Raw genomic sequence first — 56376 nt, 5'->3', positions numbered from 1 at the left:
GCCCAGCGGCACCGCGATGATGGCGCACACGAGCCCTTCGAGCACCGTGCCGACCAGCGCGTGGTAGATGCCGCCGTTGGTGTCGTTCGCGGTGAGCCCGTTGAACGAGTGGCTCCACCAGTCCGGCCGCAGCAGCGGTGCCGCGCCCTTCTGCACCAGCGTGAACAGGACCCACAGCAGCGGGATCACGGCGATCACGAACGCGCCGGTGAACACCACCGTCGCCAGGTTGTTCTTCAGCTTCCGCCCGAACCCGAGGTGTTGGAACGCGGGCGCGGTGGCGGGCCGTTCGACGTCAGCGGTGTCCGTTCTCATGCTTTCCCCTCGCCGCTGGCGTTCTCGATCCACCGCGCGAGCGCGTTCACCACGAACGTGAGGATGAACAGCACAAGCCCGGCCGAGATGTAGGCACCGACCTGCATGTTGTTGTTGAACTCGTTGGATCCGAGGGCGATCTTCGAGGCGAACGTGGCGCCGGCGTCGAAGATGCTGTAGTTCGGCCCGATGTTGACGCCGCTGAGGATGATCGTCAGCGCGACCGTTTCACCCAGCGCGCGACCGAGGCCGAGCATCGAGCCGCCGATGAAGCCGTTGCGGCCGAACGGCCACACCGTGGTGCGCACGACCTCCCACCGGGTTGCGCCCAGCGCCTGCGCGCCTTCGATCTGCGCGGTTGGGGTGCGCTGGAATACCTCGCGGGTGACGCCGGTGATCGTCGGCAGGATCATCACCGCCAGCACGATCCCCGCGGTGAAGATGTTCGAGCCGCTGTCCGCGGGCACGTTGCCCGCCGCGAAGATCGGCACCCAGCCGAGGTTGGTGTTCAGCCAGACCGCGACCGGCTTGAGCACCGGGGCCAGCACCGTGATGCCCCACAGGCCGTAGACCACCGACGGCACCGCGGCCAGCAGATCGACGATGTAGGCGAACGGGCGCGCCAGCGAGCGCGGCGAGTAGTGGGTCAGGAACAGGGCGATGCCGCAGGAAACGGGCATCGCCAGCACCAGCGCGACCAGCGAACTGGCCACCGTGACCCAGGCGAGGTCGGCGATGCCGAAGCTCAGGCTCTGCGGGTCGCTGGTGTCCCAGACCCGGCTGAACAGGAAGTTCACCTGGTCGGCCTGCAACGAAGGCAGCGCCCGCACCAGCAGGAAGATCCCCACCGCCGCGATCAGCGCGACGATGAAGACCCCCGAACCGGTGGCCAGGGACTGGAACACGCGGTCGCCGATGCGGACGACCCTCCTGGGCGCGTCCGCGGCGGGTGCTTCGGGAGCGGTAATGGGGGCCTCCGGTCCGGAACTGGCTGCCGGCTCGCCCTCGCGGGCACCGGCTGTACCGGTGCCCGCGGAGCGTTCGTCGGTCGAGTCGGTCACTGCTGCTCGCAGCCTCTCACTTCGTCGCTCGTGCGGAGGTTCAGCGTCAGGAGATCGCGTTGACCGCGTTCGTCACCTTCTCCTTGAACTTGGTAGGCAGCGGCACGTAGCCGGCCTTCTCCAGGTCCGCGGGGTTCGCGTTGGCGGCGACGGTCAGCGCGGCCTTGACGCCCTTGGCGGTCTCCGGGTCGTACCCCTTCGAGCAGACGATCTCGTAGGTGTTCAGCACGATCGGGTAAACACCGGCGTCCTTGTTGCCGTAGATCGATTCCAGGTCCACCCGCAGGTCGTTGCCCTGGCCCTCGATCTTGGCCTCTTCGATGGCCTTGCCGACGGTGCCGGTGTTGAGGTCCACCGGACCGGAGCCGCTGTCGATCTTGGCGATGCCCAGGCCGAGGTTCTTCGGGAAGGACCACTCGATGTAGCTGATGCCGCCCGGAGTGGACTGCACCGACTGCGCGACCTGGTCGCTGCCTTCCTTGCCCTGGCCGACACCGGGGCCGGCCTTGAACTGCTTGCCCTCGCCCTGCCAGGCGCCGCCGGTGGCGGTCTTGAGGTACTTCTGGAAGTTGTCCGAGGTACCGGACTCGTCGGAGCGGTAGAACGGCACGACGTCGATGGCGGGCAGCTGCTTGCCCGGGTTGAGCGCCGCGACCGCCGGATCGTTCCACTTCTTGATCTGGCCCTGGTACATCTTCGCGACGACGTCGGCGTTGAGCGTCAGGTCGCCAACGCCGGGCAGGTTGTAGGACATCGCGATCGGCCCGAAGACCATCGGGATGTTCCAGGCCGGGTTGTTCTGGCAGCGCTGGGCGGCCTTGGCGACCTCGCCCTCCTCTGCGTCCAGCGGCGAGTCGGAGCCGCCGAAGTCGATCTGCCCGGAGTTGAAGGCGGAGACGCCCTTCCCGGAACCGGACTTGGTGTAGCGCAGCTCCTGGCCGGGACACTTGACGCTGTAGTCGCGCGCGAAGACGTCCATCGCGTTCTTCTGCGCCGACGAGCCCTCGGCCGAGACCGGCTTGGTGCCGCACTCCACGTTCAAACCGGCCAGCGCCGGATTGACCTCGTTCTGCGGGATGTTCTGGTCACTGCCGCAGGCGGTGAGCACGAGCGTGCCCGCCGCGAGGAAGCCGAGCGCAGCAGTGTGCCGCTTCATCTTCACTTCGTTCCTCCAGCAAAGGGAAACATCGTGGACGCGGCGCGCTGCCGCTCGTATCCGAACGCTAAGCAGCCGGAGTGGACTGCCACCGTGCACAAGGTGAACGAGAAGTGAACATGGCACGCTAAGTAAGCAGCGCCACGTACCAACGGGTGACAGGTCATTTCGCCGTGATCCTGTCGTTTGCTCCGAGTGATCTCCCGGAGCCCGGCAGGCACCGCGCTACCGGGCCGGACGGCGCTCAGCGCCCGAACTGCACGTCGACATCCCACTTCTCGAACCCGAGACGCTGGTAAACCTTGACCGCCGGGACGTTGTCCGCCTCCACGTAGAGCAGTACCCGCGGGCACCCGATGTGCTGCAAATAGCGCATCCCCGCTACCGTGAGCGACCGGCCGAGACCATTACCCTGCGTGTCCGGATCCACGCCGACGACGTAGACCTCGCCGGCTCCGTCCGGATGCACCTTGGTCCAGTGGAAGCCGAGGAGCCTTTCCTGCGCGTCCACTGCGAGCAGGAAACCGGCCGGATCGAACCAGTCGGTGCCTTCCTTCTCCCGCAGGTCGTGCTCGCTCATCTCGCCCTGCTCGGGATGCCACCGGAACGCACGGTGATTGACGCGCACGACGTCGGCTTCATCCTGGCCGGGGCGGAATGCACGGATCGTGACGCCCTCGGGCAGTTCCGGCGCGGGCAGCTCGGCCCCGCCGACTTCCACGCCCATCCGCCACAACTCGCGCGGGCGCGCGAAGCCGAATCGCTCGGCCAGCGCCAGCGCACCGGGGTGCTCGCCGTGCGACCAGATCCGCAACTTGCCGGTGTCGGCCCCGTCCGTGGGGGCGGACGACAGGTCCGCGCGGTCGAGCAGCGCCTCGACCAGCTGCGTCCCGGCGCCTTGCCGCCGGTGTTCCGGGTGCACCGCCAGTTCGGCGACCAGCAGGCCGGTGTCCTCGTTCTCGGTGTCCAGATGCGCGTAACCGGTGAGCGTGCCGCCCGCGTCGCGCACCACGTAGTGCTCCGAGCGCACGTCCGCCTGCACCGGTTCGATCTGGTGCACCACGTCCCGGTGCGCTCTCAGCCGCAGGATCACGTGCTCGCCGGCAGGCGCCACGCCGTCCGCCTGCTCAGCCGCCGCGAGCAGGTCGATCACCTCGGCCACCTCGGCCTGGTCCAGTCCGTTCCGCCACGTAAGCTGCACGGCCCTGACGTTACCCACCTCGCGCCGCGAGTTGGCACGAGCGGGATCGCGCAGCGGTCGCGGAGGATCGGCGGGCGGCACGACCGCGATCGGATCCACCGCAGATCATTCCGAGCCGCCGAGCGCGCTTTCCCCGCGCGCCGGGAAACCCGTTCAGCGCTGCGAAGAAGCGACGATGGCCTCGGCTTCGGCGACCGCGGAGGTTTCGTCCCGCGTCGCCGGGCGCTGCCCAGCCTTCTGCGAACCGCGCGACGGGCGGACGAACTTGTAGCCGACGTTGCGCACGGTGCCGATCATCGAGTCGTACTCCGCGCCGAGCTTGGCCCGCAGCCGCCGCACGTGCACGTCGACCGTGCGGGTGCCGCCGAAGAAGTCGTAGCCCCACACCTCCTGCAACAGCTGTGCGCGGGTGAACACCCGGCCCGCGTGCTGGGCCAGGTACTTCAGCAGCTCGAACTCCTTGTAGGTCAGCTCCAGCGCGCGCCCCTTGAGCCGGGCGGTGTAGGTGGCCTCCTCGATCACCAGGTCGCCCACCGACAGCGAATCGTCCGAGGCGGCGTTCTCGCCGGTGCGGCGGGTGGTCAGCAGCCGCAGCCGGGCGTCCACCTCGGCCGGGCCGGTGCCGGGCAGCAGCAGTTCGTCCACGCCCCACTCGGCGCTGATCGTGACCAGCCCGCCCTCGTTGACCACCGCGATCAGCGGCGCGTCCCCGGAAGCCAGCACGCGGCACAGGTCACGGGCGGCGACCAGGTCGGAGCGGGCGTCGACGAGCACTGCGTCGTGCGCGCCCGCGGACTGCATCGCGCCGGGATCCGCGGGCAGGAGGCGCAGCCGGTGCGGCAGCAGCGCCAGCGCGGGCAGCACGGCATCGCCGCATCGCTCGCCGGTCAGCAGCAGAAGTTCCGAACTCATGAATGGGCCTCCCGTACCAAGGCCGGCGCCGAGAGCGCCGGCGCACGAAGGCCGCTCGGCACGCGTGAGGGGCCGGACGACCCGGCTTCGTTGCCTGTGGATGCCCAGCAGAATAACTGACGCGAGAACGAAAATCCCAGGTGAAGCTGCTCGGGTCACAAATGTGAAGCGCGCGGGAAGCCGTGTGAACGCCGCGTTTCGAGCGGCGCGATGCCCCCGCGGTGGCACGGCGCGAGCTCGATGCGGGCGCCGTGCACCGCGAGTTCTGCACAGCGGTGCGACTCGGCAGCGCGGCCGGTGATCCGGATGTTGCCGAGCACACCTGTCGGCCCGGGCGGTGGAGGTGCGAAGGTGAGCACCGCCCGATCACGCCCCGGACCCGGCACAAGATCACCAGCACAGCGCCCTGGTCCGCCGACCCGCCTGCCCCCGACAGAACGGACCGCTCGCGGTGAAGAAGCTCGCCATCACCCTCGTCATCGTCCTCGGCCTGCTCGTGGCCGCCGACTACGGCGCGGCGTCCTTCGCCGAGTACCAGGTCTCGCAGCAGATGAAGAAGCAGTTGAAACTCGCCGAGGACCCCTCGGTGCGGGTGCACGGCTTCCCGTTCCTGACCCAGGCGGTCGCGGGCGATTACAAGGACGTCGAAGTCGCTGCGAAGGCCGTGCAGGCGGGCCAGCTCAAGGAGCTCGGCGTGGAGGCGAACCTGCACCACGCGCGGCTCCCGCTGAACGACGTGCTCGCGGGCAAGGTGAACAAGATCGATGTGGACGAGCTGGTGGGCCGGATGAAGCTGAAGGCTTCCGACGTCGGGCGGATCATCGGCATCACCGACCTCACGATCAACCCGGCGCCGAAGGACGCGCTGGACGAGTCGTCCGGCGACGGCGGCAGCAGCAGCTCCGGCGACGGCAGCGGTGGCACCGGCCAGGGCGGCGCGACCGACTCCAGCCGGGCCGCGGTCGCGCTCGACGGCACGATCGGCATCGCGGGCACCAACGTGCGGGTCAAGGTGATCGCGGTGCTGTCGCTGCTCAACGGCCAGCTCAAGATCGAGCCGAAGAAGCTGGACCTGGCCGACCGGTCGCTGTCGGAGATCCCGATGGGCGACGTGTTCGAGGAGTCGATCCTGCAGCAGTTCACCACCACGCTGGATCCCGGGATGCTGCCGTTCGAGGTGACCCCGACCGCGGTCCGCGTCGAGCGCGGCGCGCTGGTGATGGAGGGCAAGGCCGACAACGTGACGATCGGTCCCGGCGGAGTGAGCACCGGATGATCGGCTGGTGGGCGCTGCTGGCCGCGGTAGCGGTGACGCTGGTCATCGGGTTGGTGTGGCGAGCCCGCGAGGGCCGGGTGCGGACCGCCGGGAAGACCGCGGCGGGTGCGGGCGTTGCAGGAACCGTGCTCGATCAGCTGCCCGACGGCCTGCGCGCGCGGCTCGGGGACCTCGACGGTTCCGGGGTGACGCTGCTGCAACTGTCCACGACGTTCTGCGCGCCGTGCAGGCACACCCGCATCCTGCTGGCCGACTTGGCCGGGCGCACCGAAGGGATGCGGCACGTGGAAGTGGACCTCACCGATCATCCGGAGTGGTCCACGCCGCTGGGCGTGCACCGCACGCCCACGACGCTCGCGCTGGACTCGGACGGCCGCGAGCTGTTCCGGGTGGGCGGCGTGCCGCGCCGCGACGAACTGGCCGCCGCGCTGCGGCCGCACCTGCCGTGAACGCCGCGAGCGCTGCGGTCCGGATGCGGGCGGTCCGGATGCTGACCGTCCGGATGCTGGGAGCGGCGGCACGCCCGTGCCCGGCAGCCGATCCGCACGACCCGGAGCTGCTCCGCCAGGGCTCCCGTGACCTGCCGTTTCGGCGCGGATGCGGACCAACGCAGCAGCAGCGCTCGATCTCAGCAGGTGAACGCGCTTCCCGCCGATCGGTCGGTGCGGGTATCCTCCGCCCCGTGCACGTACTGCTGACCCGAAGGCGCGCGGTGGATTTTTGCCGCGTGGGCAGCAGCCTGTGTTGGCGGCACTGACCGGGCGAGGAACGACGTAGCCGCAGGGCTCGCGTCCCCGCCGCCGGACCTGGCGGTCGCAGCAAGCGAACCGCTGGTTCACCAGCCAGCCGCCGACGGAGGAGTTCCATGCCCGCCACGCTCGACCCGCGAGGGGTCCGCTTCACGGCCGCGATCACGAGCGTGATCCTGGCGGTGGGGCTGGTCACCGGTAGCTGGCGGGTGCTGGCCGCGCAGACCGTGCTGTTCGCGCTGTGCGCGTTCATCGGCATGGGCCTGAACCCCTGGGGCGCGATGTTCCGCAGCGCGGTGGCGCCGCGGTTGCAACCGGTGCCGGAGCAGGAGCGCGAAGATCCCGCACCGGTGCGGTTCTCGCAAGGAGTCGGGTTCGCCTTCGCCTTGGTGGCCACGGTCGGATACGCCGCTGAGTGGACCGCGCTCGGCGTGACGGCCAACGTGTTCGCCCTGGTCGCGGCACTGCTCAACGCCGTGTTCGGCTTCTGCCTCGGCTGCCGGATGTACCTGGTGCTGCAGCGTTTCACGCCGATCGGCCGCGTCTGAACCTTCACCGCCGGACGACGTCCGCCGGAAAGCTTTCCAGCAACGAGACAACGAGAAGGAGTCGCTCGATGAGCCGTGCAGATGTCCTGGTCTCCACCGAGTGGGCCGAGCAGAACCTGAACACCGACAAGGTCGTGTTCGCCGAGGTGGACGAGGACACGACCGCCTACGACGGCGGCCACATCCCCGGGGCCATCAAGCTGGACTGGCGCAAGGACCTGCAGGACCACGTGCGCCGCGACTTCGTCAACCGGGCGGGCTTCGAGAAGCTGCTCTCGGCGAAGGGCATCGCCAACGACGACACGGTGATCCTCTACGGCGGAAACAACAACTGGTTCGCCGCCTACGCCTACTGGTACTTCAAGCTCTACGGCCACTCCGATGTGCGGCTGCTCGACGGCGGCCGCAAGAAGTGGGAGCTGGACGGCCGCCAGCTGGTCAAGGACGAGCCGAACCGCGCGGCCACCAGCTACAGCGCCCAGGAGCAGGACTCCTCGATCCGCGCGTACCGCGAGGAGGTCGTCGACGCCATCGGCGCCAAGAACCTGGTGGACGTGCGTTCTCCCGACGAGTTCGCGGGCAAGCTGCTCGCCCCGGCGCACCTGCCGCAGGAGTCGGCGCAGCGCGGCGGCCACATCCCGCAGGCGATCAACGTGCCGTGGAGCAAGGCCGCCAACGAGGACGGGACGTTCAAGTCCGACGATGACCTCAAGCAGGTCTACGGCGAGGCCGGCCTGGACGACGGCAAGGACACCATCGCCTACTGCCGGATCGGGGAGCGTTCCTCGCACACCTGGTTCGTGCTGCGCGAGCTGTTGGGCCACCAGAACGTGAAGAACTACGACGGGTCCTGGACCGAGTACGGCTCGCTGATCGGCGTGCCGATCGAGAACCCGAGCGAACAGGGAGCGTGACATGAGCCTGGATGGATGCGGTGCGCCGCAGCAGACTTCTACCGCGGTCGCCGAGGACACCGACCAGGTGGTGGTGACCGGAAAGGTGCGCGCGGGCTCGGCCGCGGTCGGCGGCGCGTTCGTGCGGCTGCTGGACGCCTCCGGGGAGTTCACCGCCGAGGTGGTCTCCTCGCCGGAGGGCGACTTCCGGTTCTACGCGGCGCCCGGTTCGTGGACGGTGCGCGCGCTGCACCGCGAGGGCAAGGGCCAGTCCGATGTGGCGGCCTCCGGCCCCGGGGTGCACCCGGTGGACATCGCCGTGGCCTGACGGCGTAGCCGAAAGGAGCCGTGCCCGCCCGGGTGCGGCTCCTTTCGCATGTCCGGGCCCGGGTCGATCGAGCGTCGAGTCAGATCACGCGGGAGCGCAGCAGGGCGAAGGCGCGCTCGTCGCGGTCGGCGCGGGCCGGTTCGGAGCCGTCCTGGCAGCCGACGGTCACGAAGTCCACGACGTCCCAGCCGGTGCGGGTGAACAACCGCCGCAGCCCCGCCTCGGAGAAGATCCAGAAGTTCGTGGCGTCGTCGTTCGCCTCCGCCGGATCCAGCAGGTACGCCACCGGCTGCGCCTGCAACGGCGTGCCGTCCGGGGCCTGCCTGGCCACGCGGGTGGACAGGAAGCACAGCTCGGCGCGCTCGGCCAGCGCTTCGAGCACGTGGAACGGGTTCTTCAGGTGGTAGAGCAGCCCGAGGAAGAACACCGCGCCGTAGCGCGCTGCGGGCAGCTCGAACCGGGCGTCCAGGTCGACCTCGTGCACCTGCACCGATGACGAGAGCTCGTGGACGAGCCGCCGGGCGCCGCGCAGCCCGTTGAAGTTCGTCGGCGGGTTGTCCAGCACGTCCACCCGGCAGCCCAGCTCGTGCTCCAGGAAGAACCCGAAGTCCCCGTCGGCCGCGCCGATGTCGGCGATCCGCGCGCCGGCCAGCGAGTCGAACACCTCCCGCTGCGGCCCGGACAGCAGGGCGTCCAGGTGGAAGACGTTGGCCATCGTGTCGTACGGATACCAACCGAAGTCCTCGGGCGCGATCTCGTCCTTGCGCGCGAGCAGGTCGGTGCGGAACGCGAGCGCGCGCTCGCGCACCGTCTCGAAATCGGTCATCAGGCCCGGTTCTCCCCAGCGCTAGCGGTAGGCACTACCTCGCAAATCATGCCGGACGCCACACTCCACCGGGCGTTCGCGGTGGTTATCCTTTGGCGCGTGGAACTCATACCTTTCCTGCACTACGGCCTCGTCACGCTGCTCGGGATCGCCACGATCGCGGTCCTGTGGTTCGCCGGGTACGTGGTGTACCGGCTCTACAGCGACTGACCCGCACCCGCTCCGGCGCTGGTGGCGCGGGTAATCTGCCGGGGATGACTGCGACACCCGACCGGCCCGAGCCCGGCAGCGGCGACGCGGCCGTGCAGGCCGCCGCCGAGCGCGCCGAGAAGACCCGCCACCGCAACGTGCCGAGCTTCGACGACCTCCCCGGGGTCGGCGACACCGCGAACCTGCGGGAAGGCCCGGACCTGCACAGCGCCTGCCTGCAGCTGCTGCCGCTGGTCGGTGTGTGGCGCGGCGAGGGCGAGGCGGCGCACCCCTCGCAGGACGAGACCTACCGGTTCTTCCAGCAGGTCACCTTCGCCCACGACGGGCGTCCGTTCCTGTTCTACGAGAGCCGTTCTTGGCGGCTCGACGGCGAGGGCGGGCAGGTCGTCGGTCCCGACGTCCGCGAGGTCGGCTTCTGGCGCCCGCAGCCCGACGACGTGATCGAGCTGCTGATCGTGCACCACACCGGCGTGTCCGAGATGTTCTTCGGGCGGCCGAAGAACAAGACCACGTGGGAGCTGTCGACCGACGCGGTGATCCGCACGCCGACCGGCGACGACGTCACCGCCGCGAGCAGGCTCTACGGCGTGGTCGAGGGCTCGCTGGCCTACGTCGAGGAACGCGCCACCACCGAGCACGAGCTCCAGCCACGGCTGTCGGCGAAGCTGGAGCGCATCGTCGGCTGATCCTCGACCCGGAGCGAACGGACCGTTGGTCCCAATAGATTGGGCGAACAGGCCGTTCACTCCTGGAGGAATTGCGTTGCGGCGGGTCAGTACTGGGACTCGTAGAGGTCCGTTAGTTCGGCGTGCAGCTGCGGGTCGGTGTTGATCGAGGTGCCGTCGAGGGTGTGCACCGGCGTGATCAGCCGGACGCTGGAGGCCATCCACAGGCCGTCCGCATTGCGCAGCTCCTCCTGGCCGAACGGCTCGATCCGCGTTTCCCAACCGGCCTGCTCCGCGGCGCGGAACAGCGCGTCCTGCGTCGTGCCCGGCAGGATGCCCGTGCTCGGCGGCGGAGTGCGCAGCGTGCGCCCGCGAGCGAGCACGACGGTCGAGGTGGGGCCTTCGAGCACGGTGCCGTCCGTCGCGGTGAAGATCACCTCGTCGGCGTCGCGGCGGCGCGCTTCCCGGATCGCGGCCATGTTCACCGCGTAGGACAGCGTCTTCGCCGACAGCAGCAGCCACGGCGCGCGTTCCTTCAGATCCGGCGCGTACCCGCGGTCGAGCGTGATCGCGGCCAGGCCATCGGCGCGTTTGCGCAGCGTGTCCGGGCCGACGGTCATGCCGAGGGCGAACCCGTGCGGCGTCTCGTCGCCGTCCACGCCCCGGCTGCACACCAGCTTCAGCGCCATCTCGCGCTCGTCCTGCCAGGGCCAGGCGTCGATCACGGCCTGCGCCGCGCGTTCCCAGCCGACGCGTTCCGGCGGGTCGAAGTCCAGCATGTCGGCCGAACGCCGCAGCCGGTCCAAGTGCGGGCCGAGCGCACGGGGCTTGCCGTCGACGACCAGGATCGTCTCGAAAACACCGTCGCCGCGGGTGACCGAGAGGTCGTCGGCGCGCATCAGCGGCGCCTCCGGATCGGCCAGCGTTCCGTCCAGCAGAGCCAACACGCGCATGGTGGGCAGCCTAGGAGCCCCGCACGGCGCCGCAGCAACCGGCCTCGTCACCGCTGCGCAGGACGGTCGCGCCGGACGCGGCACCGGCTTTCCGGCAGGTCCGCCCGGACGGTACCCGCGAGGCATACGATCGGAACCGGCAAGCCGAACCCGTCGAGCACAGGAGCCAGCAGTGGGTGAGAAGGCATCGCTGCGCACCACACTGCACCGGCACGGCATGCGGGTGACCCCGCAGCGCCAGCTGGTGCTCGACGCGGTGCGCGAACTCGGGCACGCCACGCCGGAGCAGGTGTGCCGCAGGGTGCAGGGCACCGCCGAGACGATCAACATCACCACCGTTTACCGGGCGCTGGACGTACTGGAGGACATCGGCCTGGTGCGGCACACGCACCTCGGGCACGGTGCCCCGACGTACTCCGCGGAGGAGCACGAGCACGTGCACCTGGTGTGCCACCGCTGCGGGGAGGTCGACGAGGTGCCCAGTGAACTGCTGGCGGACCTCGCGGACCTGCTCGACCAGCGGTGCGGGTTCGCGCTGGACGCCACGCACCTGGCGCTGTCCGGATCCTGCCGCGGCTGCCGCGGCACCCGCGGCGCCGATCACCGCGCGGCCGAGGAGGCACGATGAACTCACCCCTGCTGGAGCTGCCCGGAGCCGTCGCGGCTCCGGAGGAGGCGTCGCTGGACTCCTCGCTCGACGTGGGCGTGCCGTGGCACTTCGGCGACCCGTTCGCCGAGCAGCGCTCCGCGGCCCGCTCGGCGGTGCTGGTGGACCGCTCGCACCGCCAGGTGCTCGCGGTGCCCGGCGAGGAGCGGTTGAGCTGGCTGCACCTGGTGCTTTCGCAGCACCTCACCGAACTGCCCGAGGGACAGGGCACCGAGGCGTTGGTGCTGGACAGCCAGGGCCACATCGACTGCCACCTGATGCTCGCCCACCACGAGGGCGCCGTGTACCTCGACACCGATGCGGGTGCGCAGGCGACCAGCGCGCTGCCGACGATCGGTGTGGACGGCAAGCAGACGCTGCCGGAGTACCTGGAGGCGATGCGCTTCTGGTCGAAGGTCGAACCGCGGGACGCCACCGACGAGTTCGCGCTGTTGAGCGCGATCGGTCCGGACGCGGCCGAGCTGCTGCGCAAAGCCGGCGTGGACGCGGTCCCGTCCGCGCCGTGGGAGGTGGTGGGCCTGCCGGGCGGCGGCTTCGCCCGCCACGTGCCGTTCCGCGGACTGTTCACGGTGGACCTCGTGGTGCCGCGGAAGTCCTTGGTGGATTGGTGGATGCGGCTGACCGACACGGGTTTCCGCCCAGCGGGCACGCTCGCTTACGAAGCGCTGCGCGTCGAAGCACTGCGCCCGCGTGTCGGCCTGGACACCGACGAACGCGCCATCCCGCACGAGATGGGCTGGATCCACACCGCCGCGCACGTGGCGAAGGGCTGCTACCGCGGGCAGGAAACCGTGGCCAAGGTGCACAACGTCGGCAAGCCGCCGCGCCGGATGGTGCTGCTGCACCTGGACGGGTCGGTGGAAGTCCGCCCGGAGACCGGGGATCCGGTGTTGCACGGGGAGCGCAAGGTCGGCCGGATCGGCTCGGTCGTGCTGCACCACGAGCTCGGGCCGGTGGCGCTGGCGCTGCTGAAGCGGACCGCGCCGGTGGACGTGGAACTGGTCGCCGGGGACGCCGAGCAGGAGCGGGCGGTCGCGGCGGCGGTCGATCCGGACTCGGTGCCGCCGGACTCCGGGGAACCGCCGGGGCGGCTGGCCGCCCGGGGGCTCCGCGGTCACTGAACATCGGGCGGTCACTGAACATCGGGCTACCCGTCGTCCGTCCCCATTGACCGGTCGGGAAAGCTCGCCGCGCGTCCGGAGCAGCACGATCACGGGCCGTGGTGCGGGCCCAATGTCAACCGGATGATTGGCGGATCAGCCCAACGACGCGGCGGGCGCGGATGTGCCAAGATCACCCCATGACTCGGTCGCCCGCACCGCCGGGCACGGTCCTCACCGTCGCCCCCGTCCAGGTCCGGCAGGACACCGCGCCGCGGCCCGCGGCCGAGGTCGCGGCCGCCGCCGAGGACTGCGCGCGGGTCGGCGCGGCCGTGGTGGACCTGGTGCCGGACGCCGGGCTCGCGGAAACCGTGGCCGCCGTGCGCGAACGCACCTCCCTGCTCGTGCGCATCACCGCGCACGCCCGCGGGGAGACGCTGACCGGCCTGCTCGACGCCGGGTCGCACATCATCTCCTGCCCGCTGAGCGCTCCCGCCGAATTCGCCGCGGATCTGCGCGAAGGCGCCCGGGAACGCGGCATCGCCGTGCACCACGAAGCGCGTTCGCCCGCGGACTTGGCCGCGCTGCGGGAAGTTCCCGCACCGACGCACGTGGTGCTGGTGTTCGGCGCGGGGCTCACCGGCGACGTCCCGGGTTTCGCCGCCGCGCTGGGCCAGCTGCCCGAAGGAACCTCGTGCACCGCGACCGGCTTGGGCGAAGCGGGCGTCCCGGTGCTGCTGACCGCGCTGGCCGCCGGAGCTCATGTGCGCACCGGCATGGCCGACCACGCCGGGTACGCACCCGGGGTGCGGGCCAAGGACGACGCGCAACTGGCGGCCCGCGCCGCCGGAGTCGCCAAGATCGCACAACGACCGCCGCTGCCGCCCGCGCAAGCCGCTCCGATCCTCGGAGTCGGGACTCCGGGATCCGGGATTTCGGGAGCCGGGACTTGATGCGGCCGCACTCGCGCGCCAGGCACACTGGACGCAGCCGCCTCGCCGACAGCCGCGGTGTCCCTCCGGCACCCGGCGCCGGTGGGCACGACCGACGGAGGATGGGCACGTGATCGAAGTCCGCCCCGGTGGGCGCCGCCGGATCGACCGGGTGCTGTCCCCGGCCTACACCGACGGGATCGAGCAGCACGATCTCGGCGAGGTCCGCGAGTTGCGCGACGAGGCCGCGCAGGAGGAGACGGACCTGTCCTACCTGCGCAGGATGCTGCACGCGCGGATCGACATCGTGCGCGCCGAGCAGCGCAGGCGCCGCGAAGGCGGCTCGGCCTCGGTCGTGGAGCAGCTCGCGAACATCCTCTCGGACAACGCGGTCGGCCCGGCCACCGGTTCCGGCCGCTACCAGACCACCGAGCCGTCGCGGGCCGAGGCGCACCGCAGGCACGTCGAGGCGCTGGTGTCCGATGTGGATCTGTCCGACGTGATGTCGCTGTCGGACGTCAAACTGGACACCGCGCTGCACGCCTACACCTCCGAAGAAGATTCGGTCTCGCAGCGCCGCCGCGAGGTGCAGGCAGTGGTGGACCGGCTCAACGCCGAGATCGCCCGCCGCTACCGCGAAGGCGCCGCATCCGTGGACGACCTGCTGGCCGCGGAGCGGGACCGGCGTTGACCGCAGCTGTGCCGCTGGTCGAACTCGTTCGCGGCGGGCTGCGCGAAGGGGTGCACTTCGGTTCCGCGGTGCTGCTCGAAGCCGACGGCTCGGTCCGGTGGTCGGCGGGTTCGGTGTCCGCGCCGATGTACCCGCGTTCCACGGCGAAGCCCGCCCAAGCGCTGGCGATGCTGCGCGCCGGGCTCGAGCTGCCCGACGACGCCGACCTGGCGCTGGCGGCCGCTTCGCACAACGGCGAACCGGAGCACACCTCGCGCGCCGCGGGAATCCTGCGCGCGAACGGGCTCGCGGAGGACGCGTTGCGCTGCCCGGCCGACCTGCCGCTGCACGAACCCACTCGCGCCGAGCGCATCTCGGACGGCACCGGCGAGCGACGGCTGGCGATGAACTGCTCCGGCAAGCACGCGGCGATGCTGGCGACGTGCGTGCAGCGCGGCTGGTCCACCGCGGACTACCTGGATCCGGCGCACCCGCTGCAACGCGGCGTGCGGGACACCATCGCGGAGCTGTCCGGCGACGAGATCGACCGGACCACTGTGGACGGCTGCGGCGCACCGCTGTTCGCGATCACGTTGACCGGTCTCGCGCGGCTGTTCCGCTCCCTGGTCACCGGCGACGGCCGCCGGGTCGCCGATGCGATGCGGGCGCATCCGTGGCTGGTCGGTGGAACCGGTCGGGAGGACACGGAGCTGATGCGGGCCGTGCCGGGCCTGCTGTCCAAGGCGGGCGCCGAGGGCGTGCTGGCGCTGGCGTTGCCGGACGGGCGCGCGGTGGCCGCGAAGATCTCGGACGGTGCCGCGCGGGCGCGGCTGCCGATCGCGGTCGGGGCGCTGCGCGCGCTCGGCGTCGAGCGGGGCGCGCTCGCCGGACTCGCGGAGGAACCGCTGCTCGGAGGGGGCGAACCGGTCGGCACCGTGCGGCTCGTCCCCGGCGCGCTGGACTGATCACCGGCGAGTTCAGGCAGCGGCGGTCGACGGGACGAGCGCGCACAAGGACGGCTGGTCCGCCGTCCGGCGATCAGTTGAAGCGTTCGCGGGCGGCGAACTCCGCCCAGAAGTCCCGCAGCGCCTCGTAGCGCTCGCCGACCTCGCCCGCGTCACCGGCCTCCATCGCGTCGATGATCGCGTGCACGTCCTCGGCCGAGGTGTCCGCGTCCAGGTCGGCCTCGTTCATCATCTGCACCAGGCCGCCGTAGTCCAGCTCCACCGCCGAGTGCGGGTGGAACCGCTCCAGCCAGCGCCCGGTCTCGCGCAGGATCTTGGTCGGCCCCTCGTCGCCGATCGAGTCCCGGGCGACCGAGTGCGCCCGCGCGACCCTGCGCCGCGCGTCGGCCATCGCGGCCCGCCAGAACACCCGCCGGTCCCCGTTGTCGGCGACGGTCCGCCGCTCCGGCGGATCGACCACCACGAACCACGGCAGCGGGACCGTCCAGGTCGACGAGAGCACGTGCACCGCGCTGCTGGACAGCTCGCTGACCACGGCGCTGGCCCTGGTCCGGGCCTTGTCCACCGGCACCGCGACCGCGGCCGCGCGCAGCGGCACCTCGGCGGCACCGAGGAAGCCCACCAGCGCGGCGGCCGAACGGCCGCGCAGGTCCAGCGGGCACACCAGCGGCCCCGGGCCGACGCTCGCCGCCGGGTTGCTGGGCACCGATTCCGGGTCGAGGACGAGGACGTCGCCGGCGCCCTGCGCGGCACCGCTGGAGTCCTCGCCGGGAAGCAACCTGGGCGGGGCGCAGACCTGGGTCCGCAACCATTGGTCCTGTTCCCGCGTCGCGGCACCGGTGACGTCGAGCGCGCCGCGCTGCACGGTCGCGGCGAGCTGTTCACGGGTGGGCGAGTCGAACGACGACAATGGTTCGTACACCCGCAGATAGGCGACGAACGGCTCTGGCACGCGAGTATCGTGCCATGCGCGCTACGGCGGCCGGTGACTACCCGCCGCACGTCGGAGCCGATGGCGACGCGGCGCGCGGGCCGATGGCGACGCCTGCGCGATCTGCGGGCTGGATCACCCGCGACACGGAGACGTGGGGTGGCACCACGTCGCGTAGAACCGCATCGGCACGGTACGGTAGTTACAGGAAAAGTTGTCGAGATCATGCGGGGCCGCCGTTCCCCTGGCCGCCCCGCACACCCTGCGCGAGGGGGTCGAGCCATGGGGCGCGGCCGGGCTAAGGCCAAGCAGACGAAGGTGGCCCGTGAGCTGAAGTACAGCTCCCCCACCATGGACGTCGATGCATTGCAGCGCGAGCTGTCCTCGGATTCGCCTGGCGAGTGGTCCGAGGAGGACCGCGCCGACGCATACGACGACGGGTACGACGACTACCGGCGTTGACGGCACGAAAACACCGAGTGGACGAGCACCGTCCACTCGGTGTTCTGTGTCGGCAGACGACCTGATCGCATCCGGGTCCGGATGGTGCCGAGCCGGGTGGAGCCACCACTCGTTCGACATCGTTCGCGGTGGGCGGGCCTGCGGTTGCGCTTGATCGCCGCAAGCGCTCCGCCGGCCGGGCGTAGCAACTCCGACGATCAACCGAACACGCAGTACCAGCGAAGTGCGCCGGGAAACCGGCGCACTTCTCGTTTGCGCTGCGGAAGAAGTGCCCGGTCCGGGACCGGGCGGAGCCTGGGGATGCTCGGGGCCTACCAGGCCCGGAAAAGGACTGTGAAGTGAAAGGGGCCGGTGTGCGGGCCGCCTCTCGGCGGATGGCGCTGTAAGGCTCCAGCCGAACGGTATTCCCTACAGGCTTGGTGATGGAGCCCGGGGGCACGCGCACACCGGCCACCCCGAACAACGAGTGCGGCGCCCCGCAGAATTCCCGCCGGCGCCGCAGATTTCGCCGAACGGCTCAATGCATCCCGTGCACCACCGCGTGGCCGCGCCCGCGGGCGATCATCCACTTGTTCACCGGCACGGTCAGCACGAACGCCACCGCCAGCGCGAAGGCCAGCGATGCCCAGAACAGCGCGGTCGTCGGGCCGGCGTCCATCGCGCCCGGCACCACCACCATGACCGCGTTGTCCACGACCTCCATCACGAAGATCGAGAGCGTGTCGGCGGCGAGCGCCACCCGGACGGCGCCGGCGAAGCTCACTCCGGAGCGCAGCACGCCCCGCATGGTCAGCGCATAGCCGAAGACGAACGCGAGGACGACCGACAGCACCACGGTGCCGACGTTGTGCAGGCCCGCCGCGGTCCCGATCACCATGCCCAGGATCTCGCCGATCGCGCAGCCGGTGAGGCAGTGCAACGTCGCCGACACCGCCATCCGCCAGGACGAACCGGGCGCGGCGTGGTGCTGGTGGGACGTGTCCGGCTGCTGAGTCATCGCTGCTCCTAGGGGAGACCTTTCCCGGCGATCGCCAGTTGAAACGATACCCCCAGGGGGTATATTCCAAGCGATCGGCGCGGACTCGGCAGGCGGAGCGGGGATCAGAACCGCGGGTGGTTACCGCGCAGCACGACGCGCTGGTCCTCGGCGGCTTCCTCGACGGTCGGCTGCTTGGCGACCTCGCCCAGCACCCACGCGGGCACGTGCCGGGCGGTGAGCACCGCCAGCGCCCGGTCCACGTCCTCGGCGGTGACGACCGCGACCATGCCCACCCCCATGTTGAAGGTGCGCTCCATCTCCTCGGTCTCCACCCGGCCGCGCTGCGCGATCATCCGGAACACCGGGTCGGGCGTCCAGGTTCCGCGGTCCAGCACGGCGGTCAGCCCGGACGGGACGACCCGTGCCAGGTTCGCGGCCAGTCCACCGCCGGTGACGTGCGCGAAAGTGCGCACCTCCGCTTCGGCGGCCAGGGCCAGGCAGTCCTTGGCGTAGATCCGGGTCGGCTCCAGCAGCTGCTCGCCGAGCGTGTGGCCGAACTCCTCGACGTGGCCCTCCAGCGGCATCCGGGCCAGTTCCAGCAGCACGTGCCGGGCCAGCGAGTAGCCGTTGGAGTGCAGCCCGGAGGAACCCATCGCGATCACCACATCGCCCGGGCGCACCTTGTCCGGGCCGAGCATCGCGTCGGCCTCGACGACGCCGACGCCGGTGGCCGAGAGGTCGTACTCGCCGGGCGCCATCATGCCGGGGTGCTCGGCGGTCTCCCCGCCCAGCAGCGCGCAGCCGGCCTGCACGCAACCCTCGGACACGCCCTTGACCAGGTCCGCGATCCGCTCCGGCTCGACCTTGCCGACGGCGATGTAGTCCTGCAGGAACAGCGGTTCCGCGCCGCAGACCACGAGGTCGTCGACGACCATCGCGACCAGGTCCATCCCGACGGTGTCGTGCTTCTGCATCGCCTGCGCCACGGCGAGCTTGGTGCCGACGCCATCGGTCGAGGACGCCAGCACCGGCTCGTTCCAGCGGTCCAGCTTGAGCTGGAACAGTCCGGCGAAACCGCCGAGGGAGCCCAGCACCTCGGGCCGGGTGGCCCGCTGCGCCCAGGGCCGCATCTGCTGCACGGCCTCGTCACCGGCTTCGATGCTCACCCCCGAGGTCGCGTAGGTGGCCTTGGCTTCCTCGGCGGCTTGCGACCCCGCGAGCAGGTCTTCGGACACGACTGACTCCACATCTGATGTGAGTTTGCGGTTGGGTGGCGGGAAGTCCGGCGACGCGTTCGGCGGGGCGCTCCGGGCGCGGGCGCCCGCCCGTTGCTTACCACAGGCGCGGGCGCCTGCATCCGGTCCCGCCGCGAGGTTTCCCGGATTCGCCGATCGATGCACGCGGCCGGACGCGAGCGCACCACGCTACGCGGCGCGCCACCTCGGCCGGGGCCGGGGAGTCACGGCCTGCGCAGCGCGTCGGCACCGCCGTAGCCATTGGGCAGCACCGGCTCGGCGGGGCCCGCCACGCCGCGTTCGGTCTCTTCGGAGGAGTTCTCCAGCAGGTACTTGCCCAGCCGCGCCTCTTCCGGGAGCGGGATCGGGTAGTGCCCGTCGAAGCACGCCGCGCACAGCCGGTTGCGGGGCTGCTCGCTGGCGGCGATCAAGCTGTCCAGCGACACGTAGCCGAGGCTGTCCGAGCCGATCGAACGCCGGATGCCGTCCGCGTCCGAACCGTTCGCGATCAATTCGGCGCGGGAGGCGAAGTCGATGCCGTAGTAGCAGGGCCACTTCACCGGCGGCGAGGCGATCCGCACGTGCACCTCGATCGCGCCCGCTTCGCGCAGCATCCGCACCAGGGCGCGCTGGGTGTTGCCGCGCACGATCGAGTCGTCCACGACGACCAGCCGCTTGCCGCGGATCACCTCGCGCAGCGGGTTGAGCTTGAGCCGGATGCCGAGCTGGCGGATGGTCTGCGAGGGCTGGATGAAGGTCCGGCCCACGTAGGAGTTCTTCACCAGCCCGTTGCCGTAGGCGATCCCGGATTCCTGCGCGTAGCCGACGGCCGCGGGCGTGCCGGACTCCGGCACCGGGATCACCAGGTCGGCGTCCACCGGGTGCTCGCGGGCGAGCCTGCGGCCGATCTCCACGCGGGTGCTGTGCACCGAGCGCCCGGAGATCGTGGTGTCCGGGCGCGCCAGGTAGACGTACTCGAACACGCAGCCCTTCGGCTTGGGGTGGGCGAAGTGCTGCGAGCGCAGCCCGTCGGCGTCGATGGCGAGCAGTTCGCCCGGCTCGACCTCGCGCACGAACGAGGCTCCGACGATGTCCAGGGCCGCGGTTTCGCTGGCCACCACCCAGCCGCGTTCCAGCCTGCCGAGCACCAGCGGGCGCACGCCGTGCGGGTCGCGGGCGGCGTAGAGGGTCGACTCGTCGGAGAACACCATCGAGAAGGCGCCCTGCACGGACGGGAACAGCTCCAGCGCTGCCTGCTCGATCCCCTGGTCCGCGGCGCGCGTGGCCAGCAGCCCGCACACCAGGTCGGAGTCGGTGGTGGCGCGTTCGCAGCCGGACGCGGGCGCGGAGGTGTTCGCCGCGATGGTGTCCGCGCCCTCGGCGACCAGCCGTTCCCGCAGGTCGGCGGTGTTCACCAGGTTGCCGTTGTGGCCCAGCGCGAGCCCGCCGCCGCCCGCCGTGGTGCGGAAGGTGGGCTGCGCGTTCTCCCACGTCGCGCCACCGGTCGTGGAGTAGCGGTTGTGCCCGACGGCGACGTGGCCGCGCAACGTGGCCAGGACCTGCTCGTCGAAGACCTGGCTGACCAGGCCGAGGTCCTTGTAGACCAACATCTGCGAGCCGTCGCCGACGGCGATGCCCGCGGCTTCCTGGCCGCGGTGCTGCAGCGCGAACATGCCGTAGAAGGCGAGCTTGGCTACTTCTTCACCGGGCGCCCAGACGCCGAAAACACCGCATTCCTCGTGCGGTACGTCCTGCTCGTAGGGATCGGTGTCGGGCTTCGAGGCGGGTGCGCCGGGCGCACTGCTCGGGTCTGGCCGGTCGATGACCACCGAGAACTCCTTGCGGACGGAATCGGAGTTACACCCAAGTGTAAACGGAGCCCGACGGCGTGGTGACCGGCCACCTGCGCCAATCTCCCCGGAACGGCCCGCTGACCTGGGAATCCGTGAAGCGGATCACGGCGATGTGAAGCCGGTCATCACCGCGGCGAATTCGGAGGGAAGCTGCCCGCTCACCGTGCGCGTTCCATTTCCGACGGACCGCCGACGCGGCTGCATCGGGCGACCGGTCCGTTCACTCGGTGCGGAACACGGCGGTCATAGCCGGCGCAGGCGCTCGTGCACCCGGTTCAGGAGGTTCAAGTCCCGGCAGGGCTCCGGGTGGATCCGGCCGGACCAGGACAGGCGGCGGTCGAGCTGCGCGGCTTCGGATGCTTGCGGGACGCGACGGTCCAGGGGCATCGCGGGCTTCTCGTGCTTACCCATGGCGGACGCTCCCGCAGGTGTGCCGAGCGGGGCCGGGGTGTTCGGGGACACCACCACCGGCCCCGCCGACCCACTGCCCCGGCACGATGCGCTGGGAGGACCACGACGCACCGGGGCAGCGGAAGCCGCGCCCGCGATCCAGGCAGGCCGCGGGGAGGACGGGCCGGAGACGGGAACAGCCCGGCGATCGGCTCGGCACTGGAGGCGATTGCGGCATGTCCCAACCTTCGCCCCGACGAGCCGTCGAAGTTTTGCCTCGCAGGCAATCACTCGGACGGGTGGCTGCTATACCCGCAGACCCGCGCGGTAGGCCATGCCGCGCAACTCGCGGCCGGAGGCGTCTCGCTTCGACTTCGCCAAGAGCTCGGCGAGGATGGCGCGCATGAACGGGTGGCGGTGGATGCGCGTGGGCGAGATCTGCTCGGCGTTGCGCAGCTTCAGCACCGCATCGTCGCGACGGTTCGGCAGGTGAGTGAGCGCGCGCCCGTACTCGCGCCAATACGCCGCCTTCCGCGTCGGCGACGGCAACGCCTCCGGATCGACGTATTCCGCGATCCGCGCTGCCTCGGCAGGTTCGTCGGCCTCCAGGGCGACCGACATGCGCCACACGCCTACGTTCGACGGGCCGAACCCGAACCACATCGCGTTGCCCTCACCGGTCCGGGATGCCAGGTCGGCCGCGTGCTCGAGCGCCGAAAGCCGTCCGGCGTGATCACCTCGAGCAGCCGTCACGAGCGAGGACGTGAGCGCGACCATCCCGGTCAGCTGCATCGCCGCCGATGTGGCGGTGCCGGGATCGGCCGCCGCCAACGTCCGCGAAGCAAGATCTGCCCCACCCGCTCCGAGCAGGCCGAACGCGGTTCCGAACGCGCTCACCGCGTGGTAGGCGGGTTCTTCCAAGCGCTCCGCCGCACTCCGCGCCAGCATCGACGCCTGCCAGGACAGATCGAGGTTCGCGCCGAGATCCCCGAGCCATGCCTGGGTGCCCTGCACGTGCGTCAGGACGGCCAACCGCAGCAGCGCACGCTCATCCCGCCCGGTCCCGAGCGTGGTGTGCAGATCCTTGATCAGCGCGGGAAGCCGCGCGCCCACGAGGCCGTAATCGCAATCCCGCTGAGCGTTCAAGATCTCGGCAGTCCTCGCCGCGAGGGCGTCAACGGGCGCAACCGCACCGCCTGGCTCGCCCATGCTCACCTGGAGCATCGCCAGGCGTACGGCGTTGAGTCCGCGGTCCTCTTCCGGCTCACCGCTGTTGGGAACCGCGGTGCGCATGATCTCGCTCGGCGCCACGTCCAGGGCTTCCGCGAGCCGGATGATCAACGAACGGCGGTCGAGCGCGCGATCGCCGGACTCCAGCCGCGACAGGTACGACGTGGAAATCCCCGCGAGCCCGGCGATCACCGCGAGGCTCTTGCCTCTCGCCTTGCGGATCTCGCGGAGCGTCTCACCTGGTGCTTCCGCCATCCGAACACACCCCGCTTCACCGAAAGGTCCGCCGCGCACCGGCGGAGAGGCACGCCCAGAGTGCCAGCCGCGGTCACCACCGCTCCAGCAGTTCCACGCTGGCGGCCATGACAGTCGCTCCCGCAGGTGTGCCGAGCGGGGCCGGAGTGTTCGGGGGCACCACCACCGGCCCCGCCGACCCACTGCCCCGGCACGATGCGCTGGGAGGACCACGACGCACCGGGGCAGCGGTAGCCGCGCCCGCGATCCAGGCAGGCCGCGGGGAGGACGGGCCGGAGACGGGAACAGCCCGGCGGTCGGCTCTGCACTGGAGGCGATTGCGGCATGCACTTAATGTCGCTGCTTGATCACGAAGAGTGAAGTAGTTGCGCGGCCATGCGCATAACCGCGCATCGGGAGCTATTGAGCGGCTGCCGCGTCGGCGAAAGCCTTGCGGTATTCGCCCGTCCACGCGGCACCTTGCTGGTCTGCGGGCAGACCGTTCAGCCCCTGTTCGAGATGATCGGCCGCGACGTCGTACGAGGCCAGCGACATGCGCGCCAAGCCGAGGTTGAGCCGGTGGAAAGTCGGGTTGAGCCAGTAGGCCGTTCTGGGCGCGGGATGCCGGGCCGACTCCTCCAGCAGACCGTCGGCCACCTCGAGCATCCGTCGTGCGCCGTCGCGATCCCCGAGCCGTCCGGCGCCGTGCGCGGCCTGCGCGGCAGCTCCGAGACGTTGATGGACGCTCGCACCCGGCGTGTGGTGCTCGGCCAGGAACCAGCGGGCCACACCGCGCCAATTGCCTCGCTGGCGGGCGACGTAGCCGCGGAAGTTCGCGGCCTGCGCAGCGAGCACACCGTCCCCGATCTCGTCAGCCGCCTGTTCCGCATCGGCCAGCCAGCGCAGGGCTTCCTCGTCCTGACGAGTCTCGGCGTACAGCCACCCCGCGAACTGCACCCACTCGGCAACGACCTCGGCGAGCGCACCGCGATGCGGTCCGGTCGCCTGCCGCACCAGGTCCGTGACCATCCGGACCTGCGCCAGCGTCGCCGGAATCAGCGGTCCCGGACCCATGGTGTCGTCCAGGCGCCGCTGTGCCGCGAGCACGCTCGCCAGCGCGGCGACCGCACCACCGTCCAACTTGTGCGGACGTTCCCGCACTCGACCGAGGCGATCGCGGTCGTCCGAGGTGAGCACGTCCGGCGCGATGTCACCGGTGGCCAACCTCCGCAGCTCACCGCCCGCGCCGAGGAGTTCGTCCAAGTGGCCCGCGGTGTTCGGCGACGGGCGCTGCCGATCGTTCTCGTACCGGGACAGGTTGCCCTGATCAACGTGCACTTGTCGCGCAACAGCCGGTTGGGACAGGCCGGCGGCCAGCCGAAACCGCCGGAGGGCCTGCCCGAAGGTCTCGGACACGGTGATCCTCTTCTGCCGAATCTCCGCCGATCCTCGGCGGAGAGATCAGATTACCGAGCGCGGTGCTTCTTGGACAGCGTGTGATCACCACGAGCCAATGCGCGCTCAGGAAGCCGGGACCTCGCGGAGGGCGCCGAGGACTCGGCGGTGCGTGAGCCAGCCGGAGAGTTCGCGACCGGACTCGTCGAGCACCGGCAGCGCGCCGCCGGGCGCCGAGGCCAGCGCGTCCAGCGCCTCGGCGAGCGTGGCGCGGTCGGTGATCAGCGGTGGGAGTTCGGCCAGATCACCGGTGAGCCTGCGAGGGTCCTCGCCGCCCGGTTCGAGCCGCTGCGCGCCCAACGCTTGCGCGACCGCCCGGGTCGTCACGCAGCCCCGGTACTCGCCGTCCGGGTCGACCACCGGCAGCACGCCGTATCCGGACAGCGCGAGCTGTTGCGCGGCATCGGAGAGCTCCGCTTCGGCGCGCAACGCCTCCGGCAACGACTGCACCACCCCGTGCACGCCGCGGCTCGTCAACGGCCAGTTCGCGCGGCTGGCCTCCAGGTCGACGCCGCGGCGCCGCAGCTTCAGCGTGTAGATCGTGCCCTTGCTCATCGCGCGGCTGACCAGCGTCGCGATCACGATCGCCGCCATCAGCGGCAGGATGATCGAGTACTCGCCGGTGAGCTCGAACAGCACGATCACGGCCGTGATCGGCGCCCGCGCCGCCCCGGCGAAGGCAGCCCCCATGCCGATCATCCCGTAGACACCGGGTGCCGCCGTCGCGCCCGGCATCAGCTCGTGCACCACCGCGCCGAACGCGGTGCCCGCCATGCCGCCGATGAACAACGACGGCGCGAACACCCCGCCGGAACCGCCGACGCCGATCGTCAGGCTCGTGGCGAGCATCTTGCCGACCACCAGCAGCAGCAGGAAAGCGACCGCGTACTTCCCGCCGATGGCGTTCTGCAGCACCGGGTAGCCCACGCCGTACATCTCCGGCAGCACCAGCAGGATGCCGCCGACCAGCAGCCCACCGACCGCCGGGCGCAGCCACTCCGGCCCGCGCCACAACCGGTCGCAGAGGTCCTCGACCAGGTACAGCACCCGGCTGAACCCGATCCCGAGCGCGCCCGCGAGCACGCCCAGCAGCACGATCAGCAGGTACTCGTGCGAACCCGTCAGCGACAGCTTCGGCAGCTCCAGGAACGCCTCGTTGCCCAGCACGGCCCTGCCGATGACGCTGGCGGTCACGCTGGCGACGACCACGGCGGCGAACGAGTCCACCGCGAAGCTGCTCAGTATCAGCTCCATCGCGAAGAACGGGCCGGTCAGCGGCGCGTTGAAGGTCGCGGCGATGCCGCCTGCCGCGCCGCAGGCGACCAGCACCCGCAGCCGCGACTCCGGCAGCCGCACCCTGCGGCCGAGCGAGGAACCGAGCGCGGAGCCGATCTGCACGATCGGCCCTTCGCGGCCGACCGAGCCGCCGGAGCCGATGCACAGCGCGGAGGCGAGCGCCTTGACGAAGCTGACCTTCGCCGGGATGCGGCCGCCGTGCTCGGCGACCGCGTACATCACTTCCGGCACCCCGTGCCCGCGCGCTTCCGGCGCGAACCGCTGCACCAGCGGCCCGTACACGAGTCCCGCGATGACCGGTGTGAACAGCACGAACCACGGCCCGAGCGCGGGCAGCCACGGGTGCGCCGCCCCGCCCGCGACGGAGTAGTCGGCGGTTCCGGACAGCAGCCGGGTGAACGACTGCACCAGCCAGCGGAACACGATCGCGCCGAGTCCGGCGCCGACGCCGATGACCACGGCGAGCGCGACCAGACCGGACGTCCGCTCCCGCAGCCACGTCCCGATTCCGTGGCGGTCAGGCAGTGCGGGACGGCGGGATTCGTACGTCGCAACCACTCTTGCATGATGCAACAGTTGCCCATGGCACGAAATGTAAGATGCGGAACACCGGGCAGCACCGGCCCGGCGGCGGCTCCGGTACAACGGAGCCCATGCCCCGCCCCGACGTCGACGACGAGCTGCCGGTCGAGGACATCGACGCGGTCACCGACGCGATGCTCACCGCATCCCGGCTGCTGGTGGCCGCCTCCGCGCGCTCCATCGCCGCGGTGGACGACTCGCTCACGCTGCCGCAGTTCCGGCTGCTGGTGGCGCTGCACGGACGCGGCCCGCTCAAGCACGCGGCGGTGGCCGAGCTGCTGGGCGTGAACCCGTCCACGGTCACCCGGATGATCAACCGACTGGTCACGTCGGGCCTGGTGGACCGGCAGGTCAGCCCCACCTCGCGGCGGGAGAGCGCGGTGTCGGTGACCGCGGCCGGGGCCGACGTGGTGCGGGAGGTCACCGAGCACCGGCGCACCGAGATCGCGCGGATCGTGCGGCGGATGCCCGCCACGGCGCGGCGCGGGATGGTCGACGCGCTCACGGCCTTCACGCAGGCGGGCGGAGAACCGCCGGTCAGCAGCTCGCCCTACGACGCCGCCGACACCTACGAGCGTTGATCGACTTCAGCCCTCGACGCGGACCAAAGGCAGCCACGGGGTCAGGTCGGCCCGCGAGCCCGAGGCGCTGACCAGTCCGGATTCGACCGCTGCCGGGAAATCCAGCCTGCCGGTGGCCAGCAGCAGCCAGGTGCGCGCGTCCGTCTCGATCACGTTCGGCGGGGTGCCGCGGGTGTGCTCCGGTCCGGCGACGCACTGCACGGCCGCGAACGGCGGTACGCGGACCTCGACGGTGCGGCCGGGCGCGACGGCTTCCAGGGTGCGCAGGCTCAGCTTCACCGCGGACGCGGTTTCCGCGCGGGACGGGCGCTGCGCCGCGTCTTCGGCCCAGGGGTCCGCCAGCCACGGCGCTACGGCGGCCACGGCGGCGCGCATCTCGTTCGGATCGACCCGTCGACGCGGAGGCATGGCGCAAGCTTACGAGCAGCACCGCAGCGCACGGTCCGGGCCGCCCGAAGATCACAACCAGCCGAGCTTGACCGCCTGCATCCCGGCCTGGAAGCGCGTCTCCACCCCTAACCGAGCGACCAGCTCCCGCACCCGCCGGTGCGCGGTGCGCGCGCTGAAGCCCATCAGCCGTCCGATCGTGTCATCGGTGGCACCGGAGGCCAGCAGCGACAGGATCCAGCGCTCTTCCTCGGAAGGCTGCTCGTCGCCGCTGATCACCCGCTCGCCGGAGGCGAACGGCGCGGCGAACCGCCACAGGTCCTCGAAGATCCGCATCACCGCGACCAGCAGCGCCGAGTGCCGGATCACCACCGCGCTGTCCACGGTCTGCTCGGTGGTGGTCAGCGGCAGCAGCGCCACCTCGTTGTCGACCAGGATCATCTTCGCGGGAGCGACGTGCACGACCCGCGCCTGCTCGCCCAGCGAGACCAGCTTGGCCGTCAGCTCCAGCTGCGGCGGGCGCGCCAGCGCCGCCCGGTCGTAGAGCACCTGGTACTCGACGCCTTCGGCGAGCTTGCGGGACTCCAGCGAATCCAGCGCTCCGGTCGCGGCGTAGGGCGGTTTCGCCACGCCCTGCACCAGCTCTGTCGCGCTGCGCTGCAACTCGTAGGCGGCCCATCCGACGCGGCGCGCACCGTGCACGACCTGCAGGACTCCGCCCGCTCCGGACCGCGCCTTGGCGACCCGGGCGACCGAGGCCACCGCTTCGCGCGCCTCGGCCTGGGCTTGCACGGCCTGTTCGGCGACCCGCGGGGCCGCCCGATCCGGCGTGCGTTCAGGCGCCTCGGTGAATCCGGACAACACGGCACAACCTTCCATGACGCGCCCGGACAACTCCGGTCTGGACCAGTGTTGCTGCGAGCATCGAGCCGGTCCCCTCCTGGGAGGGAACGTATGCACCGGGAGACCCGGCTGGGAACCCACTTTTGCGGGATGACGACGTTCGACCTTCGGCTAACCCCGTTCGGCGGCGGGAATTCATCCCCCGAATGCAGCAGCGCAGGCACATTTCCGGCACCGCTTCAGCGCGCGGCGCACCGGTTCCGCCGGGAACGGCACGGCGGGCCTTTCCTCAGCAACGAGGAACGGCCCGCCGAGGTGACGATTCACATTCACAGTTCTCCGGTTTGCAGCAGATCCGGGGTCGTACCCTCCGGCGCCCCGTTGATGACGCCTGCCGCGGCGGTGCCCTGCAAGCCCGAGATCACGTCCGCCGGAGCGGCGTCCGGATCGGCTTCCAGGAAAAGCGCGCCGACACCGGCCACGTGCGGGCTGGCCATCGACGTGCCGCTGAGCGTCGCCGTTCCGCCGCCGGGCGCGAGCGAGAGGATGTCCACACCGGGCGCGTAGCCCTCGACCGTGGCGCCGAAGTTCGTGAACTCCGCGGAGGAGTCGTCGCGATCCGAAGCCGCCGTGGTGTAGACGCCCTCCGCGCTGGCCGGCGAGGTGTTCTCCGCGTCCTGCGACTCGTTGCCCGCCGCCACCGCGAGGAACACGCCGGAATCGACCAGCCCGGTGGCCGCCTCGTCCAGCGCCGGATCCTTCGCACCGCCCAGCGACATGTTCGCCACCGAAGGGCCGTCGGCGTTCTGCGCCACCCAGTCCATGCCCGCGACGATGTCGGCGGTGGTGCCGCTGCCGTTGTCGTCGAGCACCTTCACCCCGACCAGCTCGGCCTGCTTGGCGACCCCGTAGGTGGCGGAGCCGATGGTGCCCGCGACGTGCGTGCCGTGGCCGTTGCCGTCGGTGCCGTCGCCGCCGGTGGCGTCGTGGCCGACTGATGCGCGGCCCTGGAAGTCCGGGTGATCCTGGGCGATCCCGGTGTCGATGATGTAGGCGGTCACGCCCGCACCGGTGCCGTTGGTGTCGTACTGGCCGTCCAGCGGCAGGTTCGGCTGGTCGATCCGGTCCAGGCCCCAGGAGCCGGCCTCCGCCCGGGGCTGGGGGTCGGTCTGGATGTGGAAGTTCTGCGAGACGCCTTCGACGTCGTTGCTCTCGCGCACGCGCTGCAGCTGCTGCGGGCTGAGCGTGGCCGAGAAACCGTTCAGGCTGTGCGCGTAGAGGTGTTCGGCGCGCACGCCGAGCTCCCCGGCGACGGCCGCGGCGTCCTGGCCGTCTTCGAGGTTGACGATGTAGGAGTCGGCGGTTCCGTCCGCCGAGATCACCTGGTCTTCCGGGTGCATGGTCAGCGGTGCGAGGGTCTGGTCGGGTGCGGCGCTCGCGGGAGCTCCGGCGAACGCGAGCGCGGCGGCCGCGAGGCCCGCGCCCGCTCCCGCCCACCGGCGCCGGACTGGCGATTCGGACATGGTTGCCTCCCCTTCAGCGTCATCCGGGTGGGGCCGGATGAAATCTGATGGTGCTGTTCCGACGAAAGCACGGAAATGCAGCGAACCGGGCGGTTTGGCGACTTGTCGCCAAACACTTGCGCCGGAAGGGTAACGGCGTTCCGCATCTTTTTCGGATCACCCGATAACATGCCGGGCGATTTTCACCCGAACGGCCTTGCGCAGCGTTTTCAATTGGAAATTGACGCCGTTGCCGCGCCCGCCGGAGAGCCGCACGCAACGCGTCGGATCTGCGCGCGAAACGCGCCCGCAATTAGGGGATAATGTGCTCATCGCTCACTCGATCGGCCGCATCCGCCGCGACAGCGCGCGATCGAGCGGGCGGAATCCGCGCACCGATGAGGTTCGCGGCAGCACGAACGGAATGCGCTCAGGTCGCCGCGACCCAGCGGCGCAGCTTCAACCGCACCGCCTCGACGTACTCCTCGGGCAGCTCGGCCGCGGAGTCCTCCGCGGGGACCGAGTCCGCCTGCCGTTCACCGCCCGCCGGGGCGACGCCGTATTCGAGGCCGTAGTACAGGTACAGCGCGTGCTCCTGTTCCAGCAGCAGATCGCCCTGCTCGAGGGTGACCCGCGGTGCCTGCCGCACCGTCTCCTTGAGCACCGAAACGGTCAGCGTGTCTCCGTCGAACGCGGCGCCGTCCAGCGGCACGAAACTCTCGTTCGTGCCGAAGAGTCCGGTTTGGACGGTGATCCAGGCGGGCTGCTCGGTGGCTTCGTCCAGGAACAGCTGCCCGACGATGCCGACCCGCTGCCCGGCCGGGTCGAACACCTCGCAGCCGAACAACCGCAGTGCTTCCCGCTGACCGATCATGCCGACCGCCTCCCGAACTCGACCGCACCGGCTGCCGCCGAACGCGCCCGCCCGGCCGAGCAGCGGCCACTCCCGCCCAGTCTGCCCCCGCCGCCGCGGCACCGGCACCTCGGAACGGCTGATCCCGCCGCGCGGAAAACTCCTGCCGCACGGGCGAATCCGCACCGACCCGCAGCACCGCACCGTCCGACCTGGACCGTCCCGGGGGCGCCCGCCGGAGGCATCGCGGGGGCGGGTAGAACTGACACGCTCCCGGGTACCCGAGCGCGGGGCCCGAAGGCAACTCACCGACCACGAAGGACGCCAGCATGTCAGAGCAGCCCGGTCAGCCCGGCCCGCCGCCGATCACCGACGAGATGCGGGAACAGGCCCGGCAGACGCCGAACAGCTGGCTCTACATCGTCGACCCCGGCTACCAGGACTCCGGGGAGGACGTGCCGCCGGAAGGCGTGATCGGCGCGTACCACATCGACGCCGACGGCGAGATCGACGAGGACTTCCAGTTCAACGACGAGTACGAGCCGTCGGACGTGTCGATCGAGCTGCCGGAACCGGTCAACGAGCTGGAACGGGTGCTGCAGCGGATCGCGGGCGGCGAGGCGCCGGAGGACGAGCTGCCACCCGCCGTGCTGGCCGCCGAGGTGCTGCTCTACGACCCGGAGAACGGCGAGGGCGAACTCGCCGTCTACGCCGCCGAGCTGGACGACGGCAGCCAGCTGGTGCCCGCCTGCACCTCGCAGGAGCGGGTGCCGGAGAGCTGGCCGGGCACCCGCCGCGTCCCCGGCGACGCGCTGCCGCAGCTGCTGGCGGGCCTGGACCTGGGGCTGAACCTGGACGAGACGGTGCGCGCGGTCATCCCGCACAGCACGCTCGTGGACGACTCCGCGAGCTGACGCACCGGCGCGCGGATGGTGGTCGGCAGCCGCGTGGATGCCTAGCCTCGGCGGTGTGAGCAACGATCACCACTCCGGCAAGCCCGGTCGCATCGGCGACTACGCGCTGCTGTCCGATCTGCGCACCGCCGCGCTGGTCGGCACCGACGGCTCGGTGGACTGGCTGTGCCTGCCGCGGTTCGACTCGCCGTCCTGCTTCAGCCGGCTGCTCGGCGACGAGCGGGACGGGCATTGGCAGCTCGCACCGGCCGGGCCGGTGCGCGAGGTCCGGCGCCGCTACCGGGACAACTCGCTGGTCGTGGAGACCGATTTCCACACCGACGACGGGGTGCTGCGGCTGGTCGACAGCATGCCGCCGCACGAGAAGAACCAGTTCGACCAGCCGTGCCTGGTGCGGATGCTGGAGTGCGTGTCCGGGTCCGTGCAGGTCCGGATGCGCTGGATCGTGCGGTTCGCCTACGGCGACTCGGTGCCGTGGGTGCGGCACGTGCGCCAGACCAGCCCGGAGCACGACGAGTACATCCTGGCGATCGCCGGGCCGCACACCGCCGTGCTGCGCGGCGATCTGCTGCCGCAGCGGGTCGCGCACGAGCGCGCGCACGAGCTGGTGTTCGCGCTCGAAGCCGGGCAGCGCCGGTCGTGGGTGATGCAGTGGTCGCAGGACCACGAGGAAGTCCCGCCGCCGATGGACCCGGTGCAGGAGACCCGGGACAGCGAGGACTTCTGGCAGGAGTGGACCGGCAAGATCAATTACACCGGTCCGCACGCCGGCGCGGTGTACCGGTCGCTGGCCACGCTCAAGGCCCTCACCTACGCGCCCACCGGCGGCATGGTCGCCGCGCCGACCACGTCGCTGCCCGAGACCGCGGGCGGCAGCCGCAACTGGGACTACCGCTACTGCTGGCTGCGGGACGCCACGCTGGTGCTGCTGGCGCTGGACAACTTCGGCTGCTCCGACGAGGCCGCAGCGTGGCGCCGGTGGCTGGTGCGCGCCGTCGCGGGCGACCCCGCGGACGCGCAGATCATGTACGGCGTGGACGGGCAGCGGCACCTGCTGGAATGGGAGGTCGACTGGCTTTCCGGCTACCACGGCGCACAGCCGGTCCGGGTCGGCAACGGCGCGTACCGGCAACTGCAGCTAGACGTCTACGGCGAGGTCATGGACGCGCTGCACCTCGCGCGGGAACGCGGCGTGCGGGAGAACGCCGACACCTGGGCGCTGCAACGGGGCATGATCAAGCACTTGGAGAAGATCTGGCAGCAGCCGGACAAGGGCCTGTGGGAGGTGCGCGGGCCGGACCGGCACTTCACGCACTCGCGGGTGATGGTCTGGGTCGCGTTCGACCGCGCGGTGCGCGCCGCGGAGGAGGACGGACTGCCCGGTCAGGTGCAGCGCTGGCGCGAGCTGCGGGATGCGGTGCACGCCGAAGTCCTGGAGCACGGCTGGAACGAAGAGCTCGGCGCGTTCACCCAGTACTACGGCGGCACCACGCTGGATGCCGCGACGCTGCTGATGCCGTCGGTGGGTTTCCTGCCCGGCTCCGACGAACGGGTGCGGAGCACGATCCGCGCGGTGGAGCGGGAGCTGCGCCGCGGCGTGCTGGTGGACCGCTACTCGACCGACGAGGAGGCGAGCTCGGTGGACGGCCTGGCCGGGCGCGAGGGCTCGTTCCTGGCGTGCTCGTTCTGGCTGGTCGACGCGCTGGCGCTGAGCGGGCGCAGGCAGGAGGCCGAGGAGATGTTCGACGAGCTGGTGCAGCTGTCCAACGACGTCGGCCTCTTCGCCGAGGAATACGACGGGCGAACCGGCCTGTTCGCGGGCAACTTCCCGCAGGCTTTCTCCCACCTGGCGCTGGTCAATTCGGCCGCCGTGCTCTACGGCGGGCACACTCGGGGCGAGATGAGCAGGCGAAACGGAGGGGGATCGCGGTGAGGGCGGCGACGGTGGTGCCCGGCAAGCCGGACCTGGCGGCGGTCTCCGAGCTGCCGGACCCCGCTCCGCGGCCGGGCGAGCTGCTGGTGGAGGGCTTGCTGACCGGGGTGTGCGCGACCGACCACGACGTCACGCACTCCTCGCACGGGGCGTTGCCGCCGGGGCAGGACCGGATGGTGCTGTTCCACGAATCCCTCGGCCGCGTGCTGCACGCCCCCGCGATCAGCGGTTTCCGCGAGGGCGACTACGTGGTCGGCGTGGTGCGCAGGCCCGATCCGCGGCCGTGCGAAGCCTGCGCGGCCGGGCAGTGGGACTTCTGCCTCAACGGCGAGTACACCGAGTGCGGCATCAAGCAGCTGGACGGTTTCGGCGCGCAGCGCTGGACCATCGAACCGCGGTTCGCGATCAAGGCGGGCGGCGGGCTCGGCGAGCTCGCCGTGCTGACCGAACCGGCCTCGGTGGTCGCCAAGGCGTGGGAGCAGGCCGAGCTGATCGGCCGCCGCGCCTACTACTACCGGCCGCGGCACGCGCTGATCACCGGCGCGGGCGCGATCGGCCTGCTCGGTGCGCTGCTGGGCGTGCAGCGCGGGCTGGACGTGCACGTGCTGGACCAGGTCACCGACGGGCCGAAGCCGGAGCTGGTGCGTGAGCTCGGCGCCACTTACCACACGACGCTGGACGACCTGGGTTGCGAACCGGACGTGGTGATCGAGGCGACCGGTGCCGGTGAGGTCGTGTTCGACGTGCTGCGCCGCACCGCGCGCAACGCGGTCACCGTGCTCACCGGCATCGCCGGGCACGAGCGGACGCTGCCGGTGCCCGCCGGGGCGATCAACGACGAGCTGGTGCTGGACAACGACGTCGTGGTCGGCAGCGTGAACGCGAACCTGCGGCACTACGAGCAGGCCGTGGGCGCGCTGCGGGACGCCGACCACGGTTGGCTGCGCAAGCTGCTCAGCCGCCGGGTTCCGCTGGGCGACTGGACCGACGTGTTCACCCGGCACGACTCCGACGTCAAGGTCGTCGTCGACCTGCAGGCTTGAGCCCGCCGACACGCCCGCGCACCACCCGAGCAACCCACGCTCTGCCGGAGTGAACGGCCTGCTCGCCCAATCTATTCGGACCAGCAGTCCGTTCACTCCATGGCCGATCGCTTCCGGCGGATGACGTCCGCGCGTGTCGGCACCCCGGCAAGCTCCGAGTGCAGCGGTCAGGAGACGTGGTCGGCGATGAAGGCGCGGATGCGCTCGGCGGGGCAGGGGCGGGCGAAGAAGAAGCCCTGCCCGGTTTCGCAGCCGATGTCGGCCATCCGCCGCGCCTGCGCGTGCGTCTCCACGCCCTCCGCGGTGACGGTGAGCCCGAGCGTGTGCGCCAGGTCCACCAGCGTGCCGACGATCCGCGCGTCCACCGGATCGGCCCGCTCCGGATCGCGCAGCCCGGACATGAACGATCCGGCGATCTTGAGCTCGTGCACCGGCAGGTGCCGCAGGTAGGCCAGGTTCGAGTAGCCGGTGCCGAAGTCGTCGATGGCGATCCGCACGCCCATCTTGGCCAGCGTCCCCAGCGCCTCGATCGGCTCGTCGGCGGTGCCCATCACCGCGGACTCGGTCAGTTCGAGCTGCAACCGGCACGGTTCCAGCCCGGTTTCGCGCAGGATCGACTGCACGTCGGAGACCAGGTTCGGGTCGCGGGACTGGCGCACCGCGAGGTTGACGCTGACGAACGGGGCCGGCTCGCCGAACTCCTCGTGCCACTGCTTGGCCTGCCTGCACGCCTGGCGCAGCACCCAGCGGCCCAGCGGCACGATCAGCCCGGTCTCCTCGGCCAGGGCGATGAACCGGTCCGGGCCGAGCCTGCCCAGGTCCGGGTGCCACCAGCGGGCCAGCGCCTCCACCCCGACCACGCCGAACTCGCGCAGGCCCACCAGCGGCTGGTACTCCACGAAGAACTCTTCGCGCTCCAGCGCGGCGGGCATGGTCGCCGAGAGCCGGTACTGGGCGACTTCGGTGGCGTTGCGCTCCGGGTCGAACAGCGCCCACTGGCCCTTGCCCTCGGCCTTGGCCCAGTACAGCGTGACGTCGGCGTCGCGCATCAGCTCCGCGGCGCTCTGGTTCTCGATGCCGCGCTCGACGATGCCGATGCTGGCCGAGACGGACAGCTCGTGGCCGCCGATGCGGATCGGCTCGACCAGCGTGTCCAGGATCTCGTCGGCGATCTCGATGGCCTGCTCGGTGCTCGCGGAGTCCTCGATCAGGATCACGAACTCGTCGCCGCCCATCCGCGCGACCATCCGGTCCGCGCCGTGCACCGACTGCGCCAGCCGTTCGGAGACCGCGACCAGCAGGTCGTCCCCGACGTGGTGGCCGAGGCTGTCGTTGATCACCTTGAACCCGTCGAGGTCCATGTAGCACAGCGCGACCCGGTGCTCGGGCTTGCGATCGCGCATCGCGGCGGTGAGCCGCTCCAGGAACAGCGCCCGGTTCGGCAGCCCGGTCAGCGGGTCGTGCATCGCCTGGTGGCGCAGCCGGTCCTGGAGCATCTTGCGGTCGGTGACGTCCTCGATCATCGCCACCTGGTACAGCGGGAGACCGTCCTCGCCGCGCACCAGCGACATGATCAGTTCGGTCCAGGCGCGGCTGCCGTCCGGGCGGATGAACTGCTTCTCGATGCGGTACTGGTCGCGTTCGCCGCGGACGAGTTCTTCGTAGAGCCGCCAGACGCCCTCGGAGTCGGCCGGGTGCAGCAGGTCGTGCGTGGTCATCCGGCGCAGCTCCTCGGTGGGGCGGCCGAGGATGCGCCGCAGCGAGGAGTTGACCTCCAGGATGCGGCCGTTCATGTCCGCGATGCTGATGCCGATCGCGGCCTCCGCGAAGATCGCGCGGAAGCGGGCTTCGCTGGTGCGCAGCGCCTGCTCCACCGCGTCCCGCGCGTCGAGCACCGCCTGCCGGATGGCTTCCTGCTCGTCGAGCGTGCGCTTGCGCGCGGCGTGCACGAAGCCGGTGCACAGCGAGCTCTGCAGGGCGGACACGCGCTGCCTGCGGCCGGAGTCCTCGGGCAGGTTCAGCTCGGCCAGGAACCGTTCGCCGAGCAGGTCGACGCTGCGCGCCAGGGACTCCGCGCTGGTGAAGTGCACGGCCACCAGGTCGTCGCCCACGACGTGCGCGGGCGCGGGGTCGAACGGCTCGGACAGCAGGGCCGCGACCAGTTCGTCGGTGTAGCCCAGCAACCTGCCCTCGACCTCGGCGCTGGTCATCGGCACGTAGCTGGTGCCCATCAGGGACTGCGCCCAGACCGCGGCGAACCGGCGGCGATCGGTCCTGCTCACCGTCGAGTCCGCCGGTCGAGCGCTCGGCACCGGCGCGGTCCACCCGGTCATGCCCGTGGCGCCCCTCCACTCTCGGTCTTGGTACGGCGAATCCGCCCGGACCTCGTCGGTCATGCGGCGGCCCCTGGTCGTCCGGAGCATACGACCGGCTCCGCCGGGGGGTCGAACAGTCGCCACATCCCCACCCAGGGTAGTCATCCGCGTTGAACCAGCAGGGCAGGTTGGCCCAACGCGCGTGCGCCACCCGGCCGCAGCGAGCCGCGCACGAGCCGATGCTCACTCGTCCGGTGCAGCGCGGGTCGCGGAAAAGATGCGCGCCGTGCGATCTGCGGTTGAGATGTGGATCGGCGTTGTCCGGATTGCGCCATTGTGGTTGTTTTCCCACCCCGAGCCCGCGTAAGCAGTAAACGCTTCGCGATGGCGATCCCGGTACCGCCGGTGGCGGTCCCACCAGGCGACTACTCCCCGAGAGGTCCTGCTTCGATGACGCATCCGAGTGGACGTGCTCGCAACCGCGGGCTGATCTCCCTACTCTCGATCACCTGGGCCGGTGCTCTGCTGCTCGCCGCGCCCGCGCACGCCGGCAGTTCCCTTACCCGAACGGAGCAGGCGATGAGCTCTGCACAAAACGATCACGCGATGGGCTCGCAGATCCGCAAGCACGAAGGCGGCGGTGAGCAGGCCGCGCCGGAACGCGCGCTGCCGCTGGCCGCGGTCGAGGGCATCGACGTCAGCGGCCACCAGGGCAACGTGGACTGGCCGGCGTACTGGGGCCAGGGCAAGCGGTTCGCGTTCGTCAAGGCGACCGAGGGCACGACCTACCGCAGCCCCTACTTCGCCCAGCAGTACAACGGTTCCTACGACGTCGGCATGATCCGCGGCGCCTACCACTTCGCGCTGCCGGACGTCTCCAGCGGCGCGGAGCAGGCGAACTACTTCGTCGACCACGGCGGCGGCTGGTCGCCCGACGGCAAGACCCTGCCCGGCGCGCTGGACATGGAGTACAACCCGTACGGCGACACCTGCTACGGGCACGACCCGGGGTCGATGACGGCCTGGATCAAGGACTTCAGCGACACCTACTTCGCCCGCACCGGGCGGTATCCGGTGATCTACACCAGCACCAGCTGGTGGAACCAGTGCACCGGCGGGGACTTCGGCGCGACGAGTCCACTGTGGATCGCGCGGTACGCGGACTCGCCCGGTGCGCTGCCCGCGGGCTGGGGCTTCCACACCTTCTGGCAGTACAGCTCGTCGCCGATCGACCAGAACTCGTTCAACGGCGCCTACGAGCAGTTGCAGGCGCTGGCCACCGGCTGAGCCCGGCGGCGCCGGGCCGCGGGCTCGGCACCGCGATTCCGCGAACCGGGCCCGCACCGGCACCGCCGGATGCGATGATCCCCGCGATGGGTGAGGACCGCGCGCGCAACCGCAGGGTGGGCTTGGCTCTCACCATCGCGCTGGCCGTGCTCTCGATGACCGGGGTGAGCACGGCGCTGCTGCTGTACGACCCGCGAGCCACCGGCGCGGACGCGCTGCGCACCGGAGGGCTCGCCGCGGGCTCGATCGTCGCGCTCTACGCGCTGTGGCTCAACGACCGCAGGCGCCGGGTGGAGGAACGCAGGCAGGAGCTGGACCAGCGCCGCCAGGAACTCGACCGGGAGCGCTACGAGCTGGAGCGGCAGCGCCAGGACCTGGAGGACCGCCGCACCGACCACGACCGCGACCGCGCCGACGACGAGCGCTTCGCCCGCGCCGTGGAACTCCTCGGGCACGAGACCGACCAGGTGCGGGTCGGCGCCATGCACGCGCTGGCCGGGCTCGCGCGGACGCGCTCGCAGTACACCCAGACCGTGCTGGACGTGCTGTGCTCCTACCTGCGGCGGCCGTTCGACCATCCGAAGTGGATGGACCCGGAGGAACTCGCCGAATTCGCGGACCTGCCGCCGATCCCGCCGGAGATGGAGCGCGAGCGGCACGCGCGCCAGACCGCGCAGCGGCTGATCATCGAGCTGCTGCCGACCCGGGACGAGCCGGACCCGCCGACCTACGACCTGGACCTGACGCGCGCCTGGCTGGAGCGGTTCAACCTGTCCGACCGCGTGGTGGGGCGCATCGCGGCGTACCGCTGCCGGTTCCGGCACACCACGAACTTCAGCCGCGCGGTGTTCCGCGGTCACTTGGCGCTGCGGGATTCGGTGTTCCTGGGGCGGATCCGGGCGACGGAGGCGGTCTTCGAGCACGGCTTGCAATTGCGCGGCATCCGCGCGCTGGAGACGTGCGATTTCGACCGGGCGCGGTTCGAGCACGAAGTGGACTGGAAGCGGATGGATTGCGCGGCCAAGTGGTACGTGCGCGGGGCCGAGTTCGGCGCCGGCCTGGACCTGCGGCACGCGCGGTTGCACGGCGGGATCGCGCTGGGGCCGGACGAACCGGCCGGTGCGGTGCTGCTCGACGACTTCCGGGCGGGCACCGGATCCGACCTGCCGGCGTGGGCGACTCCGGAAACCCATGTGCCGCAACAGGAGAGTTCACGTGCGTAAGTTCGGACTGGCCGCGACCATCGCGTTCGCGGTGCTGGCGGTGTTCGGGGTGAGCCTGGCGCTGCTCGTCTTCGATCCCCGTGTCAACGGCGCGGACGCGCTGCGCACCGGTGGTTTCGCCGGGGGTTCGGTCGTCGCGCTGTACGCGCTGTGGCTCAACGACCGCAGGCGACGGGTGGAAGAGAACCGGCAGCTCCAGGAAGGCCGGCAGGTCCGGCTGGATCAGGAGCGGGTCAGCGACGAGCGGTTCGCCCGCGCCGTGGAATTGCTCGGGCACGAGGCCGACCAAGTGCGGGTGGGTGCGTTGCATTCACTGGCCGGGCTGGCGCGCAGCAATCCCGGACTGACGCAAACGGTTCTGGACGTGCTTTGCTCGTACTTGCGGAGACCGTTCCTGCATCCGCGGTATGACGACGGCGAGTGGCAGCGCGACGAACAGCACGAGGCGGAGCGCAAGCTCCAGGTGCGGCGCACTGCGCAGCGCCTGATCGCGACGCTGCTGCCGCAGGCGACCGACACCGCGGCGCCCGCCTACGACCTCGACCTGACCAACGCCAAGCTGGAGTACCTCGACCTGTCCGGGCGGCGCATCGGCACGTTGACGGCTCGGCACGCGCGGATCTTCCGCGACATCAACCTGAGCCGGTGCGAGATCACCGGTCCGGTGTGGTTCACCCGCGTGGTCTTCGCCGACGACGGCAAGTTCCGCTGCAAGGACACCGTTTTCCACGACCGCGCCCAGTTCTCCGGTGTCGAGTTCGGCGGGCCCGCGGCGTTCGACCGCTCCGAATTCCGCGGGCGAGCCCGCTTCGACCAGGCGAAGCTGCACTCGGGCGTGACCTTCGACGGCGCCAGGTTCGCCGGGCCGCTCGAAAGCGACGGCGCCACGGTCGCCGACGCGGACCTGGATTCGCTGCTCGCGTCGACGACGCGCGCCTGCGCCGAGACCGAGTAGGTCGGGCCCGCGGCTGCGTCGGTGCGGGCCCGGCACCGTTCGCGGGCTGCGGTCACTCGGCGCCGCCGAGGGTGATCGGGGGTGGCTGTCAGCGTCGAACCCTTGAGCACCTCGTCGGCTCGCCACGCAGCGGTCGAACCGCTCGACGAGCGGGGCGGACCGCGAAGTGAACGGACCGCTCGTCCCGACGGATCAGGCGAACGGTCCGTTCACTCGGAGCCGAGCGGTCAGCCGAACAGCGCGGGAAGAGTGCCTTCCCAGGCCTCGCGGAGTTCGGCCAGCGGGACGTCGGCGACGTCCTGGATGTCCAGTGTGGACACACCGGCGTCGGCGACGCCGATCTTCGCGCAGGGCAGGCCGCGGGCCGAGCACATCTCGGTGAACCGCAGCTCCTCGCTGCGCGGCACGGCCACCAGCACGCGGCCCGCGGACTCCGAGAACAGCTGCACGAACGGGTCCGCGTCCTCCGGCAGGACCACGCGGGCACCGCACTCACCGATCAACGCGGTCTCGACCAGCGCCTGCGCCAGGCCGCCGTCGGACAGGTCGTGCGCCGCGGAGATCATGCCGTCGCGGGAACCGGCGAGCAGCACCTCGGCGAGCAGCTTCTCCCGCGCAAGGTCGGGCTGCGGCGGGGTACCGCCGAGGTGGCCGTGCACGACCTTCGCCCACTCCGAGCCGCCGAACTCCTCGCGGGTGTCGCCGAGCAGCAGCAGCGTCTCGCCCTGCTCACCGCCGATTCCGGTGGGGATGCGGCGGGTCACGTCGTCGATCGTGCCGAGCACCCCGACGACCGGCGTGGGCAGGATCGGACGGCTGCCGGTCTGGTTGTAGAAGCTGACGTTGCCGCCGGTGACCGGGATACCGAGTTCCGCGCAGCCGTCCGCGAGCCCGCGCACCGCCTGCTGGAACTGCCACATCACACCCGGGTCCTCGGGCGAGCCGAAGTTCAGGCAGTTCGTCACCGCCATGGGGGTGGCGCCGGTGGTCGCGACGTTGCGGTACGCCTCGGCCAGCGCCAGCTGCGCGCCCGCGTACGGGTCGAGCCGGGCGTAGCGGGCGTTGCAGTCGGTGGCGACCGCGATGCCGCGCCCGGTCTCCTCGTCGACCCGCAGCACTCCGCCGTCCGAAGGCTGCGCCAGCACGGTGTTGCCGCGGACGTAGCGGTCGTACTGGCTGGTGACCCACTCGCGGGAGCACAGGTTCGGCGAGGCGGCCAGCTGCAGCAGCGCCTCCCGCAATTCGTCCGGAGTGGACGGACGCGCGAGGGTGTTCGGGTTGTCCGCGGTGATCAGGTCCTGCTCGGCGGGCCGCTCCACCGGGCGCTCGTAGACCGGGCCCTGGTGCGCGACGGTGCGCGGCGGCACGTCCACCACCAGCTCGTCGTGCCAGTAGATCGCCAGGTTCTCGCCGTCGGTGACCTCGCCGATCACCGTGGCGGTCACGTCCCACTTGGCGCACACGTCCATGAACGCGTCCACGCTGGACGGTTCGACGACTGCGCACATGCGTTCCTGGGACTCGCTGGAAAGGACCTCCGCCGGGGTCATGCCCTCCGCGCGCAGCGGCACCCGGTCCAGGTCGACGCGCATCCCGCCGTCCCCGGCCGAGGCCAGTTCCGAAGTGGCGCAGGACAATCCGGCGCCGCCGAGGTCCTGGATGCCCACGACCAGCCCGGAGTGGTACAGCTCCAGGCAGCACTCGATCAGCACCTTCTCGGTGAACGGGTCGCCGACCTGCACGCTGGGCAGCTTCTTGCGCCCGGAGCCGGAATCCGCCGAGTCGCCCTCGAAGGTCTCCGAAGCCAGCACGGACACGCCGCCGATGCCGTCCAGCCCGGTGCTCGCGCCGAACAGGATGATCTTGTTGCCGGTGCCGCTGGCGTGCGCCAGGTGCAGGTCCTGGGTCTTCATCACGCCCACGCACATGGCGTTGACCAGCGGATTTCCCGCGTAGGACGAGTCGAACGAGACCTCCCCGCCGATGTTCGGCAGGCCCAGGCAGTTGCCGTAGCCGCCGACCCCGGCGACCACGCCCGGCAGCACCCGGCGGGTGTCGTCCGCATCGGCGGGGCCGAACCGCAGCGGATCGGCCACCGCGACCGGGCGCGCGCCCATCGCCATGATGTCGCGCACGATGCCGCCGACGCCGGTCGCGGCACCCTGGTACGGCTCCACGTAGGACGGGTGGTTGTGCGACTCGAGCTTGAACGTGACCGCCCAGCCGTCGCCGATGTCCACCACGCCTGCGTTCTCGCCGATGCCCGCCAGCATCTTCGAGCGCATCTCGTCGGTCGTGGTCTCGCCGAAGTACTTCAGGTGCACCTTGGAGGACTTGTAGGAGCAGTGCTCGCTCCACATCACCGAGTACATCGCCAGTTCGGCCTCGGTGGGGCGGCGGCCCAGGATCTCGCGGATCCGCTCGTACTCGTCGTCCTTGAGTCCCAGCTCGCGGTGCGGCTGCGGTGTGTTCGGAGTGGACTCCGCGGCGAGCACGGTGTCCAGCGCGGCGGCCTTCGCGGCGGGGACCTCCGCAACGGGGACCTCCGCAGCGGGGGCGTCCTCGGCGGAGAACCGCTCACCGGTGCCGGTCTCGGTCGTCGGGCCGCCTGCCACGGCGTGGGTGCCCGAACCGCTAGCGGTCACGTCTTCGGGATCGTTCGTCACGCTGCCACCAGTGCGTCGAGAGCGGACAGGAACATGCCGAGCCCGTCGTCGGTAGGCCCGGTCAGCGGGTCGATGGCGTGCTCGGGGTGCGGCATCAGGCCGGCCACCCGGCCGCGCGCGTCGGTGATCCCGGCGATCTCGCGCAGCGAACCGTTCGGGTTGTCCTCGACGTAGCGCAGCAGCACGCGGCCTTCGCCTTCGAGCTCGTCGAGCACGGACTCGTCGGCCATGTAGGCGCCCTCACCGGACTTCAGCGGCACCAGCAGCTCTGCGCCCGCGTCGTAGCGGGTGGTCCAGGCCGAGGTGTTGTTCTCCACCTTGAGCCACTGGTCGCGGCACACGAAGTGCAGCGCGCAGTTGCGGGTCAGCGCGCCCGGCAGCAGGCCGGCCTCGCAGAGGATCTGGAAGCCGTTGCAGATGCCCAGCACCGGCATCCCCTGCCCGGCGGCGCGCACCACCTCGCCCATCACGGGGGCGAACTTCGCGATCGCGCCGCAGCGCAGGTAGTCGCCGTAGGAGAACCCGCCGGGCACGATCACCGCGTCCACGCCGCGCAGGTCGGCATCGGCGTGCCAGAGCGCGACCGCCTCGGCACCCGCGCGGCGCACGGCGCGCTGCGCGTCCACGTCGTCGAGGGTGCCGGGGAAGGTGATGACACCGATCTTCGCGCTCATGACTCCACCCGCCGAACCGTCCAGTCCTCGATCACCGGGTTCGCCAGGAACGTCTCGGCGATCTTGGCGAGGGTGGCGTCGTCGACGTCGTCGGCGACCTGAAGCTCGAACCGCTTCCCCTGGCGGACTTCCGAAACGCCCTCGAAACCGAGCCGGGGCAGCGCATTGGCCACCGCCTGACCCTGCGGGTCGAGGATCTCCTGCTTGGGCATGACGTCGACGACGACTCGGGCCACGGGCGATGCTCCCCCGGTTCGTGCAGATCCACCTGCTCGGTGCCGAGCCCCGGTGGATGTCCAGCAGTACTTCCAAAGGGTAACTGAGCTGCGAGTTCACCCGTCCGGACAGGGGCGGCGAGTGCGCTGTGGAACACACCGGTCGCGGCGGAGCGGCTCACCGGCGTCGCGGCGATACCGGTTTCGCGGGCCCGAGAGGGTTCCGCGGCGGGGCCTGTGCCACTCTGCCGGTACCTGTCGCCGCCGTGATCGAGGACCGACCAGCGCGCATGAGCAACACTGCCTTCGAGCCCACTCCGGCTGCTGAACCGTCGGCGAAGACCACGGCATCCCTGCGCCTCGCGCGGACCGTCACCGAGATCTTCGCGCCATGGGTGCTGATCACGCTGTTGCCGATCGGAGTGGCGTGGCAGGCCACCGGCTACCGCTGGTGGCCAGCGCTGGGATGGGGAGTGCTGGTGGCGGCCACCAGCGCGTTGATCCCGCAGGCGGTGATGACGGTCGGTGCCGCGCGGGGACGGTGGGACGGGCACCACGTGCGCGACCGCGCCGGGCGGCTGATCCCGTTCATCGCATTGATCGGCTCGGGCGCGATCGGACTGGTGCTGCTGGTGACCGGTGGGGCACCGCGGGCGATGACCGCGCTGGACGCCGGAATGCTCGCGCTGGTGATCGTCGCCGGGGCGATCACCACCAAGTGGAAGATCTCGATGCACGCCGCGGCCGGGGGCGGCGCCACGGTCGTGCTGGCGCTGTTCTACGGGCCTGCGTGGTGGCTGCTGGGCCTGGTCACGGCCGGGATCGGCTGGTCGCGGGTACGACTGGGGGACCACACGACAGCCCAGGTCGTCGCGGGCGCGCTGGCGGGAGCGTTGATCATCGGCGGTGGTTTCGCGGTCCTGGCCTGAGCGGTCCGGCCCGCTCGCGGGGTCGCTGCGCCCGCGGTCCGCGGTGGCCGGTCGTCCGGTCCGGAAGATCTTGTATTCACCGTGCGGGCTGTGCGCATACTCTCGCAGCGTGCGAGGACTGCTGTGCTGGCTGGGAACGTTGGGCGGTACCGAAGTGCCGGGTGGGCGCGCGGAGCTGCGCCGGATCCAGCAGCTCGAACGGGAATGCCGGCGGCTGCTGCGGCGGCTCGATCTGCCGGTACCGCTGGACATCGGCCAGCTGTGCACCGCGCTCGGCGAAGATCGCGGCCGCCGCATCGAGCTGATGCCGTTCGGCGCTCGCCCCGGCGGTCCGGTCGCCTCGTGGTGGCGCACCGACGAGATGGACGTGATCCTCTACCCGGACAACACCGGTCCGCTGCACACCTTCCAATGCATCGCGCACGAGCTCGGCCACTTGATCGCCGGGCACTCGACGACCACGAGCGACGTCAAACCGTCCGAGCTGCTGCAAGGGCTGTTCCCCACGGTCTCGCCCGAGCTGATCGACCGGATGTTCGGCCGGCACCGGCACCAGTACCAGGACGACTTCGCCGAGTACGAGGCCGAACGGGTCGCGACGACGATCCGCTGGTGGGCCGACGTGACCGGTGATCAACCGGTTGCCCGGCTGGCCGGGCAGCACGACGCCATCGCGCGGCTGGCCTCGTCCTTCACCGAACGACGAGGCTGGGCGTAATGGCGCTGATCACCCTGCTGTATCCGGTCGTCGGCGTGTTCCTGCTGTGCACGGCCGCGTTCAAGGCGCGCGACGTCGCCCGCGATCCGGACAACCGGGCGGTTCGGGCGGTCGTGCACACCGCGCTGGCCCTGGGGCTGGTGCTCATCATGATCGCCTCGACGCCGGCGCTGCGGACGATCCCCGGCGCGGAAGCCGCCGCGAGCACGGTCTGGCACATCGGAGTGCTCTGGGCGGCGACGAGCTTCCAGGTGTTCCTGCTGTTCAGCACCCGCGACCGGCTCGCGGCCACGCGGGCCGCGCGGGTGCGCCGGGGGCTGTTCGCCGCCGCCGCGGTCGTGCTCGCGCTGGCCTGGCTCGGCGCCGACGAGCGGACGAAGGACTACGGGTTCCGGGTCATCGACAGCTCGCCGAGCGCCGCGGCCTGGCAGATCACGTTCCTGGCCCTGTGCGGCTGGGCAATGATCGACGGAGTGCTCCTGGTGGCGCGCTTCGCAGGGCACGCCCCGGCGCGCGACCTGCGGGTGGGCCTGCGGGTGATGGGCGCCGGATGCCTCGGCGGGCTCGCCTTCTGCACGGCCAAGATCGTGACCGCCGCGATCCAGACCTTCGACCTGGCGCACCGCATCGTTCCGGGTTCCGTCCTGGTGGTGCTGGTGGTCACGACATTCACCTTGCTGTTCGCCGGAGTGCTCTGGGCGGCGGTGGCGCCGCGCGTGCGCGCCGTGCCGCGCTGGTTCCGGCGGCGCCGGGCGCACCGCGACCTGTGGGCGTTGTGGAACGACCTCCGCCGGACGCCGGGCCTGCAGAGCTACGTGTTCGGCACCCGGTCGCGCTCGGCGTCCGGGGACGTCCTGCACAGCCGCCACCTGCACTGGCGGCTGTACCGGCGCGTCATCGAGGTCGAGGACATGGGCTTCCACCTGCGGCCGTGGTATTCCCAGGACGTCGCCGACACCGCGCGGCAGCGCGGGCAGGAGGCGGGCTTGGCGGGCGACGAGCTGGCCGCCCTGGTGCACGCCGCCGTGCTGGAGGCCGCGATGCGCGCCTGCCGCGCCGGGACGCCGGGCGCGGACGCGGCCACCGCTCCGGTCCTCGAGGTCTCCACGCGCGACAGCCTCGACGACGCCGCGGCGTGGCAGCAGTCGATCCAGCGGGCGCGACGCTGCGCGCTGCTGCGCGAGGTGGTTCCCGCCTGACCTGCGGTCGTGAGCCGGTGCCCGGGCCGCGGTCGCTTGGATCGACGGCCGCTGCGAACGGATCAGGGGTCCGGCCATCGGCGACCTCGCGTGCGACGGCTACTCCGACGGATCGTCGCGCTGCTGCTTGGACCGCAGCGCCTTGGCCACGTTGAGGAAGACCTCCAGGTCCTCGGCGGCGACCTCGTGCCCGTGCCGGAACGCCATTTCCTCCACGTTGGCGCGGCCCAGCAGTGCCAACGCCTGGACCTCCCGCACGTGCTGGCGGGCGTCGGCGCCGGTCGCGTCGAAGAACTCGAGACCGACGCCGAACAAGTCCGCCAGTGCCCGCGCGACCGGCAGCTTCGGCTCGTGGTGGCCGTTGAGCACCGCGCTCAGCGTCGCCCGCGAGACCCCCACCCGCGCCGCAGCTTCCTGGACCTCCCAGCGGCGGTCCTTGTCCGCGCCCGGCGCGGGCACGTTGTCGAACAGCCAGCGCAGCCGCTGGCTGAAGGTCTCGCCGACCTCCGCGTCGAAGCCCTCGGTCGCCACAGTCCCCACATCCCTACCGCCGACACCGACCGCACACCGGGCGGCGTGTCGATTTTCCTTGACGCGCCAGCCGGGAACCGCTTAGGTTTCCCGTACCGCGTCGAGATTACTTGACGCCGCCTGCTGGGGGTAGGTGGCATCGGTGGCACGACGGGGAAACCATCGGACCGGCGGGACGGGAGGTGATCAGCGAGCGGGCCTGGGCGGATCAGTCGTCTTGCAGGTTGTCCGGATCAGCGCCGGGGTCGTCGTCGCGGTGCTCGCGCGGGCCGTCGGGGATGTCGTCGCGGTCGTCGTGGTGCTCGTACTGGTCGTCGTCGCGGTCATCGCGCAACTCGTCGTCCCGGCGGTCGTCGAGCCGATCGTTGCGATCGTCGTCGGCATCCTCGCGGACGTCGTCGGCATCCTCGCGGACGTCGTCCACGGAGTCTCGCGGGCCGTCGTCGAGGTCGCGATGCCCCGGCAGATCGTCCCAGTCGTCGTCCCAAGCCGGCGGCAACGGCTGCGGGGCAGGTGCGGGTGCGGGCGAAGCACCGGCCAGTGCGACGCCGGTGCCGCCCACGCCGAGCGCGCCGATTACCGCGGCGGTCGCGAGCAGCTTCTTCCCGGGCCGAGTGATGCGCATGGTTCTCCTCCGTCGTGAACCCGCCGACGCCCGGCTCGCAGCTGCGCTGCTCCGGAACTCGCGGCGGTCCTGGCGTCCTGACGAGAACCAGCTTCGGACCCGCTGATGAGGTTCGGCTGAGACGGACGTGAAGTGCTCTTCACCCGCGACCGGCCCGCGGTCAGCTGGACAGCGGGTCGAGGTTCAGCGCGCGCGGCTCCTGCCGCGGCATCGGCACGCGAGCGCCCGCGAACGAGTCGTACGTGGCGGGCTCGGCGCCGTGGTGCAGCGCCAGGTCGATCGCGTCGAGCACCGCACGGCGCGGTCCCGGCCTGCTCAGGTCCGCGGAGTCCACCGCGAGCCGCACCATCCGGCCGCGCCGGGCCGCCCGGCCGACGCCGAGCACGAGGGCTCGGCACCACCACTGCTCCACTCGCGCACCAGGTCCGAGCGCGTGCACCCGTGCCCGGTGCACCTCGCCGGTGCCCAGCTCGTGCACCGCGAGCGCATCCGCGCACACCGCGAACCCGCGCCTGCGCAGCGCGGTCACCGTGCCCGGCGAGCAGAGCCAGCGCGGCGGCACGAACAGGTCCGTTCGCAGGCCGAAGGCGTCCAGTGCCGCGGTCGCCGCGGACAGCCGCAGACCGGCTTCGTGCGCGGGCAGCGCGGCGAACTCGGCGCCCCGGACCGCCGCCGACGCGCGGCCCGCGCTCGCGACCCTGGGAAGCAGCCCTTGCCCCGAGGGAGCGTGGTCGAAACCGTGCAGCGCGGACACGTCGCCGCGGTGCAGCCGTCCGCGGACCCACCCCACCGCGGGACCGTCCGGCGCGGGCCGCTCCGAACCTTGCGGGCGCGGAGCGACCAGCAGCGTCAACGGCACGTTGCGCCGGTCCAGCTCGGCGGCGAACTCGGCGCAGCGGTCCACGGCCCGGTCCCCGAGCCCGGAAAGCGACACGACCAGCGAGTTGACCACGGCTCCCCATTGGGCGGGTCGTGGATGTCCACCCCCTGACCCCGGCCTGACCCGCAGGTGACCACCGAGCACAAATCCGGCGAACCGGCCCGGCAAGAGCAGGCGAACGGGCCGTTCAACTCCGCGAGGAACGGGCGGTCAGGCCGGTTCGGGCCAGTCGGCCAGGTCGCGGCCGGTGATCCGGTGGTAGGCCTCGACGTAGCGGGAGCGGGTGGCCGCCACGATCTCGTCCGGCAACGGCGGCGGTGGCGCATCGGACGCCCGATCCCAGCCCGACGCCGGCGAGGTGAGCCAATCCCGCACGAACTGCTTGTCGAACGAGGGCTGCACCCGGCCCGCTGCGTACTCCTCGGCGGGCCAGAACCGGGACGAGTCCGGCGTGAGGACCTCGTCGGCCAGCACCGGCGCGCCACCGGCGAGGCCGAACTCGAACTTGGTGTCGGCCAGCACCACGCCCCGGCCTCGCGCGTGCTCGGCGGCCCGGCGGTATACCCGCAGCGTCAGGTCCCGCAGCTGCTCGGCGCGGTCGCGGCCGACCTCGGCGGCGACGGCGTCGAAGCTGACGTTCTCGTCGTGCGCGCCGAGTTCCGCCTTGGTGGCCGGGGTGAAGATCGGTTCCGGCAGCGCCGAGGACTCCACCAGCCCGTCCGGCAGCGGGATCCCGCAGACCGCGCCGGTGCTGCGGTAATCGGCCAGACCGGAGCCGGTGAGGTAGCCGCGCGCCACGCACTCCACCGGCAGCATCTCCAGCCTGCGCACCAGCAGCGCGCGGCCGCGCACCTCAGCCGGGATGCGCGGATCGTCGGCGGCGACGAGGTGGTTCGGCACCAGGTCGGCCAGCAGCTCGAACCAGAACACGCTCATCGCGGTCAGCACCCGGCCCTTGTCCGGGATCGGCGTGTCCAGCACGTGGTCGTAAGCCGAGATCCGGTCCGAAGCCACCATCAGCAGGTGCTCGTCGTCCACGGCGTGCAGCTGGCGAACCTTGCCCGCGGCGATCCGCGGGTAATCGGAGAGTGCGACCACGCCGGAATTCTCCCCCACCGCCCGCGCGCGGCCGCGCGCGGGCGAGGCGGTCAGCGCGAACGCGGCACCATGTGGGCACGGCGATGCGAGGAGGACTCGGTGAGCTTTACCGACTGGCTGCGCGCCCGCAGCGAACCGGACTGGACCGCGGTGATCACGCACCCGTTCACCGACGCGCTGTTCGACGGTTCGCTGCCGGACCCGGCGATGCGGTCATACCTGGTGCAGGACTACCAGTTCGTGGACGACTTCCTGGCGCTGCTCGGCGCGGCGCTGGCCAAGGCCGACCGGTACACCTCGCGGCTGGCGATCGCGGGCAGCATCGGGGTCGTCACCAGCGAGGAGAACACCTACTTCGAGCGGTCCTTCGACGCGCTGGGGGTGTCCGCGGCGGACCGCGAGCAGCCGGTGCTGGACGAGGCGACCAAGGAGTTCCGCGCGCTCATGACCGACACCAACGCGCGCGGCGACTACGCCGAGGTGCTGACCGTGCTGGCGGTCGCGGAGTGGAGCTACCTGGCGTGGGCGCAGCGGGCGCCGGAGGCCGAACCCGCGGGCGGCACCGGTCCGGCGGGGAACTTCGTGCACGCCGAATGGGTCTCGCTGCACAACAACGACGGCTTCGCCGAGTGGGTCCGCTGGCTGCGCGCCGAACTCGACCGCGTCGGAGCCGAGCTGGACGAGCGCGATCAGGCGCGCTGCCTGCGGCTGTTCCAGCGCGCCACCCGGTGCGAACGGGACTTCTTCGACGCGCACTGGCCCGGCGGGGCATCGACCGGAACGAGCTGAGCGGCACCTGGCGAAGCCGTTGCACCCGGGCCCGACACGCCCGCACGACGTCCCCTCGGCGCAGCTCCTCCGCGAGTGAACGGCCTGTTCAGCCGATCTATTCGGACGAGCGGTCCGTTCACTCCTGGAGGAATGCGGGGATCAGAGGATCGGGGAAGGGGTGTAGGCGGCCGCGTCGGGGTGGCGGGCGAGGACTTCGTCGACGGCCGCGACGACCGCGGTGACCTGGTCGGTGGCGGCGCCGGTGAACGAGAGCTCGTCCGCCAGCAGGTCCGCCAGCTCCGGCTTGTCCAGCGGCAGCCGTTCGTCCGCGGCGAGCCGGTCCAGCAGGTCGTTGCGCTCGATGCCCTGCTCGCGCATCGCCAGCGCCACCGCCACCGCGTTCTCCTTGATCGCCTCGTGCGCGGTCTCCCGGCCGACCCCGGCGCGCACCGCGGCCATCAGCACCTTCGTGGTGGCCAGGAACGGCAGGTAGCGGTCCAGCTCGCGAGCGATCACCGCCGGGTAGGCGCCGAACTCGTCGAGCACCGTCAGGAACGTCTCCAGCAGCCCGTCCAACGCGAAGAACGCGTCCGGCAGCGCGACCCGGCGCACCACCGAGCAGGACACGTCGCCCTCGTTCCACTGGTCCCCGGCCAGCTCCCCGGACATCGACGTGTAGCCGCGCAGCACCACGGCGAGCCCGTTCACGCGCTCGCAGGAGCGGGTGTTCATCTTGTGCGGCATCGCGCTGGAACCGACCTGGCCGGGCTGGAACCCCTCGGTGACCAGCTCGTTCCCGGCCATCAGCCGGATCGTCTTGGCCACCGACGACGGCGCGGCCGCCAGCTGCGACAGCGCCGTGACCACCTCGAAGTCCAGCGAGCGCGGGTAGACCTGGCCGACGCTGGTCAGCACCCGGGCGAAACCGAGGTGATCGGCCACGCGGCGCTCCAGGTCGGCGAGCTTCTCGGCGTCGCCGAGCAGGTCCAGCATGTCCTGCGAGGTGCCGACCGGCCCCTTGATCCCGCGCAGCGGGTAGCGCGCCAGCAGGTCCTCGACCCGGCCGAACGCGACCAGCAGCTCGTCCGCGGCGCTCGCGAAGCGCTTGCCGAGCGTGGTGGCCTGCGCGGCGACGTTGTGCGAACGCCCGGCCATCACCAGCTCACCGTGCTCGGCGGCCAGCTTCGCCAACCGCGCCAGCACCGCGGCGGTGCGGTCCCGGACGTGCTCCAGGCTGCGGCGCACCTGCAGCTGCTCGACGTTCTCGGTGAGATCGCGCGAGGTCATGCCCTTGTGCACGTGCTCGTGCCCGGCCAGCGCGTTGAACTCCTCGATGCGCGCCTTCACGTCGTGCCTGGTCTGGCGCTCGCGGGCGGCGATGGAGTCCAGGTCGACCTGCTCGATGACGCGCTCGTAGTCGGCGACCGCGCCCGCGGGCACCTCGACGCCGAGGTCGGCCTGCGCGCGCAGCACCGCCAGCCACAGCTGCCGCTCCAGCACGACCTTGTGCTGCGGGGACCACAGCTCGACCAGCTCCGGCGAGGCGTAGCGGGCGGCGAGCACGTTCGGGAGGTGGGGCTTGACCGTCACGGCGGGCAACGATACTTGCGTGGGGGCGGTCACCCGTCTTCGACGTCCTCGGGAAATCGGTCGCCGCGGGACTCGGCGGCCGACTAGTTTCGGGTCTGTATGAGTCCGGATCCGCGTAGCCCCTCCCGCTTCCTGTGGTCGTTGCTGCGCGCGCGGCCGGGCCTGCTGGTGTTCGCGCCGATCACCGGCTCGCTGTGGCTGCTGCCGCCCGCCGTGCTGCCGCTGGTGCTCGGCCGGGCGCTGGACACCGGCATCGGCGGCGGGGACTTCTCCGCGCTGTTCGGCTGGATCGGCGTGGTGCTGCTGCTCGGCGTGGTGCAGGCGATCGGGGCGAGCTCGCTCGGCTGGGTGGACCACACGTTGTGGCTGCACGGCGCGGGGTCCTCGGAGCGCGCGGTGCTGCACCACGTCGCCGGGCTCGGTGGCGCGCTGACCCGCAGGGTCCGCACCGGTGAGGTGGTCGCCGTCGGCTCCTCGGACATCTACCAGGTGGGCAAGGCGTTCGAGATCCTCGGCCGCATCTCCGGTGCCGTGGTGGCGTTCCTGGTTTCCGGGACGGCGTTGCTGACGATCTCGCCGGTCATGGGTGTGATCGCGTTGGCGGGAGTGCCGCTGGCGACGCTGGGCATCGGCCCGCTGCTGCGCCCGATGCGGCACCGCGAGGAAACCCAGCGGGAGAACCTCGCCGGGTTGAGCACGCTGGCCGCCGACATCGTCTCCGGCCTGCGGGTGCTGCGCGGCATCGGCGGCGAGTCCCGCTTCCGCGCGCGGTTCACCGAGGCCAGCGCCCGCGTGCGGGAAGCGGGAGTCGCCGCCGGGCGCGTCTCGGCGTGGCTGGCCGGAGCCGAGATCCTGCTGCCGGGGCTGGTCACCGTGCTGGTCACCTGGGTCGGTGCGCGGATGGCGCTGGCCGGGACGATCAGCCCGGGCGAGCTGGTGGCGTTCTACGGGGTTTCCGGTTTCCTGGTGATCCCGGTGCGCACCGCGACCGAAGCCGCAGGCACGTGGGCCTCCGCGATCGTCTCCGCCGGGCGCGCCTGCGCGCTGCTGCGGCTGCGGCCGGAACCGGCTGAGCCCGCCGAGCCGCGGTCGCTCCCGGACGGCCCGCTGACGCTGCTGGACGAGACGACCGGCGTGCGCGCCGAAGCGGGCGAGCTGACCGTCATCGACGCGCTCGGCAAGGGCGAGGAGCTGGCCGAACGCCTCACCTGGCACACCGCGCAAGGCCGGGTGCTGGCCGGTGACGTGCCCCTCGACGAGGTCGGCACCGCGGAGCTGCGCCGCCGGATCGTGCTGGTGCACAACCAGGACCTGCTGTTTTCCGGGCCGGTGCGGGACGAACTGGACCTCGGGGGGATCGACGTGCCGAGAGCGCTGCACGCCGCGGACGCCGAGGACGTGCTCGACGCGCTCGAGGACGGCGTGCTCAGCGAGCGGGCGCGCACCCTCTCGGGCGGCCAGCGCCAACGGTTGCTGCTGGCCAGAGCGCTGTGCGCGGACGCGGACGCGCTGGTGCTGGACGAACCGACCTCCGCGGTGGACGCGCACACCGAAGCGCGCATCGTGCGGCGGGTGCGGGAACTGCGCAGCGGCCGGACCACGGTGGTGCTCAGCCAAAGCCCGCTGTGGCGGACGGTGGCCGACCGGATCCGCGCCGTCGAGGGGAGTTCCGCGTGAAGCTGCCGCTGGCGAGCACGGCCGCGGTCCGCCGGTGGATGCGGGCGACGGCCGCGGCGCACCGCAGCGAGTTCACCGCGATGATGTTGCTGTTCGGCCTGACCACGCTGGTCGGGCTGATCGGGCCGCAACTGCTCGGGCACCTGGTGGACTCGGTCACCCGCGGCACCGAGCCGTGGCGGGTGGACGTGCTGGCGCTGGTGTTCCTCGGCGTCCTCGTCGCGCACGCGCTGCTGGCCCGCGCCGCCCGCTACCGCGCGGCGGTGTTCGGCGAAGCCGTGCTGGCCGAGACGCGGGAGGACGTGATCGGCCGCGCGCTGCGGCTGCCGCTGGGCACCGTGGAAGCGGCGGGTACCGGGGAGTTGCTCAGCCGTTCCACATCGGACGTGGACCGGCTGGACTTCACCGTGCGGCACGCGGCGCCGGAACTGACCGCCGCCGTGCTCACGATCCTGCTCACCGCCGCCGCGATGATCGCGACCTCGCCGCTGCTGGCCTGCGGGATGCTGGTCGCGGTGCCGCTGCTGGTGGTCTGCTGCCGCTGGTACTTCCCGCGCGCGGGCAGGTTGCTGCCGCGGATGCTGGACGCATGGGCCGGGGTGCAGTCCAGCATCCACGAAACCGTGCAGGGCTCGCGCACGATCAACTCGCTGCAGCTGGCCGGGCGGCGCCGCGCGCACAACGACCGCGCCATCGGGCGGGCGATCGATCTGGAGCGGCGGTACCGCGGGCTGCTGTCGGTGTTCTTGCCGACGCTGGAGCTGTCCTACGTCGTGCCGATCGCGGCGATCCTGCTGATCGCCGGATGGGGGCACGCGGCCGGGATCGTCGACCTCGGCACCGCGACCACCGTCGTGCTGTACGCGGCCGCGCTGTCCTCGCCGATGGACGAGCTGTTCAGCTGGCTGGAGGAATTGCAGGTCGGGCACGCGGCGCTGCGCCGGATCCTCGGCGTGCGGGAAGTGCCCGCGCCGCGCGGTCCGGACCGCGCGGCGGGCGGCGGTTCCGGCCACGACCTGGTGATTCGCGACGTGCGGTTCGCCTACCGCGCGGACCGGCAGGTGCTGCACGGCATCGACCTGCAGGTGCCTGCCGGGCAGCGGATGGTGATCGTCGGCCCGTCCGGTGCGGGCAAGTCCACGCTGGGGCTGCTGGTCGCCGGTGTGCACGCGCCCGGTTCCGGATCGGTCGCCTTCGGCGACGTGGAGATCACCACGCTGCCCACCGAGCGGGTGCGGCGCGAGGTCGTGCTGCTCACCCAGGAACACCACGTGTTCGGGTGCAGCCTGCGCGACAACCTGTCGCTGCCCGGCGAGTTCGGCGACCGGGAGCTGCTGGACGCGCTGGCGACCGTCGGTGCGCTGGAGTGGGCGCGGAGCCTGCCGGAAGGGCTGGACACCGTGCTCGGCACGGGCGGTCACCCGGTGCCCGCGGCGGTGGCGCAGCAGATCGCGCTGGCGCGGGTGGTGCTGGCGGATCCGCACACGCTGGTGCTCGACGAGGCGACTTCGCTGCTGGACGGGGACAGCTCGCGGGACGTCGAACGGTCGTTGTCGACGTTGCTGGCCGGGCGCACGGTGATCGCCATCGCGCACCGGTTGCACGCCGCGCGCAACGCCGATCGGGTCGCGGTGCTGGTGGACGGGAGGATCGTCGAGCTCGGCACGCACGCCGAGCTGCTCGCGGCCGGTGGTTCCTACGCCGAGCTGCACGCCGCCTCCGGTGCTGCGGAGTGATCGCGGCGCGAGCTGCGCACTCCCGAACGATCGCTGCGCAGCGAAGGCCGGTGGACCTGATGTGACCGGGCACTCCAGCAGTTCGCGGTCGAGCACCCGGGGAATTTTGGTACGGTCGTGCCAGTAATTCTCCTAGGGAGGTGCGCACATGGCCTGGGTGGTCCTGATGATCTCCGGCGTGCTGGAGGCGGGCTGGGCGATCTCGCTGAAGCTCTCCGACGGGTTCAGCAAGCTGTGGCCGTCGGTGTCGTTCCTGGTGCTCGCGACGGCGAGCTTCGCCGGGCTGGCGTGGGCGATGCGCGAACTGCCCGCCGGACCGGCGTACGCGGTGTGGACCGGCATCGGGGCCGCGCTCACCGCTGCGATCGGGATGGTGTTCCTCGGCGACGGCGTGTCCGTGCTCAAGATCGTTTCGCTGGTGCTGATCGTGGGCGGTGTGATCGGGCTGAACCTCGCGGGCGCGCACTGATGCGCCGCATCGGCGCGTTCCCGGCCGGCCGCGGCGCTCCCGCGCGAGGGGGCGGCACCGGGCGGCACCGGATGCCTAGGATTCCGACATGACGGCAGCCAGCACCCCGAAAGGCGAACGGCGACGGCAAGCGCTGGTCGCAGCCGCGTCCGAGCTGCTGTCCGAGGGCGGTTTCGAGGCGGTGCGGCACCGCGCCGTGGCCGACCGCGCCGGGCTGCCGCTGGCGTCCACGACGTACTACTTCTCCTCGCTGGACGACCTGGTCGCGGCCGCGGTGGAGCACGAGGGGCGTGCCGAGCTGGCCACCGGCCGCGCCCGGCTGGCCGAACTCACCGACGAGCCGCACAGCACGGCCGCCGTGATCGGATTGCTGCTGGACATGCTGCTGGGCAGCGACTCCCGCGACGGCGGGGCGGAAACGGTGCTGCTGCGCTACGAGCGGCTGGTGGGCTCGCCGCGGCGGCCGTACCTGGCGCCGCTGATGCGCGAGCTGTCGGCGGAACTGCACGGCCTGCTGGCGGAGATCCTGCAGCGCTGCGGGATGCCGGTCGGGCGGGACCGGCTGCTGGAGCTGATCGCGCTGGTCGACGGCGCCGTGGTGAACGCGCTGATCGAAAGCGATCCCGATCCGCGCGGCGCCGCCTACCGGATGCTGCACGCCCAGCTCGCGTGACCGGCGTTCCACAAC

56 protein-coding genes (1 of these 56 cut by a window edge) are annotated in these 56376 nt (G+C 71.4%); 27 read left to right on the top strand and 29 right to left on the bottom strand.

Going from position 1 to position 56376, the window contains the following annotated elements:
- The 5 genes from pstA to INP57_RS04730 all read right to left on the bottom strand — a co-directional run.
- Positions 1–315, bottom strand: the start of a protein-coding gene (gene pstA / locus INP57_RS04750; protein WP_200068830.1) for a phosphate ABC transporter permease PstA. 600 nt of this gene lie to the left of the window's left edge; 315 of the gene's 915 nt are visible here — the first part of the coding sequence; it begins with the start codon at positions 313–315; the stop codon falls past the left edge of the window.
- Positions 312–1283: a phosphate ABC transporter permease subunit PstC gene (gene pstC / locus INP57_RS04745; protein WP_307849954.1), complete on the bottom strand. Its 972-nt coding sequence runs from the start codon at positions 1281–1283 to the stop codon at positions 312–314. Before pstC ends, pstA begins: the two co-directional genes overlap by 4 nt.
- Positions 1284–1422: 139 nt before the next feature.
- On the bottom strand, positions 1423–2538 hold the full coding sequence (pstS, locus tag INP57_RS04740) for a phosphate ABC transporter substrate-binding protein PstS (protein ID WP_200068828.1): 1116 nt from the start codon (positions 2536–2538) through the stop codon (positions 1423–1425).
- A gap of 238 nt (positions 2539–2776) precedes the next feature.
- Positions 2777–3733: a mycothiol synthase gene (mshD, locus tag INP57_RS04735; protein WP_307849911.1), complete on the bottom strand. Its 957-nt coding sequence runs from the start codon at positions 3731–3733 to the stop codon at positions 2777–2779.
- 153 nt (positions 3734–3886) lie between these two features.
- The gene (locus tag INP57_RS04730) at positions 3887–4645 is read right to left on the bottom strand and encodes a response regulator transcription factor (protein WP_200068827.1); all 759 of its coding nucleotides are present in this window, start codon (positions 4643–4645) and stop codon (positions 3887–3889) included.
- 451 nt (positions 4646–5096) lie between these two features.
- Between INP57_RS04730 and INP57_RS04725 the strand changes: the two genes are divergently transcribed.
- The 5 genes from INP57_RS04725 to INP57_RS04705 all read left to right on the top strand — a co-directional run bounded on the left by INP57_RS04725 (position 5097) and on the right by INP57_RS04705 (position 8439).
- Positions 5097–5921: an LmeA family phospholipid-binding protein gene (locus INP57_RS04725; RefSeq protein WP_200068826.1), complete on the top strand. Its 825-nt coding sequence runs from the start codon at positions 5097–5099 to the stop codon at positions 5919–5921.
- Positions 5918–6370, top strand: coding sequence for a TlpA family protein disulfide reductase (locus INP57_RS04720; RefSeq protein WP_200068825.1), 453 nt, complete (start codon positions 5918–5920; stop codon positions 6368–6370). Before INP57_RS04725 ends, INP57_RS04720 begins: the two co-directional genes overlap by 4 nt.
- Positions 6371–6786: 416 nt before the next feature.
- The gene (locus tag INP57_RS04715) at positions 6787–7218 is read left to right on the top strand and encodes a DUF4395 domain-containing protein (RefSeq protein WP_200068824.1); all 432 of its coding nucleotides are present in this window, start codon (positions 6787–6789) and stop codon (positions 7216–7218) included.
- A 68-nt stretch (positions 7219–7286) separates the two neighbouring features.
- Positions 7287–8132 (top strand): sulfurtransferase, encoded by an 846-nt coding sequence (locus INP57_RS04710; protein WP_200068823.1) that lies wholly within the window; start codon positions 7287–7289, stop codon positions 8130–8132.
- Between the two features lies 1 nt (position 8133).
- Positions 8134–8439 (top strand): DUF1416 domain-containing protein, encoded by a 306-nt coding sequence (locus tag INP57_RS04705; RefSeq protein ID WP_200068822.1) that lies wholly within the window; start codon positions 8134–8136, stop codon positions 8437–8439.
- Positions 8440–8518: 79 nt separating this feature from the next.
- Here the strand turns inward: INP57_RS04705 and INP57_RS04700 are convergent, their stop codons facing one another.
- Entirely contained in the window at positions 8519–9265 is a 747-nt protein-coding gene (locus INP57_RS04700) for a methyltransferase domain-containing protein (protein WP_200068821.1), read from the bottom strand.
- A gap of 254 nt (positions 9266–9519) precedes the next feature.
- Here INP57_RS04700 and INP57_RS04695 point away from each other — a divergent pair, with 254 nt between their 5' ends.
- Positions 9520–10161: a heme-binding beta-barrel domain-containing protein gene (locus tag INP57_RS04695; protein ID WP_200068820.1), complete on the top strand. Its 642-nt coding sequence runs from the start codon at positions 9520–9522 to the stop codon at positions 10159–10161.
- 86 nt (positions 10162–10247) lie between these two features.
- Here INP57_RS04695 and INP57_RS04690 read toward each other — a convergent pair whose 3' ends face one another.
- Positions 10248–11093, bottom strand: a complete 846-nt coding sequence (locus INP57_RS04690) for an aminodeoxychorismate lyase (protein ID WP_200068819.1) — start codon at positions 11091–11093, stop codon at positions 10248–10250.
- A gap of 217 nt (positions 11094–11310) precedes the next feature.
- Here INP57_RS04690 and INP57_RS04685 point away from each other — a divergent pair, with 217 nt between their 5' ends.
- From INP57_RS04685 to INP57_RS04665, 5 genes are all read left to right on the top strand, one after another.
- Positions 11311–11721 carry a Fur family transcriptional regulator gene (locus INP57_RS04685; RefSeq protein ID WP_200069341.1) on the top strand — a complete coding sequence of 137 codons (411 nt, stop codon included), beginning with the start codon at positions 11311–11313 and terminating at the stop codon, positions 11719–11721.
- Entirely contained in the window at positions 11718–12881 is a 1164-nt protein-coding gene (ygfZ, locus tag INP57_RS04680; protein WP_200068818.1) for a CAF17-like 4Fe-4S cluster assembly/insertion protein YgfZ, read from the top strand. The genes INP57_RS04685 and ygfZ overlap by 4 nt, the downstream gene beginning before the upstream one ends.
- A gap of 179 nt (positions 12882–13060) precedes the next feature.
- Positions 13061–13813 (top strand): 3-keto-5-aminohexanoate cleavage protein, encoded by a 753-nt coding sequence (locus INP57_RS04675; protein ID WP_200068817.1) that lies wholly within the window; start codon positions 13061–13063, stop codon positions 13811–13813.
- Between the two features lie 109 nt (positions 13814–13922).
- Complete coding sequence (locus INP57_RS04670; protein WP_200068816.1) at positions 13923–14483, top strand: RsiG family protein; 561 nt, start codon at positions 13923–13925, stop codon at positions 14481–14483.
- Positions 14480–15427, top strand: a complete 948-nt coding sequence (locus INP57_RS04665; protein WP_200068815.1) for an asparaginase — start codon at positions 14480–14482, stop codon at positions 15425–15427. Before INP57_RS04670 ends, INP57_RS04665 begins: the two co-directional genes overlap by 4 nt.
- A gap of 73 nt (positions 15428–15500) precedes the next feature.
- Here the strand turns inward: INP57_RS04665 and INP57_RS04660 are convergent, their stop codons facing one another.
- Entirely contained in the window at positions 15501–16379 is an 879-nt protein-coding gene (locus INP57_RS04660) for a DUF8083 family protein (protein WP_200068814.1), read from the bottom strand.
- Between the two features lie 261 nt (positions 16380–16640).
- Here INP57_RS04660 and INP57_RS04655 point away from each other — a divergent pair, with 261 nt between their 5' ends.
- The gene (locus tag INP57_RS04655) at positions 16641–16820 is read left to right on the top strand and encodes a DUF3073 domain-containing protein (RefSeq protein WP_200068813.1); all 180 of its coding nucleotides are present in this window, start codon (positions 16641–16643) and stop codon (positions 16818–16820) included.
- 517 nt (positions 16821–17337) lie between these two features.
- Here the strand turns inward: INP57_RS04655 and INP57_RS04650 are convergent.
- From INP57_RS04650 to INP57_RS04620, 7 genes are all read right to left on the bottom strand, one after another.
- Positions 17338–17757: a DUF4396 domain-containing protein gene (locus tag INP57_RS04650; protein WP_200069340.1), complete on the bottom strand. Its 420-nt coding sequence runs from the start codon at positions 17755–17757 to the stop codon at positions 17338–17340.
- Between the two features lie 164 nt (positions 17758–17921).
- A complete protein-coding gene (gene purM / locus INP57_RS04645; RefSeq protein WP_200068812.1) occupies positions 17922–19034 on the bottom strand; it encodes a phosphoribosylformylglycinamidine cyclo-ligase in 1113 nt (370 codons plus the stop codon).
- Positions 19035–19258: 224 nt separating this feature from the next.
- A complete protein-coding gene (gene purF, locus INP57_RS04640) occupies positions 19259–20863 on the bottom strand; it encodes an amidophosphoribosyltransferase (RefSeq protein WP_200068811.1) in 1605 nt (534 codons plus the stop codon).
- A 267-nt stretch (positions 20864–21130) separates the two neighbouring features.
- Positions 21131–21298: a hypothetical protein gene (locus tag INP57_RS04635; protein ID WP_200068810.1), complete on the bottom strand. Its 168-nt coding sequence runs from the start codon at positions 21296–21298 to the stop codon at positions 21131–21133.
- A 285-nt stretch (positions 21299–21583) separates the two neighbouring features.
- Positions 21584–22762, bottom strand: coding sequence for a helix-turn-helix domain-containing protein (locus INP57_RS04630; RefSeq protein WP_200068809.1), 1179 nt, complete (start codon positions 22760–22762; stop codon positions 21584–21586).
- A 399-nt stretch (positions 22763–23161) separates the two neighbouring features.
- Entirely contained in the window at positions 23162–24157 is a 996-nt protein-coding gene (locus tag INP57_RS04625) for a helix-turn-helix transcriptional regulator (protein WP_200068808.1), read from the bottom strand.
- A 105-nt stretch (positions 24158–24262) separates the two neighbouring features.
- Entirely contained in the window at positions 24263–26050 is a 1788-nt protein-coding gene (locus INP57_RS04620) for a chloride channel protein (protein WP_200068807.1), read from the bottom strand.
- Positions 26051–26145: 95 nt separating this feature from the next.
- Between INP57_RS04620 and INP57_RS04615 the strand changes: the two genes are divergently transcribed.
- Positions 26146–26655: a MarR family winged helix-turn-helix transcriptional regulator gene (locus tag INP57_RS04615; protein WP_200068806.1), complete on the top strand. Its 510-nt coding sequence runs from the start codon at positions 26146–26148 to the stop codon at positions 26653–26655.
- 6 nt (positions 26656–26661) lie between these two features.
- On the opposite strand, the gene INP57_RS04610 is transcribed toward INP57_RS04615, so the two are convergent.
- From INP57_RS04610 to INP57_RS04590, 5 genes are all read right to left on the bottom strand, one after another.
- Complete coding sequence (locus INP57_RS04610; RefSeq protein ID WP_200068805.1) at positions 26662–27063, bottom strand: sterol carrier family protein; 402 nt, start codon at positions 27061–27063, stop codon at positions 26662–26664.
- A 51-nt stretch (positions 27064–27114) separates the two neighbouring features.
- Positions 27115–27906, bottom strand: coding sequence for a helix-turn-helix domain-containing protein (locus tag INP57_RS04605; protein WP_295149668.1), 792 nt, complete (start codon positions 27904–27906; stop codon positions 27115–27117).
- Between the two features lie 308 nt (positions 27907–28214).
- The gene (locus INP57_RS04600; protein ID WP_200068804.1) at positions 28215–29408 is read right to left on the bottom strand and encodes a S8 family peptidase; all 1194 of its coding nucleotides are present in this window, start codon (positions 29406–29408) and stop codon (positions 28215–28217) included.
- Between the two features lie 156 nt (positions 29409–29564).
- Entirely contained in the window at positions 29565–29720 is a 156-nt protein-coding gene (locus INP57_RS04595; protein ID WP_200068803.1) for a hypothetical protein, read from the bottom strand.
- A gap of 97 nt (positions 29721–29817) precedes the next feature.
- Positions 29818–30261 carry a PRC-barrel domain-containing protein gene (locus INP57_RS04590; protein ID WP_200068802.1) on the bottom strand — a complete coding sequence of 148 codons (444 nt, stop codon included), beginning with the start codon at positions 30259–30261 and terminating at the stop codon, positions 29818–29820.
- Between the two features lie 308 nt (positions 30262–30569).
- Between INP57_RS04590 and INP57_RS04585 the strand changes: the two genes are divergently transcribed.
- The 3 genes from INP57_RS04585 to INP57_RS04575 are packed head-to-tail and all read left to right on the top strand — an operon-like array spanning position 30570 to position 34130.
- Complete coding sequence (locus INP57_RS04585) at positions 30570–31154, top strand: type VII secretion system-associated protein (protein WP_200068801.1); 585 nt, start codon at positions 30570–30572, stop codon at positions 31152–31154.
- A gap of 55 nt (positions 31155–31209) precedes the next feature.
- Positions 31210–33087 (top strand): glycoside hydrolase family 15 protein, encoded by a 1878-nt coding sequence (locus INP57_RS04580; protein WP_307849909.1) that lies wholly within the window; start codon positions 31210–31212, stop codon positions 33085–33087.
- Positions 33084–34130 carry a glucose 1-dehydrogenase gene (locus INP57_RS04575; protein ID WP_200068799.1) on the top strand — a complete coding sequence of 349 codons (1047 nt, stop codon included), beginning with the start codon at positions 33084–33086 and terminating at the stop codon, positions 34128–34130. Before INP57_RS04580 ends, INP57_RS04575 begins: the two co-directional genes overlap by 4 nt.
- Before the next feature lie 167 nt (positions 34131–34297).
- Here the strand turns inward: INP57_RS04575 and INP57_RS04570 are convergent, their stop codons facing one another.
- Positions 34298–36412 (bottom strand): putative bifunctional diguanylate cyclase/phosphodiesterase, encoded by a 2115-nt coding sequence (locus INP57_RS04570; protein ID WP_307849908.1) that lies wholly within the window; start codon positions 36410–36412, stop codon positions 34298–34300.
- 612 nt (positions 36413–37024) lie between these two features.
- On the opposite strand from INP57_RS04570, the gene INP57_RS04565 reads away from it, so the two are divergent.
- The 3 genes from INP57_RS04565 (at position 37025) to INP57_RS04555 (ending at position 39910) form a co-directional block, all read left to right on the top strand.
- Positions 37025–37732 (top strand): lysozyme, encoded by a 708-nt coding sequence (locus INP57_RS04565; RefSeq protein ID WP_200068798.1) that lies wholly within the window; start codon positions 37025–37027, stop codon positions 37730–37732.
- An 86-nt stretch (positions 37733–37818) separates the two neighbouring features.
- Positions 37819–38955 (top strand): pentapeptide repeat-containing protein, encoded by a 1137-nt coding sequence (locus INP57_RS04560; protein ID WP_200068797.1) that lies wholly within the window; start codon positions 37819–37821, stop codon positions 38953–38955.
- Positions 38948–39910 carry a pentapeptide repeat-containing protein gene (locus INP57_RS04555; protein WP_374220913.1) on the top strand — a complete coding sequence of 321 codons (963 nt, stop codon included), beginning with the start codon at positions 38948–38950 and terminating at the stop codon, positions 39908–39910. The genes INP57_RS04560 and INP57_RS04555 overlap by 8 nt, the downstream gene beginning before the upstream one ends.
- A gap of 227 nt (positions 39911–40137) precedes the next feature.
- Here the strand turns inward: INP57_RS04555 and purL are convergent, their stop codons facing one another.
- The 3 genes from purL to purS all read right to left on the bottom strand — a co-directional run bounded on the left by purL (position 40138) and on the right by purS (position 43486).
- Positions 40138–42414, bottom strand: coding sequence for a phosphoribosylformylglycinamidine synthase subunit PurL (purL, locus tag INP57_RS04550; protein ID WP_200069338.1), 2277 nt, complete (start codon positions 42412–42414; stop codon positions 40138–40140).
- 158 nt (positions 42415–42572) lie between these two features.
- A complete protein-coding gene (purQ, locus tag INP57_RS04545) occupies positions 42573–43250 on the bottom strand; it encodes a phosphoribosylformylglycinamidine synthase subunit PurQ (protein WP_200068795.1) in 678 nt (225 codons plus the stop codon).
- Positions 43247–43486 (bottom strand): phosphoribosylformylglycinamidine synthase subunit PurS, encoded by a 240-nt coding sequence (gene purS / locus INP57_RS04540; protein ID WP_200068794.1) that lies wholly within the window; start codon positions 43484–43486, stop codon positions 43247–43249. Before purS ends, purQ begins: the two co-directional genes overlap by 4 nt.
- Positions 43487–43755: 269 nt before the next feature.
- Between purS and INP57_RS04535 the strand changes: the two genes are divergently transcribed.
- The 3 genes from INP57_RS04535 (at position 43756) to INP57_RS04525 (ending at position 46311) form a co-directional block, all read left to right on the top strand.
- Positions 43756–44394, top strand: a complete 639-nt coding sequence (locus INP57_RS04535) for a phosphatase PAP2 family protein (protein ID WP_200068793.1) — start codon at positions 43756–43758, stop codon at positions 44392–44394.
- Positions 44395–44503: 109 nt separating this feature from the next.
- Positions 44504–45112, top strand: coding sequence for a hypothetical protein (locus tag INP57_RS04530; protein ID WP_200068792.1), 609 nt, complete (start codon positions 44504–44506; stop codon positions 45110–45112).
- Positions 45112–46311, top strand: a complete 1200-nt coding sequence (locus INP57_RS04525) for an MAB_1171c family putative transporter (RefSeq protein ID WP_200068791.1) — start codon at positions 45112–45114, stop codon at positions 46309–46311. The genes INP57_RS04530 and INP57_RS04525 overlap by 1 nt, the downstream gene beginning before the upstream one ends.
- 99 nt (positions 46312–46410) lie before the next feature.
- Here the strand turns inward: INP57_RS04525 and INP57_RS29340 are convergent, their stop codons facing one another.
- The 4 genes from INP57_RS29340 to INP57_RS04505 form a co-directional block, all read right to left on the bottom strand.
- Positions 46411–46842, bottom strand: coding sequence for a helix-turn-helix transcriptional regulator (locus INP57_RS29340; RefSeq protein ID WP_200068790.1), 432 nt, complete (start codon positions 46840–46842; stop codon positions 46411–46413).
- A gap of 208 nt (positions 46843–47050) precedes the next feature.
- Complete coding sequence (locus INP57_RS04515; protein ID WP_200068789.1) at positions 47051–47467, bottom strand: hypothetical protein; 417 nt, start codon at positions 47465–47467, stop codon at positions 47051–47053.
- A 160-nt stretch (positions 47468–47627) separates the two neighbouring features.
- Complete coding sequence (locus tag INP57_RS04510; RefSeq protein ID WP_200068788.1) at positions 47628–48419, bottom strand: DUF2334 domain-containing protein; 792 nt, start codon at positions 48417–48419, stop codon at positions 47628–47630.
- Between the two features lie 138 nt (positions 48420–48557).
- Positions 48558–49445: a phosphoribosylaminoimidazolesuccinocarboxamide synthase gene (locus INP57_RS04505; RefSeq protein WP_200068787.1), complete on the bottom strand. Its 888-nt coding sequence runs from the start codon at positions 49443–49445 to the stop codon at positions 48558–48560.
- A gap of 99 nt (positions 49446–49544) precedes the next feature.
- Between INP57_RS04505 and INP57_RS04500 the strand changes: the two genes are divergently transcribed.
- Positions 49545–50234 (top strand): TenA family protein, encoded by a 690-nt coding sequence (locus tag INP57_RS04500; protein WP_295149370.1) that lies wholly within the window; start codon positions 49545–49547, stop codon positions 50232–50234.
- Between the two features lie 141 nt (positions 50235–50375).
- On the opposite strand, the gene purB is transcribed toward INP57_RS04500, so the two are convergent.
- Positions 50376–51806, bottom strand: a complete 1431-nt coding sequence (gene purB / locus INP57_RS04495) for an adenylosuccinate lyase (protein WP_200068785.1) — start codon at positions 51804–51806, stop codon at positions 50376–50378.
- Between the two features lie 99 nt (positions 51807–51905).
- Between purB and INP57_RS04490 the strand changes: the two genes are divergently transcribed.
- The 4 genes from INP57_RS04490 (at position 51906) to INP57_RS04475 (ending at position 56361) form a co-directional block, all read left to right on the top strand.
- Complete coding sequence (locus INP57_RS04490; protein ID WP_200068784.1) at positions 51906–53483, top strand: ABC transporter ATP-binding protein; 1578 nt, start codon at positions 51906–51908, stop codon at positions 53481–53483.
- A gap of 38 nt (positions 53484–53521) precedes the next feature.
- Complete coding sequence (locus INP57_RS04485) at positions 53522–55219, top strand: ABC transporter ATP-binding protein (RefSeq protein ID WP_200069337.1); 1698 nt, start codon at positions 53522–53524, stop codon at positions 55217–55219.
- Positions 55220–55367: 148 nt separating this feature from the next.
- Positions 55368–55688 (top strand): DMT family transporter, encoded by a 321-nt coding sequence (locus tag INP57_RS04480; protein WP_200068783.1) that lies wholly within the window; start codon positions 55368–55370, stop codon positions 55686–55688.
- 88 nt (positions 55689–55776) lie between these two features.
- The gene (locus tag INP57_RS04475; RefSeq protein ID WP_200068782.1) at positions 55777–56361 is read left to right on the top strand and encodes a TetR/AcrR family transcriptional regulator; all 585 of its coding nucleotides are present in this window, start codon (positions 55777–55779) and stop codon (positions 56359–56361) included.
- Positions 56362–56376 lie beyond the last annotated feature (15 nt).

Origin of the sequence: Saccharopolyspora galaxeae (assembly GCF_016526145.1) — a bacterium.
In the GTDB taxonomy this organism is placed as follows: Bacteria; Actinomycetota; Actinomycetes; order Mycobacteriales; family Pseudonocardiaceae; genus Saccharopolyspora_C; species Saccharopolyspora_C galaxeae.
The sequence above is the reverse complement of the archived record's forward strand: the minus strand, read 5'-3'. Positions and strand labels throughout refer to the sequence as shown.

Excerpts from the sequence above, each read along its gene's own strand:
- INP57_RS04515 (WP_200068789.1), bottom strand. The coding sequence starts at position 47,467 with ATGCGCATCACTCGGCCCGGGAAGAAGCTGCTCGCGACCGCCGCGGTA.
- INP57_RS04560 (WP_200068797.1), top strand. The coding sequence starts at position 37,819 with ATGGGTGAGGACCGCGCGCGCAACCGCAGGGTGGGCTTGGCTCTCACC.
- INP57_RS04585 (WP_200068801.1), top strand. The coding sequence starts at position 30,570 with ATGTCAGAGCAGCCCGGTCAGCCCGGCCCGCCGCCGATCACCGACGAG.
- INP57_RS04655 (WP_200068813.1), top strand. The coding sequence starts at position 16,641 with ATGGGGCGCGGCCGGGCTAAGGCCAAGCAGACGAAGGTGGCCCGTGAG.
- INP57_RS04695 (WP_200068820.1), top strand. The coding sequence starts at position 9,520 with ATGACTGCGACACCCGACCGGCCCGAGCCCGGCAGCGGCGACGCGGCC.
- INP57_RS04485 (WP_200069337.1), top strand. The coding sequence starts at position 53,522 with ATGCGGGCGACGGCCGCGGCGCACCGCAGCGAGTTCACCGCGATGATG.
- INP57_RS04610 (WP_200068805.1), bottom strand. The coding sequence starts at position 27,063 with ATGCCTCCGCGTCGACGGGTCGATCCGAACGAGATGCGCGCCGCCGTG.
- INP57_RS04700 (WP_200068821.1), bottom strand. The coding sequence starts at position 9,265 with ATGACCGATTTCGAGACGGTGCGCGAGCGCGCGCTCGCGTTCCGCACC.
- INP57_RS04475 (WP_200068782.1), top strand. The coding sequence starts at position 55,777 with ATGACGGCAGCCAGCACCCCGAAAGGCGAACGGCGACGGCAAGCGCTG.
- INP57_RS04480 (WP_200068783.1), top strand. The coding sequence starts at position 55,368 with ATGGCCTGGGTGGTCCTGATGATCTCCGGCGTGCTGGAGGCGGGCTGG.
- INP57_RS04600 (WP_200068804.1), bottom strand. The coding sequence starts at position 29,408 with ATGTCCGAATCGCCAGTCCGGCGCCGGTGGGCGGGAGCGGGCGCGGGC.
- INP57_RS04565 (WP_200068798.1), top strand. The coding sequence starts at position 37,025 with ATGAGCTCTGCACAAAACGATCACGCGATGGGCTCGCAGATCCGCAAG.
- INP57_RS04675 (WP_200068817.1), top strand. The coding sequence starts at position 13,061 with ATGACTCGGTCGCCCGCACCGCCGGGCACGGTCCTCACCGTCGCCCCC.
- INP57_RS04525 (WP_200068791.1), top strand. The coding sequence starts at position 45,112 with ATGGCGCTGATCACCCTGCTGTATCCGGTCGTCGGCGTGTTCCTGCTG.
- ygfZ (WP_200068818.1), top strand. The coding sequence starts at position 11,718 with ATGAACTCACCCCTGCTGGAGCTGCCCGGAGCCGTCGCGGCTCCGGAG.
- INP57_RS04685 (WP_200069341.1), top strand. The coding sequence starts at position 11,311 with ATGCGGGTGACCCCGCAGCGCCAGCTGGTGCTCGACGCGGTGCGCGAA.
- INP57_RS04535 (WP_200068793.1), top strand. The coding sequence starts at position 43,756 with ATGAGCAACACTGCCTTCGAGCCCACTCCGGCTGCTGAACCGTCGGCG.
- INP57_RS04650 (WP_200069340.1), bottom strand. The coding sequence starts at position 17,757 with ATGGCGGTGTCGGCGACGTTGCACTGCCTCACCGGCTGCGCGATCGGC.
- INP57_RS04730 (WP_200068827.1), bottom strand. The coding sequence starts at position 4,645 with ATGAGTTCGGAACTTCTGCTGCTGACCGGCGAGCGATGCGGCGATGCC.
- INP57_RS04595 (WP_200068803.1), bottom strand. The coding sequence starts at position 29,720 with ATGAGCACATTATCCCCTAATTGCGGGCGCGTTTCGCGCGCAGATCCG.
- INP57_RS04715 (WP_200068824.1), top strand. The coding sequence starts at position 6,787 with ATGCCCGCCACGCTCGACCCGCGAGGGGTCCGCTTCACGGCCGCGATC.
- INP57_RS04705 (WP_200068822.1), top strand. The coding sequence starts at position 8,134 with ATGAGCCTGGATGGATGCGGTGCGCCGCAGCAGACTTCTACCGCGGTC.
- INP57_RS04615 (WP_200068806.1), top strand. The coding sequence starts at position 26,146 with ATGCCCCGCCCCGACGTCGACGACGAGCTGCCGGTCGAGGACATCGAC.
- INP57_RS04720 (WP_200068825.1), top strand. The coding sequence starts at position 5,918 with ATGATCGGCTGGTGGGCGCTGCTGGCCGCGGTAGCGGTGACGCTGGTC.
- INP57_RS04710 (WP_200068823.1), top strand. The coding sequence starts at position 7,287 with ATGAGCCGTGCAGATGTCCTGGTCTCCACCGAGTGGGCCGAGCAGAAC.
- INP57_RS04590 (WP_200068802.1), bottom strand. The coding sequence starts at position 30,261 with ATGATCGGTCAGCGGGAAGCACTGCGGTTGTTCGGCTGCGAGGTGTTC.
- INP57_RS04630 (WP_200068809.1), bottom strand. The coding sequence starts at position 22,762 with ATGGCGGAAGCACCAGGTGAGACGCTCCGCGAGATCCGCAAGGCGAGA.
- INP57_RS04490 (WP_200068784.1), top strand. The coding sequence starts at position 51,906 with ATGAGTCCGGATCCGCGTAGCCCCTCCCGCTTCCTGTGGTCGTTGCTG.
- INP57_RS04690 (WP_200068819.1), bottom strand. The coding sequence starts at position 11,093 with ATGCGCGTGTTGGCTCTGCTGGACGGAACGCTGGCCGATCCGGAGGCG.
- purQ (WP_200068795.1), bottom strand. The coding sequence starts at position 43,250 with ATGAGCGCGAAGATCGGTGTCATCACCTTCCCCGGCACCCTCGACGAC.
- INP57_RS04635 (WP_200068810.1), bottom strand. The coding sequence starts at position 21,298 with ATGGGTAAGCACGAGAAGCCCGCGATGCCCCTGGACCGTCGCGTCCCG.